Below are 57,671 nucleotides of genomic sequence, written 5' to 3' on the forward strand. Positions count from 1 at the left end.
TTTCTCGCTGTTTAACAAACACTAATATTCTACTAATAAAATTACCACCTTCTGGGTTCTCCACCCCCCCGGGGCGCGCCCGGCGCCCCCCCGCCGCCCCCCCCCCCCCCGCTGTGGTGGCTCAGGCGTCGATGCGCGAGCGGTCCAGCGTGGCCGCGGAGCTGGTGATGAACTCCTTGCGGGGCGCCACGTCGTTACCCATGAGCAGGTCGAAGACCTGCTCGGCCGCCTCCAGGTCGCCGATGTTGATCCGGCGCAGGGTGCGGTGGCGCGGGTCCATCGTGGTCTCCGCCAGCTGGTCCGCGTCCATCTCGCCGAGACCCTTGTAGCGCTGGATGGCGTCCTTGAACCGGATGCCCTTGCGCTGGAACTCCAGCAGCGTCTGCCGCAGCTCGCTGTCCGAGTACGTGTACACGTACTTGTCCTGGCCCTTCTTGGGCTGGGTCAGCTCGATGCGGTGCAACGGCGGGACGGCGGCGAAGACCCGGCCGGCCTCGACCATCGGACGCATGTAGCGCTGGAACAGGGTCAGCAGCAGGCAGCGGATGTGCGCGCCGTCGACGTCGGCGTCGACGAGGAGCACGATCTTGCCGTAGCGGGCGGCGTCGATGTCGAAGGTACGACCCGAGCCCGCTCCTATGACCTGGATGATCGCGCCGCACTCGGCGTTCTTCAGCATGTCCGAGACGGACGACTTCTGAACGTTGAGGATCTTGCCGCGGATCGGCAGCAGCGCCTGGAACTCGCTGTTCCGGGCGAGCTTGGCGGTGCCGAGCGCGGAGTCTCCCTCGACGATGAAGAGCTCGCTGCGCTCCACGTCGTCGCTGCGGCAGTCGGCCAGCTTGGCGGGCAGCGAGGAGGACTCCAGCGCCGTCTTCCGGCGCTGCGCCTCCTTGTGCTGCCGCGCCGCGATCCGGGTGCGGGCGGCCGCGACGGCCTTCTCCAGGACGGCCCGGGCCTGGGCCTTGGCGTCGCGCTTGGTGGAGGTCAGGAAGGCCTTCAGCTCCTTGGCGACCACGGTGGCGACGATGCGCCGGGCCGCGGAGGTGCCGAGCACCTCCTTGGTCTGGCCCTCGAACTGCGGCTCCGCGAGCCGCACGGTGACGACGGCCGTGAGGCCCTCCAGGGCGTCGTCCTTGACGATGTCGTCCTCGGCGACGCGCAGCATCTTGGCGGAGCGCAGCACCTCGTTGACCGTCTTGGTGATGGCCTGGTCGAAGCCGGAGACGTGGGTGCCGCCCTTGGGGGTGGCGATGATGTTCACGAAGGACCGGACCGTGCTGTCGTACCCGGTGCCCCAGCGGAGCGCGACGTCCACGCCGAGCTCGCGGGTGACCTCGGTGGGCGTCATGTGCCCGCGGTCGTCGAGGACCGGGACGGTCTCCTTGAAGGTGCCCTGGCCGGTGAGCCGGAGCACGTCGCAGACGGCCTTGTCCTGGGCGAGGTACTCGCAGAACTCGCTGATGCCGCCGTCGAAGCGGAACGTCTCCTCACTCTTGCCGATGCCGTCCAGGTCGCGCTCGTCGCGGACGACGATGGTGAGGCCGGGGACGAGGAAGGCGGTCTGGCGGGCGCGCTGGTGCAGCGTCTCCAGGGAGAGCTTGGCGTCCTTGAGGAAGATCTGCCGGTCGGCCCAGTAGCGGACGCGGGTGCCGGTGCGGGTCTTGGGGACGCGCTTGCCCTTCAGCAGCCCGTTCGCCGGGTCGAAGGGGCTGTCGGGGCCCTGCTCGGTGAAGATGCCGGGGACGCCGCGGCGGAAGCTGATCGCGTGGGTCGCGCCGTTCCGGTCGACCTCGACGTCGAGCCGGGCGGAGAGCGCGTTCACCACGGAGGCGCCCACGCCGTGCAGACCGCCGGAGGCCGCGTACGAGCCGCCGCCGAACTTTCCGCCGGCGTGCAGCTTGGTCATGACGACCTCGACGCCGGAGAGCCCGGTCTTGGGCTCGACGTCGACGGGGATGCCGCGGCCGTTGTCCCGCACCTCGACGGAGCCGTCGTCGTGCAGCACGACGTCGATGTGGTCGCAGTAGCCGCCCAGGGCCTCGTCGACGGAGTTGTCGATGATCTCCCAGAGGCAGTGCATCAGGCCGCGGCTGTCGGTGGACCCGATGTACATGCCGGGCCGCTTTCGAACCGCTTCGAGCCCTTCGAGTACGAGCAGGTGCCGCGCAGTGTAGTTGGAACCGTCACGGTCTGCGGTCAGCAGCGCACTCGACGGCACGGACGTTTCGGCGGTCACGCGGTTCGCTCCTCGCTGAATTTGAATCTGGCCCTCGGGGGGTAAAGGCCCGGCGTCGGTCGCCGGTCAGAGGGTACCGAGGCCTGGTAGAGCCGTTGTCACGCCACCCTCGTGATTTCCTATGCTAGTCCAGAGTCGCATGGGTGTTCGATCACCCGTAGGAGTGACGTGGACATCACGTTCCCTTCCAGGCATGAACCATTTAGGCTCCGGGCACGTCCTCATGAACAACCGGCAACCCAGCCGGGGAGGACCGACCGACCAACAGCAATGCGAAACCCGTAGAGCGAAGCAATACGGCCCATTCGCCGCCAACCGGCAGCAGACAGCCACCTCGACCGAGAATTTTCGAGGAAAAGCCACGAGCGGGAACGTTTTCGGCCTGGTTGGATGTTGACCCTGGTACGACAGCTCGTCGAGCTAGAGAAGAGGCGACGTGACTACTGTTCTGACCCCCGCGAGCCCCCTGACGGCCGCTGACCGTTGCGACCGTTGCGGCGCCCAGGCATATCTGCGCGTCGTCCTGACGAGCGGCGGTGACTTGCTCTTCTGCGCTCACCACGGGCGCAAGTTCGAGCCGGAACTCAAGAAGATCGCCGCAGAGATACAGGATGAGACGGACCGGCTCACCGACGTGCCGGCCGCCGCGGTCGACGAGGACCGCTGACACCTCGCATCCACGACTCGCATCCACGACGAGCCACAGCCGGTCCCGTACCGGACGACGGGCGGCCGTCCCCCGCAGCGCTGGGGGCGGCCGCCCGTCCTCGTACCCCCCGAGGCCTCAGCCCCGGGACGCCGCCTTCGGCAGCGGATCCGGCAGCACCGCCGAGACCCGCGTGTAGACCCCCGGGTTCGCCGCCTCGCCGCAGCCGCTGCCCCAGGACACCAGGCCGATCAGCCGGCCCATCGCGACCAGCGGTCCGCCGCTGTCCCCCTGGCAGGCGTCCCTGCCGCCCTGCGGATCTCCCGCGCACAGCATCGTCGCGGCCTGGTAGTCGCCTTTCGCGTTCCCCGGATAGGCCCGCTCACAGGCGGCGTCCTCCAGCACCTGCACCCGCGCCGCACGGAGCGAGGTCGCGTACGTACCGCTCCCGGTCGTGTCGCCCCAGCCGTACACCGACGCGGCCGTGCCCGGCGTGTACGCGATGTCCCCCGGCCCGGCCGTGGCGATCACGTGCGAGCTCGGCAGCGCGCTCTCCAGGGTCAGGACGGCGAGGTCCCCGGCGTTCGTGGCCGCCTCGTACGCCGGATTGATCCAGGTCCCGGTGACCGCGATCTCCTGCCCGCCCTGGTCCGTGAGCTCGCTGCGGCCGGCGATGACCGCCAGGTCGGACACGTCCTCGGGCGCGCCGCCGAGCACGTCGGGGCTCAGGCAGTGCGCCGCGGTGAGCACCTTGGTGGGGGCGACGACGACCCCTCCGCAGAACTGTCCGGCCCGCATACCTCCGAACCGGTCACGACTGGAGAGCGCCACGACCCAGGGCGTGTGGGCGACCTCGACGGGCTCGCCCCCGACGACCACGCGGTCGGCGGTCGCGGGGGCGGGTGCGATCAGAGCTGCGGCCGCCGCAGACACCAGGCCCAGGGCGCCGGTCACTGCTCGGGCGATGGGACGACGCATCGACTCTCCTGACTCTCCGGTGTTCTCGGTTCACCCAGAGTCGTGCAGCTACCCCGTGCGCGCACCCGCGCACAGCCGAAGGGCCCGGTTCCCCCTTTCCGGGGAACCGGGCCCTGAGGTCCGGCGCGCCGCAGCGCGTCGTGCTTCTAGTCGAGGTAGTCCCGCAGGACCTGGGAGCGGGACGGGTGACGCAGCTTCGACATCGTCTTCGACTCGATCTGGCGGATCCGCTCACGCGTGACGCCGTAGACCTTGCCGATCTCGTCCAGCGTCTTCGGCTGGCCGTCGGTCAGACCGAAGCGCATGGAGACCACGCCGGCCTCACGCTCGGAGAGGGTGTCGAGCACCGAGTGCAGCTGCTCCTGGAGGAGGGTGAAGCTCACCGCGTCGGCCGGGACGACCGCCTCGGAGTCCTCGATCAGGTCGCCGAACTCGCTGTCGCCGTCCTCGCCCAGCGGGGTGTGCAGCGAGATCGGCTCGCGGCCGTACTTCTGGACCTCGATGACCTTCTCCGGGGTCATGTCGAGCTCCTTGGCCAGCTCCTCCGGGGTGGGCTCGCGGCCCAGGTCCTGGAGCATCTGGCGCTGGACGCGCGCGAGCTTGTTGATGACCTCGACCATGTGCACCGGGATACGGATGGTGCGGGCCTGGTCGGCCATGGCGCGGGTGATCGCCTGACGGATCCACCAGGTGGCATACGTGGAGAACTTGTAGCCCTTGGTGTAGTCGAACTTCTCGACGGCGCGGATCAGACCCAGGTTGCCCTCCTGGATCAGGTCCAGGAAGAGCATGCCGCGGCCGGTGTAGCGCTTGGCCAGCGAGACCACCAGACGGAGGTTGGCCTCCAGGAGGTGGTTCTTGGCGCGGCGGCCGTCCTCGGCGATGATCTCCAGCTCGCGCTTGAGCTTCGGAGCGAGCTTGTCGGAGTTCGCCAGCTTGTCCTCGGCGAACAGACCGGCCTCGATGCGCTTGGCGAGCTCGACCTCCTGCTCGGCGTTGAGCAGCGGGACCTTGCCGATCTGCTTGAGGTAGTCCTTGACCGGGTCGGCGGTGGCACCGGCGACGGCGACCTGCTGGGCAGGCGCGTCGTCCTCGTCCTCGTCGGACAGGACGAAGCCCTTGTTCTCGCCCTCGGTGTCCTCTTCCTCACCCTTGCCGGGCGCGACGTCCTCGAGCAGCTCCTCGCCCTCGAGGATCTCGTCCTCGTCCTTCTTGGCGGTGGTCTTCTTCGCCGCGGTCTTCTTGGCGACGGTCTTCTTCGCCGCCGTCTTCTTGGCCGCGGTCTTCTTGGCGGCCGCCTTCTTGGCCGGAGCTGCGGCCTCCTCGGCGGATTCCGCGCTCTCGGCCGCCGGGGCCGCCGGGGCGGCCGCGACGGTCCTGGTCACGGTCGTCTTGGCGGTGACGGTCTTGGTGGCGGTGCGCTTGGCCGGGCTCTTCGCTGCGACGCTCTTGCGGGCGCGCTTCGGCGACTCCGCTGCACTGACCATCAGCGTCACACCCTCTTCCTCGAGGATCTGATTGAGGCTGCGCAGAACATTCTTCCACTGGGTTGGCGGAATCTGGTCAGCCTCGAAGGCCCGACGCACGTCATCGCCGGCGATCTGCCCATCAGCCTTTCCCCGCTCGATGAGCGCCATCACAGACTCGGACTCGGCGATCTCCGGCGGGAGCGTACGGGATGTGCTGGCCGACACGAACAACCTCTCGGAACGATGGAAAACGGCTTCCGGCCCCGCCCATGATCGGGCCGGAGCCGACGACCGACGGCTGGGGATGTGCCGACGGCGCGGGCTGGACCGGGGAACTGGACAGCGCCTCACGGGGCTGCTGTATTCCTTCCTCGGCTGTCACCTCTTAAGTCATCGCACTGCCTCGAAGAGCGTTACGCCCATTCCGCGTGGCCCGAGTCACACCCCAAATGCGACGAACCGGCCAGAAGGGCGATTCACCCCATGATCGCACCGCCGGAGCCCTTGGCCGTAGTCAGTGCTCGCGCGGGGGCGGCACCACGCCGCCCGGCTCCGGGTGGACCGTGAGCAGCTGCCGCATGGCCGTCTCGGCCCCCTGGGCGTCGCCGGAGGCGAGGCAGTCGACGATCCGGGCGTGGTGCGCGAGGCAGGACTCGCCGGGGCGCTCACAGCCCGTGGCGGTGGCGCCGGAGACCTGGAGGGCGGCCGCGACGATCCCGGAGAGGTGCTCCAGCATGCGGTTGCCCGCGAGCTGGATGAGCAGGGAGTGGAACTCGGCGTCGGCGCGGGCGAAGGTGAGGCCGTCCGCCTGGGCGAAGGCGTGGCCCATGATCTCGACCATGTCGGCGAGGCGCTGCTGGACGTCCTCGCGGCCGTGGCCGGCGGCGAGCCGGGCGGCCAGGGGCTCGATGATCCAGCGCAGCTCGTTGAGCTCGCGGCGCTGGTCGTCGCGCTGCGGGCCGAAGGCGCGCCACTCGATGATGTCCGGGTCCAGCAGGTTCCAGTCGCTGACCGGGCGGACCCGGGTGCCGACGTTGGGGCGGGCGCTGACCAGACCCTTGGCCTCCAGCACGCGCAGCGACTCGCGCACCACGGTGCGCGACACCTCGAAGCGCTGGCCGATCTCCTCGGGGACGAGCGGCCGGTCGGCACCGAGATCGCCGGAGACGATCATCTGACCGAGCTGCTGGACGAGTTGGCCGTGCAGTCCGCGGCCCCGGCTGCCGGCGGACCGCCGGCCGACCCGGCCGAGGTCGGTGTCCGCGCCCTCCCAGGCGGACGGCCCGACGCGGTCGACGCCGGGCGCCTCCCCGAACGGGTAGCGGTCGAGATCGCCCGTGGCGGCCAGGCCGGAGTCGGCGGGGCGGGCGGCGGTCATCATGGTGTGCGCAAGGGTACTCACGCATCCTTTGTCGGCGCGGCTTCCGCACCCCTTGAGGTCTTTGGTGAAAAGCACACGAAAGGGTGATCGGCACCCCTTGAACAATTGACGCTTAATCGGTGCGAAGCAGGCATTTTCAAGGGAGTTACGGCAGAAGATCACCAGAAGCGGAAGAGATCATTCCAGAGTTGATCACCAACGCGCGCTGCGGCGAAGGCCGGTGAGCAGGTACGCACCGAGGAGCGTCGCCAGCGACACCACCAGGGCCATCGCGACGGGCTGCCCCACCACCCGGAGCACGCCGTCGAGCCAGCGGTCGCCGGCGGAGGGCCACTGCGTCGGCAGCAGTTCGCGCAGCCGGGCCGGGAGCCCGGCGACGGGCCGGGTCGGCACACGGGTGAGCACGGCGCGCAGCGCGGGGACGACGGCCACCGGGACCGCGAGCACCGCGGCCACGCCGGCCGCGGTCGCCCGGAACACCCCGGCCCCCAGCACGCCCGCCCAGGCGCAGCCGACCGCCAGCCCCAGCCAACTCGCGGACAGCGGGGCCCAGTTCTCCGGTACGGGAATCAAGTCGCCGCCGTAGACAAGGCGAAGGACCGCGATGTCGAGGACGACGGTGAGCACCCCGAGCAGCAGGGCGATCGCGCCGCTGACGGCGAGCTTGGCGACCAGCAGGCCGAGGCGGCGCGGGACGACACCGCGGCCCGAGGTGAGGGCGGGGTGACGGTACTCGTCGCCGAAGGCGAGCGCGCCGAGGAGACCGGCGCCGAGCGCGGCCGGCGGCAGCGGGGAGAGCTCCGGCCAGCCGGCCACGGCGACCGGGACCGGGGTGTCGCCGCCGCGGGCGAGCAGCACGGCGAGCACGACGGAGACGCCGAGCGTGGCCGCGGCGACCAGCCAGGTGGACGGCAGGCCGAGAAGGCGCCGGATCTCGTACCGGACGGGGCGGCGGGGCGCGCGGGCGGGACGGCGGGCGGGGTCGGCGTGCTCGGGGGCAGCGGGGGTGGGGGCGGCCTGAGCGGAGGCGGGGGCCGGGGCCGGGGGGTCATCGGCGAGGGGTGCGCCGGTGTCGCCGAGCTCGTCGGTGAGGCGGTGTACGAGGACGCCGTGGCGGAAGGCGGTGTCGCCGACGGCGGCGCAGTCGCTGCCGTAGACCGACAGCCGGCTGCCGCCCTCGGCGACGACCTCGACGGAGCGGCGGGCGGCCCGGGCCTCCTGGTTCAGGACGGCGGCGAGCCGGGCGGCGTGCGGGGTGCGGACGGCGACGCGGGGGCGGAGGCGGGTGCGGGCGAACTCGGCGGCCTCCTGGTCGGCGGCGAGCCGGCCGGCGTCGAGCGTGATGACGCGGTCGGCGTTGCGGGCGGCCTCCTTGGGGTCGGCGGTGGTGAAGAGAACCGTTCCGCCACCTCCCGCATGGACCTTGAGGAGTTCGTAGAGCCAGAGGTTCTCCCGGGCGGCGAGCCCGGCCCCCGGCTCGTCGAGGAGCAGGGTGTGCGGAGCCCCCAACAGGGCGCAGGCCAGGCCGAGTCGGCGGTCCATGCCGAGGGGCAGACCGCCGAGGCGCAGATCGTGGACGCCGGTGAGGCCGACCGCTTCGATCATCTCGTCCGCGCGCGCGACAGGGGCGCCGAAGGCGGCGCAGAGCATCCGCAGCTGCCCGCGGACGGTGCGCGCGGGGTGGCCGGGGACGTCGCCGAGGAGCACACCGACCTCACGGCCCGGGTGGGCGACCTGGTGCAGCAGCCGGCCGCGGTAGTAGGTGAGGCCGCGGCCGGGCTCGAGTTCGAGCATCAGCCGCAGCGCGGTGGTCTTCCCCGATCCGGTGGCCCCGAGCAACGCGGTGACCTGGCCGGGCAGAGCCTCGAAACTGAGGTCCCGCACGGCGGGAGGGCCGTTGCGGCGGGGAGTGCTGGTGAGTCCGATGGCCTGGAGCATCGCTTCTCTCGCGGTAGGGAAGACCGCTGCGCGGCAGGACGGCTACCGCAGCAAGATAACGCGACATTTCAGACTTTTGGTGCAGGGTTGGAGCCTGCGGGGCCGGGGTGTCCGGCGGAGGCAGGCCCGGCGCTCAGACCTCGGGGCGCAGCATCGGCGGGTTGAGCAGCGTCGCCCCGCCGGGCCGGAACAGCTGTGCGGGACGGCCGCCCTGCCGGGTGGTGGTGCCGCCGGACGGGACCAGGAAGCCCGGCGTGCCGGTCACCTTCCGGTGGAAGTTCCGCGGGTCGAGCGAAACACCCCACACCGCCTCGTAGACCCTGCGGAGCTCGCCCACGGTGAACTCCGGCGGACAGAAGGCGGTGGCCAGCGAGGAGTACTCGATCTTGGACCGGGCCCGCTCGACGCCGTCGGCCAGGATCCGGGCGTGGTCGAAGGCCAGCGCCGCGGCCTCCTCGCCGTCCCGGTCCCCCTCGCTCTCCAGCAGCAACTCGTCGATGGACGCCCAGCGCGCGCTGTTCGCGTCGCCGCCGGCGCGCGGCGCGGGCAGGTCCGGGGCGAGCGCGAGGTGCGCGACGCTGACGACCCTCATCCGCGGGTCGCGCTGTGGGTCGCCGTAGGTGGCGAGCTGCTCCAGGTGCGCGCCCTTGACCGGGTCGGACGTCGGAGCACCGGGGTCGTCCACGCACAGCCCGGTCTCCTCGACGAGCTCGCGGGCGGCCGCGGTGGTGAGGTCCTCGTCCTCCCGGACGAAGCCGCCGGGCAGCGCCCAGCGCCCCTGGAACGGCTGCTCGCCCCGCCGCACCACCAGTGCGCACAGCGCGTGGCGGCGCACGGTGAGCACGACCAGGTCGACGGTGACAGCGAAGGGGGGAAAGGCCGACGGGTCGTAGGGAGACATGCCGCGATCATAGTCGTCTGCCTGACGATAAACACGCCCCTCTCCTGCAACAAGACCTTCTTCCTGCACTCGTGCCCCTGCCGGCCCGCGCACCGCTCAGACCCCCAGCTGGAGACCGTCGGCGGCCTCCTCGACGATGGCCGTGCCGAGCCTGCCGATCCGCACCGCGAACGGCTCTCCCGCGACCCGCAGCCCCGCCAGCAGGACCGCCCCCACCGGTGCCGAGCGCACCGGGTGCAGGGCCACCGTCCGCCCCGGCGCGTCGGGGCGGATCCCGGCGAGCGCCACCAGCGCGTGGACCCCGGCGGCCGCGGCGACCGCCGCGGGCCGGCAGGCCGCCGGGTGCGGCACCGGCGCCGCACCCGCGGTGCGCTGCTCCCCCGCGTACATCTCGGGGAGCCGGAACCCGAACGCCTCGGCCGCGTCGAGCAGCCCCTTCAGCAGGGCCGCGGCCTCCCTCTCGTGCCCGGCGGCGGCCAGACCCGCGACGGCGACGGCCGTCTCGTGCACCCGCACCGCCCCGGACCGGTGCCCGAAGGGGTTGTGCCCGGGTTCCTTCGCCCCGAGTCCGCGCAGCCCCCAGCCGGTGTCGAGCGCGGGGCCGCCGAGCAGCCGGGCCAGCTGGTCGGTCTGCTGCTTGTCCAGCAGTCCGGGGGCCGGGCGGCCGCCGGAGGCGAGCCCGGTGTCCAACAGGTGCGCCGCCCAGGAGCCCAGCAGCGGCAGCGCTGTGCCGTCCGGGAGCCGCGCCGCCAACGGCCGGCCGCCGCCGAGGTCCTCCCGCCAGAAGTCCCGCCGGAACCGGTACCGCAGCGCCGCGGCCCGCTCCCGCCACTCCGCCGCGCCCGGCCGGCCGCAGAGCTCCAGGAGGTCGGCGCCGAGTACCGCCGCCCGGTGGGCGTGCGCCTGCGTCTCGGCGCGCCGCGGACCGGCGGGCCCCGGGTCGGGCACGAACCCGTCCGCGTCGGCGGCGGCCCGCAGCCAGTCGAGGCAGCGCTCCGCCGCGGGCAGCAGCTCGGCGAGCTCCTGCTCGGGCAGTCCCCAGCGCGCGGCCTCGGCGAGGACCGCGGGGAAGGCGAGGGTCGCCTCGATCCCGGTGCACCGGGGCGGCAGCCCGGGGCCGGCGTCCCGCAGCGCCCCGGGAATCCGTCCGCGGTCCGGGCCGTCGCCGTCCCGCTGGGTCCCGGCCAGGGCGCGCAGGGTGCCGGCGGCGAGCCGGGCGCCGAGCGGCAGCGCCATCCGCGCCGCCCACAGGGACTCTGCGGTGGCCGGTCCACAGCGCCACGGCACCCCCGCCGCCGCGTGCACCTCGGCGGGCCGGGCGCGGTCCCGGAGCAGCAGGGCCCGCAGATCGTCGACGGAGGTCCGCAGGAGCGCGGCAACCCTGGAGTCGTCGCCTTCCGCCCGGGCCTCGGCGAGGACCTGCCCGCCCGGCCCCGCCGCACTGCCCGCCCCCGGCTCGGAACGGCGGTCGGCGGAGTGGTCGCCCCTGATGCGCAGTTCGATGGTGCGGATGGCGCCGGGGGCGAGCTCGAGGTCCCAGCGGAGCAGACCCGCCACGGCCAGGGCGTCCGTGGGCGGCGGGTCGGCGGTGACGGTCGCGTCCCGGCCGTCGGACCCGGACCAGCGCAGTCCGGCGGCGTGGACTGCGGCGGAGAGTTCGGGCCCGGGCCGGCCGGCCGCCACCGCGCCCAGATCCGTGAGATCCGTACCCAAAGCGAGCTCCACCGGGAGCCGGAGCGGGCGGGTCGCCGAGCTGCGCAGGGTGATGCGCTCGGTGCCGTCGGCGCGTCGGACGCGCTCGACCGTGAGCCCGGGATCCGGGCCGGGGTCCCCCGGGGTGCGCAGCACGCCGACGAACCGGACCTGGTCGGCGGCAGCCAACCGGCCCTGGACGACGACCGGTTCGCGCCCGTAGATCCGCAGCACGCAGCGCCGCAGCAGCCTCCTGCCGGCGTGGTAGATCCCGTCGAGGCCGTCGCCGGTGAGCTGGCCGTGTTCGGCACAGACCACGAGCCACGGCAGTGCGACGCCGACGAGCTTGCCGTGCAACGCGGGCGGTTCGCCCGGCCGTACGCCGCGCTGCGCGGCGAGTCCGGCGGCTGAGTGGGGGGCGGCCGGTCGTCCGGCGGCCGGGACGGTGGCCAGGGCGGGGACGCTGGGGTCCATGAGTGGTGTGCTGCGCCTTCTGTGCGGTCCGGGCTGTCCGCACGCCCCGAGCCGACGGCTCGGCGGTGAAGGTCGTACGGCTCCGACACCGTGGTGAACGGCGCTGCGGCGAAGCGGGTCACGGCCGTCACCCCTTCCCCGGTCCGCGCCGGCCCCGCCGGGGCGGGTTGCCCACTGCGCGGACCGCCCGGATGTCGCCCCGGCGGCCCCGTCCCGGCCGTGTCGTCCGCCCTGCCGCCGGCGGTCGACGTACGGCTCCTGCTCGTGCCTGCCGCACCCTCCTGCGGGCCGGGGCCGTCGACGGGGCAGAAGCTGTCGACACAGCCGGACCCGTGGGCTCGGCGGCCGCCTCCGCGTCCTGCACCGGGCCGGGCTCGACCGCGCCGCCCTGCGGCGGGACGAGGTTCCCGGCGGGCCGCTCGCCGCGCAGGCACGCGCGCAGCGACTCCGGGTCGAGCCCCTCGTTGCATGCCTGGTGGAGGAGCTGCGCGAACCGGTAGTCGGGGTCGGCGTTCAGCGCGAGACCGAGGGCCACGCGGGCGGCGGGCTCGTCGCCCGTCGACCAGGCGGTCCAGCCGGCGAGGGTGAGCGGCGCGGCGGCGTGCTCGGTGTAGGGCGGAATGCAGCGCCTGGCGAGTACTCGCCAGAGCCGCAGGGCCGTCGTGCCCTCGACGCCCTCCATCCATTCCGCCGCCTGGTCCCGGGCGTCCCGGTCCTGCAGACCCATGATCACTTCGGCCGCTTCCCGGTCCGTGACCAGCGCGTCGTCGGCGGCGTCCCCGCCTCGGGCGTCGGCCCGTTCGAGCCGCCGCATCAGCTCACGGGCCAGCCTCAGCGTCTCCTCACGCATGCGCGCGAGCGCCGGGGCGTCGATGATGCACGGAAGCAGCGCGGCAGAGGCCGCGTCGAGCGCCTGACGCAGCGCGGATTCGTCGGTGCGTGCGGGCGGCTGGAGAGCGGTCTCCATGTCGCGCAGCGTGCCGCGCACCCGGATTCCCGCGTAGGCGGCGGCCGCCGCCATCACCGACGTGCCGGGCAGGGCGAGCGGGATCCCCTCGGGCGGACAGCAGCGCGTGTCCGGGCAGCAGTAGGAGAAGTGACGGCCGTCGGAGATGCACAGCGCCTCGTACACGGGCACGTCGAGCGCGCCGCACGCGGTGCGCAGGCGCTGCGCCAAGGGGCGCAGGCGCTCCATCACCCGCCGTCCACTCTCGCCGGGCGCAGGGTCCTGGCAGAGGAAGACGAGGATGCCGTCGGGGCGTTCGCCGCGCCGCTCGCAGCCTTCGACGAGGCATTCCGCGAGGTGGTCGGCGGTGGCGGGCCACTCCCCCGGCGAGCTCGGGATACCGAGCCTGAGCCGGCCGCCGAAGCGTCCACGCTCGCCGTGCAGGGCGACGAGGACGACGGAGTCCGTGGGGTGGAAGCCCAGGACGAACGGCAGGGCGTCGGCGAGTTCGGCGGGTCCCCGCAGGGTGATCTGCTGCTGGTCGGACGGTCCGGTGGTTGCGTGGTGCTGATTCATGCCGACGACGTTCCCGCGACTCCGCCGATCGCGCGACCCCTGTGGATAACTCCCGAAATCGGTCAGGCCGAGTTGTCCACAGATCGGCGGCCGCGTTCGCGCGTTGTCGGTGGCATCCGGTTGCATGGACGCATGACCCACGCAGCCCGCCCCGAAGACCGCGACTCGCTCCGCGCCGCCGCCGACTCCGTCCTCGCCCGCCTCGTCGGTGACGCCACCGGCACCGCGCGGCTGCGCGAGGACCAGTGGCGGGCGATCGAGGCGCTGGTCGCCGACAGACGCCGTGCGCTCGTCGTGCAGCGCACGGGCTGGGGCAAGTCGGCGGTGTACTTCGTGGCGACGTCGCTGCTGCGCGAGCGGGGCAGCGGCCCGACCGTGATCGTCTCGCCGCTGCTGGCGCTGATGCGCAACCAGGTCGAGGCCGCCGCGCGCGCCGGTATCCACGCGCGCACGATCAACTCCTCGAACACCGAGGAGTGGGAGACGATCCAGGCGGAGGTGGCCGCCGGGTCGGTGGACGTGCTCCTCGTCAGTCCCGAGCGGCTCAACAACCCCGATTTCCGCGACCAGGTGCTGCCCGCGCTGGCGGCCGCCACCGGAATGCTCGTGGTCGACGAGGCGCACTGCATCTCGGACTGGGGGCACGACTTCCGGCCCGACTACCGGCGGCTGCGGACGATGCTGGCCGACCTGCCCACGGGCGTGCCGGTGCTCGCCACGACGGCGACCGCCAACGCCCGTGTGACCGCGGACGTCGCCGAGCAGCTCGGCACCGGCGCGGGCACCGACGCGCTGGTGCTGCGCGGACCGCTGGACCGGGAGAGCCTCAGCCTCGCGGTGCTGCGGCTGCCGGACGCGGCGCACCGACTGGCCTGGCTCGCGGACCACCTGAACGAACTCCCGGGCTCCGGGATCATCTACACGCTCACGGTCGCGGCGGCGGAGGAGGTCACCGCCTATCTGCGCCAGTGCGGCCACGTCGTGTCCTCCTACACGGGCCGAACGGAGAACGCCGACCGGCAGCAGGCCGAGGAGGACCTGCTGGCCAACCGGGTCAAGGCCCTGGTCGCCACCTCGGCGCTGGGCATGGGCTTCGACAAGCCCGACCTCGGGTTCGTCGTGCACCTCGGCTCGCCGTCCTCGCCGATCGCCTACTACCAGCAGGTGGGCCGGGCCGGCCGCGGTGTGGAGCACGCGGAGGTGCTGCTGCTGCCCGGGCCGGAGGACGAGGCGATCTGGAAGTACTTCGCCTCGGTGGCGTTCCCGCCGGAGGAGCAGGTCCGCCGCACTCTCGACGTGCTGGCCGCGGCCGACCGGCCGCTGTCGCTGCCGGCGCTCGAGCCGATGGTCGAGCTGCGCCGGACGCGACTGGAGACGATGCTCAAGGTGCTGGACGTGGACGGCGCGGTGCACCGGGTGAAGGGCGGCTGGACGAGCACCGGAAGGCCGTGGGCGTACGACCGCGAGCGGTACGCGTGGGTGGCCCGGCAGCGGGAGGCCGAGCAGGAGGCCATGCGGGCGTACGCGGCCACGTCGACGTGTCGGATGGAGTTCCTGCGGCGGCAGTTGGACGACGAGGAGGCCGCGCCGTGCGGCCGCTGCGACAACTGCGCGGGTACCCGCTTCGAGGCGAAGGTGTCGGGGGCGTCGCTCGACGCGGCGAAGGGCGAGCTGGGCCGCCCCGGTGTGGAGGTGGAGCCGCGCCGGATGTGGCCGACCGGACTCCCGGCCGTGGGCGTGGATCTGAAGGGGCGTATTCCGGCCGACGAGCTGGCGTTCTCCGGGCGGGCCCTCGGCCGCCTTTCGGACATCGGCTGGGGGAACCGGTTGCGGCCGATGCTCGCGGAGCGGGCGCCGGACGGTCCGGTGCCGGACGACGTGGTGCAGGCGGTGGTGCGGGTGCTGGCCGACTGGGCGAAGGGGCCGGGCGGTTGGGCCTCGGGCGCGGCGGACGCGGCGGCGCGTCCGGCGGGCGTGGTGACGGTCGCCTCGCGCAGCCGTCCGCAGCTGGTGGACTCGCTGGGCAGGCGGATCGCCGAGATCGGGCGGATGCCGCTGCTGGGCCAGGTCGCGTACGCCCCCGAGGCGGCGGACGTCCGGCTGTCCCGCACCAACAGCGCCCAGCGGCTGGTCGGTCTGCACCGGGCGCTGACGGTCCCTCCGGCGCTCGCCGAGCAGTTGAAGGCCGCGGGCGGGCCGGTGCTCCTGGTCGACGACCTGTCGGACAGCGGCTGGACGCTCGCGGTCGCCGCGCGGCTGCTGCGCCGCTCCGGAGCGGAGGGGGTGTTTCCGCTGGTGCTCGCCGTCCAGGGGTGATCCGGAGTGAACGGGGGATGAATCCTGAGACAACTGGGCAGGGATATCCACGCCATTCCGGCCCATACCAGTCAGCGGACTCAATTGCTCGTTGCCCGCCCCGGCGCGTGGCGGCAAGAATTGGAATCCGCCCCCGCTCGGCCCGTTCGGGGTTCGGAAGGGCCGTGCCGTGCATGCCCTCACTCGACTCTGCCCGCCTCCGGGCCGTATCCGAAGGGAGGACCGTGACCTTCGGATTCCACTCGCCTGCGGCCGGCTCGATCGGCCCCTCGGCCGAGTCCGCGAGCCGGTTGAGGACGCTGGAGCCGGCCGAGTGGGCGGCAGCGGGGATACCCCTGCTGCGCAACCCCCGCGAAGTCGTCTCAGGACTGCACTCGCGCCACCGGCCGACGACCGCGACCGCGGTGGTGGCGGTGCTCGACCACGAGGAACGACTCGCCGCCAGCGCCTCGTTCACCCGGCGCTCCGCACCGGCGGACGGCTGGGAGTTCCGCAACGCGCTCCTCGCGCACCTGCGCCGGGTGATCCCGCACGATCTGCGGCGGCGTGCCCCGGCCCGTACGGCGGTGCTGCTCTACTGCCGTGAGGGCGACGAGCGCTGGACCGAGGAGGACGGCGCCTGGATGTGGGGGCTGCGGGACGCCTGCACGCTCCACGGGCTGCGCTGCGGCGCGTACATCACGCTGACGCGCAGCGGCTGGCAGGTGTTCGGCGAGGGCCGCGGCGGACGCCATCCGGGCCTCGGCTCGCGCCCGGCGGCGCTGGGGGAGGCGTCGACGGAGTACGGCTCGCTCTCGCCGCGTACGGCGGGCGGGGCCGCGGAACCACTGCGCCGCACGGCGGCGCGCTGACCTGACGCACGGCGGCCCGGCCGCCCGCGAGGGGCAGCCGGGTCAGGACCGTTCGGGCCGGACCGGCCGCGTACGACGCCGGGGCGCCGACGCGAACGGTCAGACGCCCGCGCCGAGCACCGCGTTGATCCGCTGCGGGTCGCCGCAGACGATCAGCAGCCCGGTCGCCCGCTGCAGGGCCACCGGCAGGGTGCGCGCGGTCACGTCGTCCGCGCCGCCGTTGACCGCCATGACCACGACCGGCCGAGCAGCGGCCCGTTCGACGGAAGAGGCGTCGGCGAAGAACACGTCGTCGCCGGCCTCCTGCTGCGCCCAGTAGGCGGCCTCACCGAAGGACAGCTCGTGCGCCGCCCAGGGGTGCTGCTCACCGGTGGTGAGGACGAGGACGTCGCCGGGGGCGCGTCCGGAGTCGAGCAGCAGGTCCACGGCCTCCTCGGCGGCGTCGAGCGCACCGTCCGCGGGGGCGGGGATCAGCTGGATCTGCGGGCCGTCCTGCTGTCCGGAACGATTCTCCGAACGGGACGGCGAGGACTGCCCGGCACCGGGGTGCGGGCGCTGCGCCGGCGGCGCGGGCCGGGCCGGACCGGGGCCGGGACGCCCCGGACGCGGCGTGGCCGCGGAACGCGGACCGGGTACGGGACGAGGGGTCGGCGAGGGCCGGCCGGCCGAAGCGGCGCGGGGACCCTGAGCACTCTCGTGAATCTGAGGCTCCTCGGGGGTGAGAGGCATGGGTGGATGTCTATCAAATGCCCCGTGGCGGGGCATAGGCGGGTGGGCACATACGTGCGGCCCGGCCGGTGGACCGGGCGGTGATCCGACCGCTCCGGCGGCCGGATCGGGGCCGTCAGAAGTCGAAGCCGAGCTGGCCCCCGCTCTCCAGTTCGGCCGCCTCGGCGGAGAGCCGCACCTTCTTCAGGTGCCGCCACCTGGGCAGAGCATCAAGGTACGCCCAGGAGAGCCGGTGGTACGGGGTGGGGCCCCGCTCCTCCAGCGCCGCCTTGTGCACCGGCGAGGGATAGCCGGCGTTCGCGCCGAACCCGAAGGCGGAGCAGTCCTCCCCCGCCCCGAGCTCGGCCATCATCGCGTCGCGCTGCACCTTGGCGAGGACCGAGGCGGCGGCCACGGCGATGCAGCTCTGGTCGCCCTTGATCACCGTGCGGACCGTCCACGGGCTGCCCAGGTAGTCGTGCTTGCCGTCCAGGATCACCGCGTCGGGGCGGACCGGCAGCCCCTCCAGGGCGCGGACCGCGGCCAGCCGGAGCGCCGCGGTCATGCCGAGTTCGTCGATCTCCTCGGGGGAGGCCTCGCCCAGCGCGTACGCGGTCACCCATTTCTCCAGCTCCACGGCGAGTTCGCCGCGGCGCTTGGGGGTGAGCAGCTTGGAGTCGGTGAGCCCGGCGGGCGGGCGGCGCAGTCCGGTGACGGCCGCGCACACCGTGACGGGACCGGCCCACGCCCCGCGTCCGACCTCGTCGACCCCTGCGACGATCTTGGCGCCGGTGGTGGCTCGGAGCGAACGCTCGACGCTGTGAGTGGGTGGTTCGTAGGGCATGGCGCCTGACAGGTTACGCCGATGCGCGCCGCGGGCGGAACCCGGTTTCCGGTCCGCCCGCTTCGGACGCGCTCCGGCGGTCGTACAGGCCGTGCGTCAGGGCGTCCCGTACGGGTCGGTCGGGGCGTACGGGTCGCCGTCGCTGTCCGGGTCGTAGTCGTCGTCGACGACGTCCCGGAACTTCGGTCCGCAGGCCCCGGGCGTCCAGTGGACCTTCCGGTCCTCGAGGATGTCCCGGGCCCGTTCGCGGCTCCAACTGGTCGCGTACCAGGACTCGTCGGCGATCAGCCGGTTGTTGATGTCCACGAGGGCGCAGGAGCGCTTCGGCTCGGGCAGCCGGTCCAGGGCGGGCACGGCGTCGGCGGACAGGCCGCCGACATAGTCGACGTCGATCTTCCCGAGGCGCTCGTAGCGGTCGACGTTGTTCTGCGCGATGATCGCGTCCGGTGAGATCAGGCCGAAGCCGAGCACGCCGACCGCGGCGCTCGCGGCGACGGCGCGGGGCAGCAGCCGGGCGCCGAACACCCCTGCGGCCATGATGAGAAGAAGCACGACGCCGAGCCAGATCTCCATCGCCGCGACCGAGATCCGCAGCCGGGTCAGCCCGTACGCGTCGACGTAGAGGTCCATCCTGCGCAGCGCGGACGCCACCACGACGAGGGTCAGCACGCACAGCGCGCCGAGCACGGCACGGACCAGGGTCCGGTCGCGGGCGTCGGAGCGCGGGGCCCAGCGCAGGGCCAGGCCGATGACCACGAGCGTCAGCAGGGTGGCGATGAGCAGCTGCCAGAAGCCCTGGCGGGCGTACGCGCTGTAGGTGAGCCCGGTCTCCTTGAGGACCTTGTCGTAGCCGCCGAACAGCACGGCCAGCTGGACCGCGTTGAAGGCGGCGAACAGCAGGCAGAGGACGACGAGCGGGAGCGCCCACTCCATCCGGGCGCGAGCGCGGCCCGGCGAGAACTCCATACGGTCCCAGCGCAGCGGGGCCGCGCCGGTGCGGGCCACGGCCATCGCGCCGAACAGGCCGAGCAGGAACAGCGAGAAGCGCCACGGGGCCTGCACCAGCGAGATGTCCGGCAAGAGCGAGCCGAGCAGATCCGCGAAGGCGGCGTCGGCGCCGGCGAACAGCGCGCCGAAGACGATCAGGAGGACGAGGGCGACGAGGACCGGGCGCAGCACCGGCCCCACGCGGCTGCGCGAGTCCTCGGCGCGGGCGCGCATGCTCCGCCAGGTCCAGACGGTTCCGGCGCCGAGGGAGTGCGCCAGGCCGAAGGGGCTGAACAGGATGCTCGGCCAGCCGCGGCCGCCGTGCAGGGCGAACGCGGTGAGGGCCACGGCCGTGACGACGGCGAGGAAGGTCGGCCAGCCGGCGTCGATCAGCGCGGGCACGGCGAGCAGCGCGAGGCCGCCGAGCGCCCAGACCAGCGTCCACGGGCGCAGGCGGCGGCCGGCGGCGCGGGCGGCGAAGCCCGCGGCAAGGACGGCCGGGACGGCGATGAGCAGCAGGTTGACGCCCAGGCCGCCGTCCATCAGGAGAGCGGTGAGCAGTGCGGTCGCGAGGATCGCCCACAGGGTCGGCGAGGTCGCGCGGGCGGGGGCCGGCGGCCGCAGCTTGTCGAGCGGGTCGTGCACCGGTCCCTGGCCCGGCGGCACCCAGGGCTGGTACGCGGGATGGGCGTACGGGCCCTGCTGTTGCGGCCGCCGCGGGCCGGAGGGCTGCTGTGAGGCCGGTGCCGGTACGGCCGGCTTCGGCTGTGCGGCTGCCGGTACGGCCGGCGTCGGCTCCGTCGGCTTCGGCTCGGCGGACTTCGGCGCTGCCGGCTCCGGCTCCGCCGGCTTCGGTACGGCCGGAGTCGAAGCGGCCGCAGAAGCATCGGCGGGACTCGGCTCCGCCGCCCTCGGTTCCTCGGGCGACGGCGGTATGGACTCGGTGTCGGACATGGGACCCCTCCCCTCCCCGGCACGACCGGCCGAGGTGGGGGCGTCGCGGCGACGGTGGTCCGGGGTCTCTTCGGCGCACGCGTTTCATGATCGGCAGCGTGCGGTGCCCGACAGGCTAGCGCCGGGGCGTGGTTCTGGCTCCGGACCGGACATGCAGGGGCGCATGCTGTGGCAGGACCGTGACAGAGCCGCGCCCCGAGCGGCAGCCGCATGCGCCGCCGGCGCGAGGGCAGCTCAGGGGCGGACGCCGTCCGGCAGCCAGGCGGGCAGGGCCTCGGTCTGGTCCAGCCAGGCGGCCGGGGGCAGCCCGAGGGCGGTGGAGGCGACGACGCCGCCGGCGATGGCGCAGGTGGTGTCGACGTCGCCGCCGACCTGGGCGGTGGTCCAGAAGACCTGTTCGTAGTCGCCGAGCGCGCGGGCCGCGGACCAGAGCGCGAAGGGCACCGTGTCGTGCGCGCTGGTGCGCCGGCCGCTGCCGAGGACCGCGGCGACCGTCGCCGCGTCGGCGTAGTCGAGCATGTCCCGGGCCCGCCGCAGCCCCGCGCCGACCGCACTGCGCGGGACGAGGGCGACGACGCCGTCGAGCAGCGCCTCGGGCGTCGGCGGACCGGCGGGGTCGGCGGCGAGCGCGGCGGCTGCCGCCACCGCCATGGCCCCGACCACGGCCTCGCGGTGCTGGTGGGTGGTGTACGCGGAGATCTCGGCCTGGTGCGTGGCCTGCTCGGGGTCGTCGGCGTACCAGGCGCCGAGCGGGGCGACCCGCATGGCGGCGCCGTTGCCCCAGGATCCCTGGCCGTTGAACAGCGCGGAGGCGAGCTCGCGCCAGTCTCCGCCCTCGCGGATCAGGCGCAGCATCCGGTTGACGGCGGGGCCGTAGCCCCGGTCGAAGTCGTGGTGGTGGGCGAAGGAGTGGGCGAGGGCGTCCTGGTCGATCCGCTCGTGGGCGGCGAGGACGGCGACGACGGAGCAGGCCATCTCGGTGTCGTCGGTCCACTGCCAGGGGCCGGCGGGCGCCTCGCGCCGCTTCAGCAGGGGGTAGTTCACGGGGACGAAGTACTGGGAGCCCAGGGCGTCCCCCACGGCCAGGCCGCGCAGGCTGGCGAGGGCGCGTGCGAAGCGCCGTTCGGGAGAGGAGTCAGCGGTCATCTCCCCCTCACTCTATCCGGTGCCGCCGTACGGTTCCGGGGTCCGCCAGCGCTCGAACGGCCGGTCCAGGGTGTACCGCCCGTTCTCGCCGAGCAGCAGCGTCCTGGTCTCCCCGTTGCCCGGGTTGGACAGCGATTCGAACTCGGCGACCGTCCAGTGGAACCAGCGCATGCAGAACAGCCGCATGGTGAGCCCGTGGGTGACCAGAAGGACGTTCGGCGGATGGTCGGGCGCCTCGAAGCTGCGATGGAGGCTCTCCAGGAACGCCCCGACCCGGTCGTACACATCGGCCCCGGACTCCCCTTGGGCGAACCGGTAGAAGAAGTGCCCGTACGCGTCGCGGTACGCCTTCTGCAGCCGTACGTCCTCCCGCTCCTGCCAGTTCCCCCAGTCCTGCTCGCGCAGCCGCGGCTCCTCCCGTACCCGTATGCGCTCGGGGTCGAGCCGGAACGCCCGGAGGGTTTGGTGGGTGCGGCGGTACGGCGAGACGTAGACGCTGATCTGTTCGTCGCCGAAGAGCGCTCGCAGCCGCTCCCCCGTCTGCTCGGCCTGGCGCAGCCCGGTCTCGGTGAGCGCGAGCGCGTGGTCGGGCTCGCGTTCGTACACCGTGTCGTCCACGTTCCCCACGGACTCTCCGTGCCGGACGAGGACGATGCGCCGTGGTCGTGCCATGCCCAAACCCTAGTTCGACCACCGCGGCCGGGCTCATTCGGCCAGGCGGCCGGAGTCCATCCGCCGTATCCGGCCGCCGAACCGCTCGCGCAGCCGGCGGTCGTGCGAGACGACGACCAGGGCGCCGGTCCAGCTCTCCAGGGCCTGTTCGAGCTCCTCGACGAGCCCGAGGGCCAGGTGGTTGGCCGGCTCGTCGAGCAGCAGCAGGTCGGCGGGCCCGGCCAGCAGCCGCGCCAGCGCGAGCCGGCGCCGCTGCCCGGCGGAGAGCGAGCCGACGGGGACGTGCAGGTCGGCCGGGCGGAGCAGCCCGTACGACAACAGCAGCTCCTCGCCCTCCTCCTCGGTGAGCGCCAGTCCGCGGCGGAAGACCGCGAGGGCCCGCTCCGCCGGGCGGTCGACGGGTATCTCCTGGGCGAGGTGGCCGATCCGGCCCCGCCGCCGTACCTCTCCCTCGTCCGGGGTGCGCAGCCCGGCGAGGACCGAGAGCAGGGTGGACTTCCCCGCCCCGTTGCCGCCGTGGATGAGCAGCTTCTCGCCCGCTCTGATCGTCAGCTCGTCGACGGCGAGCCGCCCCGCGACCCGCACTCCTGCCATGGACACCAGCTCGCCCTCTGCGCTCCCGGTGGCGGGCCGGGCCGCGAAGGTCAGCGGCCGGGGCGGCTGCGCCACGGGCTCCTCCCTGAGCCGGCGCAGCCGCTCCTGCGCGTTGCGGACCCGGCCCGAGACGGAGGCCTGGACCCGGCCGGCGGCGCGGTCGTACGCCATCTTGTTGTTGTCCTTCGGCCCGCGGCCCACGGCCACGCCGTGGGCGGTGGTCGTGGCGTACTCCTCCAGGCGCGCGGTCTCGGCGCACCACTCCGCGTACGCCTGCTCCCATCTGCGGCGCGCGGCGGTCCGCTCGGCGCGGTAGCCGGCGTACCCGTCGCCGTACCGGACGACCGTGCGGCGGTCGGCGTCGACCTCGACGATCGCGGTGGCGACCCGCTCCAGGAAGACCCGGTCGTGGGAGACCGCCACGACCGTGCCCCGGTGGGCGCGCAGGGTGTCCTCCAGCCAGTCCAGGGCGGTCGAGTCGAGGTGGTTGGTGGGTTCGTCGAGGAGCAGCACCTCGGGGGCGGCGGCGAGGGTGCAGGCCAGGCCGAGCCGTGCCTGCTCGCCGCCCGACAGACTGCCGAGCGTCCGCTCCCGGCCGATGCGGGCGAGGCCGAGGCCGTGCAGGGCCTTGTCGACCCTGGCGTCCGCCTCGTACCCGCCGCGCAGCTCGTAGGCGGTGAGCAGGGCGCCGTACTCGTCCAGCGCGCCGTCGGCGTCCACCGAGCCGAGCCGCGCTTCGAGGTCGCGCATGCGCCGTTCCATGGAGCGGAGTTCGTGCAGGGCCGCGTCGATCGCGTCGGAGACCGTGCGGTCCGCGGGCAGCTGCGGAGTCTGCGCGAGCAGGCCCGAGCCGCCGTCCGTCAGCGTGACCACGTCCCCCTCGTCGGGCGCGTCGAGGCCGGCGAGGATCCGGAGCAGGGTGGACTTGCCCGCTCCGTTCTCCCCCACGATCCCAATCCGTTCACCCGGGCGCACGGTGAGCGAGATCCGGTCGAGCAGGAGCCGGTCCCCGCGGGACACGGTCACGTCGTGGAGCGAGATCTGCGTCGGCAAAAGCGCCTCCAGGGATTCGAATGGTCGGACTAATGCAACTCTCGTCGCGTTACGAGGAGTGTGGCACACTCGACCTCCTAACGCAACGGGAGTAGCAATTGAACGACTCGAGTGAGCAGCCAGTGCCCGCCGCGGCCTCCGAGACCCCCACGACCTCCGCGCCCCCCGCGCCGGGCAGCCGCCGCCCCGGCGGCCGTACCGCCCGCACCCGGGCCGCCGTCCGTGACGCCGTCCTGACCGGCCTGGCCGAGCACGGCTATCCGGGCCTCTCCGTCGAGTACGTGGCGGAGCACTCCGGCGTGCACAAGACGACCCTCTACCGGCGCTGGGGCAGCCTCGAAGGCATGGTGGCGGACGCCCTCGACCTGGCCGGCGAGGACGACTGGACGCCTCCGGACACCGGCAGCCTGGCCGGCGATCTGGGCGCGCTCGCGCGCGAGGTGAGCGACGCCTTCGCCGATCCGGCGGCCGCCGCTGGGCCCACCGCGTTCGTCGGAGCCGCGTTCCAGTCGCCGCGCGCCGCCGAGGCGTTGCACGCCTTCTACGCGGAACGCTTCCGCCGCTGCGAACCGGTCGTCGAGCGGGCCGTCGCGCGCGGCGAGGCCCCGCCCGGCACCGACGCGGGCGCCGTCGTCCGCGCCGTCTCCGCGCCGCTGTTCCTGCGCCTGTTCGTCACCCGAGAGCCGGTCGGCGCCGCCGAAGCCGACCAGGCAGCCGCGGCGGCCCTGGCGGCGGTCGAGGCGGGGGCGTTCCTCACCCAGGAAGCCCGCTGATCACACCGTCCAGGCGGACTCGAGCTGCACCACGTCGCCCGCCATGGCCGCGACGTCGGCCTCCGTCTGGGCCCGCAGGCCGAGGCGTTCGACGCGCTCCGTGCGGTACTTGCCGTGCTCCGCGGCCGAGTGCCACAGCGACAGGACCAGGAACTCGTGCCCCGGCGCCTCGCCGAACAGCCCGCGCAGCATTCCCGGCGAGCCGGCCATGGCCGGGTTCCACACCTTCTCCTGCATCAGGGCGAAGTGCTCGACCCGCTCCTCGTGCACCCGGCAGTGCGCCACCCGCGCCACGTCCGCGTCGGCGAAGCGCGGCTCGAAGCCCGTCTTCACGTCGAAGCGGTGGTCGAACAGCTTGACCTGCGCGTCCTTGAAGGAGCCGGCCTGCGAGGCGGCGAGCCGATCGTGGGCCCGCGCCATGAAGGAGTCGTAGAACGCCCTGCTCTCCCAGAACGAGAACACATGGGCGACCTCGGGCCGTCGCCGGCTCCAGCCTCCGCCCTGCCCCCGGAACCCCGGCTCCCCGAGCAGCCCCGCCCACTTCCGCTGCCCCCGCTCGAACCCCCGACGGTCCACCACGGTGCAGCGAATCCACTTGACCAGCACCGCGCCATGGTACGGCTCCGGACGACGCCCCGTCAGAGGTCTGCGCAGCGATCACCCGCTGCACAGCGCCTCGTTCGCCCCCACCGCCCCCGCCGCCCCACCGACCGCCGCGAGCTCGCACAATGATCGGCATGACGGCTCTGCACACCAATCCCCTGTTCTCCCGCCTCGATTCGGCCCGACGCGTCCTCGTCACGGGCGCGGGCGGCGGCTACGACATCTACGCGGGGCTGCCGATCGCCTTGTCCCTGCTCCACCAGGGCAAGGAGGTGCAGCTCGCCAACCTGACGTTCAGTTCGCTCGGCGGGCTGCCGCTCGACGCGTGGCTCGCGCCCGACGTCGCCCTGGTCACGCCCGAAACCTCGCCCCACCAGGCGTACTTCCCCGAGCGCAGCCTCGCCCAGTGGCTCAAACTGCACGGCTACCCGAGCACGGTCCACGCCTTGGACCGGGTCGGGGTGCAGCCGCTGCGCGCCGCGTACCGGGCGCTGATCGAGCACTACGAGACGGACGCCGTCGTCCTCGTCGACGGCGGCACGGACATCCTGATGCGCGGCGACGAGTCGGGGCTCGGGACACCCGAGGAGGACCTGACCAGTGTGGCGGCGCTCGCCGGACTCGGGGACATCCCCGGCCTGACCGAGCGGCTGCTGGTCTCGATCGGCTTTGGTGTGGACGCCTACCACGGCGTCAGCCACGGCCTGGTCCTGGAGAACATCGCGGCCCTGGAGCGCGATGGGGCGTACCTGGGCGCGTTCTCGGTCTCGCGCGCCACCCGCGAGGGCGCGCTCTACCTGGACGCGGTCGCGCACGCCCGGCACAAGGAGCCGGAGCGCCCCAGCATCGTGAACGGCTCGATCGCCGCGGCGGTCGAAGGCTCCTTCGGGGACGTGCGGTTCACCGAGCGCACCAGCGCCGGCGACCTGTTCGTGAACCCGCTGATGTCCCTGTACTTCGCCTTCGAGCTGAGCGGGGTCGCCGCCCGCTGCCTCTACCTGGACCGCATCGAGCAGACCCACCTGATGCGCCAGGTGGCCAGCGCGGTCGCGGAGTTCCGTGACGAAGTCGTACGGCAGCGGCCGCCCCTTCGTTACCCGCACTGATCCAAACCTGTTCGGATCGGCATGACAGGATGAACAACCTGCCTGTGACCACGGGCAGTTGCCCGGTGGGCAGGTCCGAGGCGGGATTGCGAGAGAGGGGATTGACGGTGGGCGGTCTCAACAAGGGGGTCGGCAAGGTCGAGGTGACGCTCAAGTGGGACCCCAGTCCGATCGGCGCGCCGGAGCACGACCTCGACATCATCGCCGGCGTGTACACGACCGAGGACCCGTACGGAGCGCCGGTCTACCTGGTCCACTTCGGCAGCCGGTCCCCCGACGGCACGATCACCCTGAACCGGGACAGCCGTACGGGTCAGGGCTTCGGCTACGACGAGGCGATGACCGTGGAGTTGGAGCGGATCGCCCCCGCGTACGGACGCGTCGTCGTGGGCGTGGCGATACAGCAGGGCGGCGGCCGCCGGACCTTCGGGGAGGTCGCCGGCCGTGGGGTCCTGGTCCGTGAGGGCCATGTGGAGCTGCTGGCGGACGACTTCTCCGCCCTGGCGGACTCGACGGCGGCGACGGTCGTGGAGTTCACCCGGGACGGCGCGGACGGCTGGGAGTACCACCCGATCCCCCGCGGCTTCGACGCGGACCCGCAGGAGTTCGCGGCGCGCATGGGCGCCCGGCAGGTTTAGCCCGGCGACGTCGGCAAAGGGAGCGGGCCCGGTACGGCACTCTGCGCCGGGCCCGCTCCTTCACAGACTGCGGAAGGCCCGCAGACCGAGTGCCGGTGCCACCTCGCCCGCGATCCACGTCAGCCGCTCATCGCCGGCGGCAAGCCCCTCCCGCGCCGTCGCGCACCAGTCCGTACGGTCGACCAGGGCGAGGTACGAGGCCCGCGCCTCGTCCCAACGGGCCTTGAGGGCGGGGTCATCGGACCACGCGGGCGACTCCTTGCCCAGATACGCGGCGACCAGCGTGGCCGCCACGTATCGATCGGCCGTCGGACCGAGGCGTCCGACCTGGCGGACGTACGCCTCCAGCACCGTGAGCGCGTGCGGGTAGTGGCGCAGGGAGGTGCCCATGCCCTCGCTGTAGGTCATGACGCGGAGGATCCGCCCCGTGGTGTCCATCACCTCGGCGTCGTCCCCGTGCGCGACGACGGCGTGGTGGAGCACCGTCACCCGCGCGATGTGGTCGACGACATAGCTGTCGAGGAAGTTCCCCTCGGCCGTCCCCCTCCGCAGCAGCCACGGCACGACGGCCGGATCGTCCGCGCGCCGGCACAGTGCCGACACCGCATGGACCCGACCCCACTCGGTGACCCGCTCGGCCAGCCAGATCAGCGCCTCGACACCTCCCGGCAGGCGTTCCAGTGCCCCCACGGCAAGGGAGCCGAAGGGGTTGCCGAGCAGGCCGACGGTCTGGATCCGCGGAATGTCGTCCGCCGTACCGGCCTCGGCGAGCAGGGCCAGTCCGATGCACACGGAACCGGCATCGGTGCCATGTCTGATCAGCCACCGGCCCGTCTCCCGGACTCTGGCCGCCGGCGCCTCCCGGGCGGCCCGGCTGATGTGCTCGTTGTGGCGGTACTCCGCCGGAAGGCCGGCAAGCCTGCGGGCCAACGCGCGCGGCGGAATTCGCGGGTGGTCGAAGTACATGTCGAGCACCGCAGCGGCGTCGACACCGGCGCGGGTGTGGTCGCGCGGCAGACCGGCCCGGAGCCGTCCCAGGCCGCGGGGCAGCACCCCGCCGCGTGGAAGGGGCTCGTTCGGCGTCAGACGATGCAGCCGCAGGGCGTACTCGAAGACAGTGGTCGGGGCACCGGGCAGGCCGGTGTCACGGGCCGCGTTCACCGGCTGAGGGAACACTCGATTCTGTTGATCATGTCCCGCAGCGTGACACCACCGCGTCCCCCTCGGCAAGCCCTTCACAAACGCCGAGGGCGGTGGCCCGGAAACCCGGCACCACCGCCCTGACGGGGTGTGTCACCCCAGACCTACACGCCCGCGATCAGCTGCAGCCGCTGGTCGAGCCGCAGCCCTCGCAGATGTAGCAGGAGCCGGCGCGCTGCATCTTGGTGCCGCAGGAGAAGCAGAGCGGGGCGTCCGCGCTGATGCCGAGCTGCATCTCGACCAGCTCCGCGGAGGTGTGCGCCTGCTTCGGGGCCGGGACCTCGGCCTTCGCGACCGGGGCGGCGACGGCCTTCAGCTCCTGGGCGCGCGGGCCGGACTGGGCCAGGCCCTCGACGTCGACCTCGTCGTCGGCGGGCTCGTAGGAGCCCGTCTCCAGGTGACGCTGGCGCTCCTCGGCGGAGTGGATGCCGAGCGCCGAACGGGTCTCGAAGGGCAGGAAGTCCAGCGCCAGGCGGCGGAAGATGTAGTCGACGATCGACTGCGCCATCCGCACGTCCGGGTCGTCCGTCATGCCGGCCGGCTCGAAGCGCATGTTGGTGAACTTCGAGACGTACGTTTCGAGCGGAACGCCGTACTGAAGGCCGACGGAGACGGCGATGGAGAAGGCGTCCATCATGCCCGCGAGGGTGGAGCCCTGCTTCGACATCTTCAGGAAGACCTCACCGAGACCGTCGTCCGGGTAGGAGTTGGCGGTCATGTAGCCCTCGGCGCCGCCGACGGTGAAGGAGGTGGTGATCCCCGGGCGGCCCTTCGGGAGGCGCTTGCGGACCGGACGGTACTCGACGACCTTCTCGACGGCCGCGCGGATCGTCGCCTCGGACTTCGCGGTGACCTCGGTCTTCTCGTCGTCCTTCTTCTTGGCCGAGAGCGGCTGGCCGACCTTGCAGTTGTCGCGGTAGATCGCGAGCGCCTTGACGCCGAGCTTCCAGGCCTCGTAGTAGATCTCCTCGACCTCTTCGACGGTCGCCGTCTCCGGCATGTTGACCGTCTTGGAGATCGCGCCGGAGATCCAGGGCTGGATCGCGGCCATCATGCGGACGTGGCCCATCGGGGAGATGGCGCGCTCGCCCATGGCGCAGTCGAAGACCTCGTAGTGCTCGGCCTTCAGGCCGGGAGCGTCGATCACATTCCCGTTCTCGGAGATGTGGGCGACGATCGCCTCGATCTGCTCCTCCTGGTAGCCCAGGCGGCGCAGGGCCTGCGGGACGGTGCCGTTGACGATCTGCATCGAGCCGCCGCCGACCAGCTTCTTGAACTTGACCAGGGCGAGGTCGGGCTCGACGCCGGTGGTGTCGCAGGACATCGCGAGACCGATGGTGCCGGTCGGGGCGAGCACGGACGCCTGGGAGTTGCGGAAGCCGTTCTTCTCGCCGAGGCGGACCACGTCCTGCCAGGCCTCCGTGGCGGCGGCCCAGACCGGGGTGTCCAGGTCGTCCATGCGGACGGCCGTGCCGTTGGCGTCGGCGTGCTGCTTCATGACGCGGTTGTGGGCCGTGGCGTTGCGGGCGTAGCCGTCGTAGGTGCCGACGACCGCGGCCAGCTCGGCGGAGCGGCGGTAGGCCGTGCCGGTCATGAGGGAGGTGATGGCGCCGGCGAGGGCACGGCCGCCGTCGGAGTCGTACGCGTGGCCGGTGGCCATCAGCAGGGCGCCGAGGTTGGCGTAGCCGATGCCGAGCTGGCGGAAGGCGCGGGTGTTCTCGCCGATCTTCTGGGTCGGGAAGTCCGCGAAGCAGATGGAGATGTCCATCGCGGTGATGACCAGCTCGACGACCTTCTGGAAGCGCTCGGCCTCGAAGGACTGCTCGCCCTTGCCGTCGTCCTTGAGGAACTTCATCAGGTTCAGCGAGGCCAGGTTGCAGGACGTGTTGTCCAGGTGCATGTACTCGCTGCACGGGTTCGACGCGGTGATCCGGCCGGACTCGGGGCAGGTGTGCCAGTTGTTGATGACGTCGTCGTACTGGATGCCCGGGTCGGCGCAGGCCCAGGCGGCCTCGGCGATCTTGCGGAAGAGCGCCTTGGCGTCGACCTCCTCGATGACCTCGCCGGTCATGCGGGCGCGCAGGCCGAACTTGCCGGCGGTCTCGACGGCCTTCATGAACTCGTCGTTCACACGGACCGAGTTGTTGGCGTTCTGGTACTGGACGGACGTGATGTCCTCGCCGCCCAGGTCCATGTCGAAGCCCGCGTCACGCAGGACGCGGATCTTCTCCTCCTCGCTGACCTTCGTCTGGATGAAGTCCTCGATGTCGGGGTGATCCACGTCGAGGACGACCATCTTGGCGGCGCGGCGGGTGGCGCCACCGGACTTGATCGTGCCGGCGGAGGCGTCGGCGCCGCGCATGAAGGAGACCGGGCCGGAGGCGTTGCCGCCGGAGGAGAGCAGCTCCTTGGAGGAGCGGATGCGGGAGAGGTTCAGGCCGGCGCCGGAGCCGCCCTTGAAGATCATGCCCTCTTCCTTGTACCAGTCGAGGATCGACTCCATGGAGTCGTCGACGGACAGGATGAAGCAGGCGGAGACCTGCTGGGGCTGCGGGGTGCCGACGTTGAACCAGACGGGGCTGTTGAAGCTGAAGATCTGGTGCAGGAGGGCGTGGGCCAGCTCGTGCTCGAAGATCTCGGCGTCGGCGGGCGAGGCGAAGTAGGCGTGCTCCTCGCCGGCCTTCCGGTACGTCTTCACGATGCGGTCGATCAGCTGCTTGAGGCTGACCTCGCGCTGCGGGGTGCCGACGGCCCCCCGGAAGTACTTGCTGGTGACGATGTTGACCGCGTTCACCGACCAGAAGTCGGGGAACTCGACGCCACGCTGCTCGAAGTTCACCGAGCCGTCGCGCCAGTTGGTCATGACGACGTCACGACGCTCCCAGACCACCTCGTCGTACGGATGCACGCCGGGGGTGGTGTGGATGCGCTCGATGCGCAGGCCCTTGCTCGCCTTGGCACCCTTGGCTCGGGAACCTCGTGCCGGACCGCTCGCCGTCTCTGTCATGCCGTCCTCCCATATACGGGCAAAACACCCTGCAGCGCCCAGATAATCCCAGGGCACCATCTTCTGTAATGCGTTCTGTACTGCTGCCACGGGTTCCGCGCTCGCGACGCCCGGGGCTGGTCTGCGTGTCCGGCCGCGCTGCGGCCGGTTCGCCGGACTCACGTGGGTCCGGCGCCGCCGGATCAGTCGGCGGCGACGGCGGGAACGGGGACCTCGGGGGCCCTGCCGGTCTCGCAGTCCTCAGCGTGGGGCCGCTCGCGGAGTTCCGCGATGGCGGCCTCGAAGTCCTCCAGGCTGTCGAAGGCCTTGTACACCGAAGCGAAGCGCAGGTACGCGACGAGGTCGAGTTCCTGCAGGGGGCCGAGGATGGCCAGGCCCACGTCGTGGGTGGTCAGCTCGGCGCTGCCGGTGGCGCGCACCGCCTCCTCGACCCGCTGGCCGAGCTGGGCGAGGGCGTCCTCGGTGACGGGCCGCCCCTGGCACGCCTTGCGCACGCCGGAGATGACCTTGGTACGGCTGAAGGGTTCGGTGACGCCCGCCCGCTTGATCACCATCAGTGACGCGGTCTCCACCGTGGTGAAACGGCGGGAGCAGTCGGGGCACTGGCGCCGGCGCCGGATCGACGTCCCGTCGTCCGTGGTGCGACTGTCGACGACACGACTGTCGGGGTGCCTGCAGAAGGGGCAATGCATGACTTCCGACCCTCCCTCACGGCACGACTGAATAGCCTCGACAGGCCCGGTCAAGGCCCTTCGAAGCAGCCACCAGCATAGGCGATGCGCTTGCCCCCGGAAGACCGGGGACCACAACTTGTGGGTGGCTGTCGCCATACAACCACTAGATCTGGTGTCGGGCCGCTTTTTCCGCGCATGCGCGTGTCGCGCGCCGCCGCGGGCGCGGGGTACACCGGGGATCGCCGAAGAGCGTACGGGAAGGGTCTGGCGGACCGGAAAGCGGGCTCCACGGACGGCCCAGCCGCGACGCGGACCCGCGGCCCCGGGGTCCATGGATCCGGGCGCCCCTGGTGCCACACTGGGGACGGACCCCCGCCCGGGCCGGGCAGGCCTGGGCCGGTAGCGTCATGGACCGAAACGCCGCCGGGAACGGGCCTCGTATACACCTAGTCACACACACGCGTAAGACAATCTGCGATTTTTCACTCGAACGTGTGTTTGGCGCAACCTTTCGAAAGCCACTACCGTTGTCCAGCTAGGGAGACCATTCGAGAGGGGCCGACGACGTGACCACCACCGCAGACAGTGCCACCATCACTGCCCAGGACCGCCAGAGCCGACTCGAGCCGGTGCATGCCATGAACGACGCAGCCACGAACCCGGAAGGGCTCGAGCCCTCGCGCCCCGCGCGCTCGCTGCCAGGACGACCTCCCGGCATCCGGGCGGACAGCTCGGGACTCACGGACCGGCAGCGCAGGGTCATCGAGGTCATCCGGGACTCGGTCCAGCGGCGGGGTTATCCGCCGTCGATGCGTGAGATCGGCCAGGCGGTGGGACTGTCCAGCACGTCGTCCGTGGCCCACCAGCTCATGGCTCTGGAGCGCAAGGGCTTCCTCCGCCGCGACCCGCACCGGCCGCGCGCCTACGAGGTCCGCGGCTCCGACCAGCCGAGCACCCAGCCCACGGACACCAGCGGCAAGCCCGCCGCCTCGTACGTCCCCCTCGTCGGCCGGATCGCGGCCGGTGGCCCCATCCTCGCCGAGGAGTCGGTCGAGGACGTCTTCCCGCTCCCCCGCCAGCTCGTCGGCGACGGTGAGCTGTTCGTGCTCAAGGTCGTCGGCGACTCCATGATCGAGGCCGCGATCTGCGACGGCGACTGGGTCACCGTCCGCCGCCAGCCCGTCGCGGAAAACGGAGACATCGTCGCCGCGATGCTGGACGGCGAGGCTACAGTGAAGCGTTTCAAGCGGGAGGACGGCCATGTCTGGCTGCTTCCGCACAACGCTGCGTACCAGCCGATCCCCGGCGACGAGGCCACCATCCTCGGCAAGGTGGTGGCGGTGCTGCGGCGGGTGTGACCCCACCCCGCCGGCTCTGACCGGGCCCCGGGACCCACTGCGCCGGTCCCGGGGCCCTGCTGTGTCCCGGCGTCCCGGAGAGCCCGTCCAGGCTCCCCGGGACCGGGAACACGGCGCTCCGCGCCCGGGAAGCGCCACAGGCCCCAGGAAGCCCCACAGGGCCCTCGGCGAGACGCCCCCTACGCCTCCGCCGCCTTCGAGGCGGCGTCGATGGCCGCCAGCGACCTGCGGACCTGGTTGGGGTCCGTCGTGTACCAGAAGTCCGGCATCGACGCCTTCAGATAGCTGCCGTACCGAGCCGTGGCCAGCCGCGGATCCAGTACGGCGACCACGCCGCGGTCCCCCGTCGCCCGGACCAGCCGGCCCGCGCCCTGCGCCATCAGCAGCGCCGCATGCGTCGCCGCCACGGCCATGAAGCCGTTGCCGCCCGCCTCCTCCACGGCCTTCTGCCGGGCGCTCATCAGCGGGTCGTCCGGCCGCGGGAACGGGATCTTGTCCATCACGACCAGCTGACAGCTCGGCCCCGGCACGTCCACGCCCTGCCAGAGCGACAGCGTGCCGAACAGACACGTCTGCGGATCGGCCGCGAAGTTCTTGATCAGCTCGCCGAGCGTGTCCTCGCCCTGCAGCAGCACCGGGAACTCCGGGATCCGGGACCGCAGCTCCTCCGCCGCCAGCTGCGCCGCGCGCATCGACGAGAACAGCCCGAGCGTCCGCCCGCCCGCCGCCTGGATCAGCTCCGTCAGCTCGTCCAGCATGTCCTTGCGGTCGCCGTCCCGGACCGGCTTGGCCAGGTGCTTGGCGACATACATGATCCCCTGCTTCGGGTAGTCGAACGGCGAGCCGACGTCGATGCCCTTCCACACCGGCAGCTCGTCGCCCTGCGTCCCCTCCGGCGCCAGCCCGAGCGAGGCGCCCACCCCGTTGAAGTCCCCGCCCAGCTTGAGCGTGGCCGAGGTCAGCACCACCGAACGGTCCGCGAAGAGCTTCTCCCGCAGCAGCCCCGAGACCGAGAGCGGGGCGACCCGCAGCGAGGCCCCGAAGCGGTCGTGCCGCTCGTACCAGACCACGTCGTACTCGGAGCCCTGGGTGATCCGCTCGGCCACCCCGTGGACGGTCTCCACCGAGGCCAGGGCCTGCTTGCGGACCGCGTCCTCGTCCTGCACGGACTTGTCACGGGTCGAGCCCAGCGCGCTGATCACGTTGCGGGACGCGTCGCGCAGCGCCATCAGCGCGTAGCCCAGGTCCTCCGGGATCTCCTCCAGGCGGCCCGGCAGGGCCAGCTCCATCAGCCGCTCGAAGCCCTCCGCGGCGGTCTGCAGCTGGTCCGCGATCTTCTCGTCCACCAGCTTCGCGGCCCGCTTGACGGCCCGGTTCACCTGGCCCGGCGTGAGCTCGCCGGTGGCGACGCCGGTGACCCGGGACACCAGCTCGTGCGCCTCGTCCACGATCAGCACCTCGTGCTGCGGCAGGACCGGGGCGCCCTCGATGGCGTCGATGGCCAGCAGCGCGTGATTGGTCACCACGACCTCGGAGAGCTTGGCGCGCTCCCGGGCCGCCTCGGCGAAGCACTCCGCGCCGTACGCGCACTTGCTCGCGCCCAGGCACTCGCGCGAGGCCACCGACACCTGCGCCCAGGCCCGGTCGGAGACGCCCGGCGTCAGGTCGTCCCGGTCGCCGGTCTCCGTCTCGTCCGCCCAGTCGCGCAGCCGCAGCAGGTCCTGGCCCAGCTTGCTGGTGGGCGCGGCGGCCTCGAACGGGTCGAAGAGGCCCTCCTCCTCGTCCTGCGGGACGCCCTCGTGGAGGCGGTGCAGACAGAGGTAGTTCGACCGCCCCTTGAGCATCGCGAACTCCGGGCGCCGGCGCAGCTGCGGATGCAGCGCGTCGACCGTCCGCGGCAGGTCGCGCTCGACCAGCTGGCGCTGGAGCGCCAGCGTGGCCGTGGCCACCACCACCCTCTCCCCCTGGGCGAGCGCGGGCACCAGATAGCCGAGGGACTTACCGGTGCCGGTGCCGGCCTGGACGAGGAGGTGGGAGTTGTCGTCGATGGCTTCGGCGACCGCCTCGGCCATGGTGACCTGGCCGGGCCGCTCCACGCCGCCGACGGCGGAGACGGCGGCATGGAGGAGATCGGGGAGGGATGGCTTCGTCATAGCCCGACCAGCCTACGGGGCGGCACTGACACTCCGATCGCACGCGCCGCTCGTGCGAACGGACGGGCGAACCGTTCAGGCCAGCGGATTGGCGACCGTGCCGTGCACCGCGGCGTGCGGGCGCTCGGGCCGGTCCCGGTAGCCGTCCAGATGCAGCCGGTTGCGGTTCAGGCAGAGCCGCTCGATCCGCGGGGCGAGCAGGTCGAAGAGCTCGAACCGTTCCTTCAGCTCGGGGAAGCGGGCCTGGTGGCGCAGGATCTCGGCGCGTACCAGCTGCCAGAATTCACCCTCGGGGACGTCGAGTTGGTCCTCGCAGAGCGGGGCGAGATAACGGAAGACGCCGACGAAGAGCCCGGAGTGGATGAACTGGGTGAGGAACGAGGGCGCCTCGGTGAGCAGCACGGCGCGGACGTCGTCCGGCATGGCGTCGTGCTCCGGAAGCGGCCGGGCGCTGATGTTCACGTCGTCCACGAAGTCCTTGATCGCCAGGCGTACGGGGACGTCCCGGTCGTCGTAGACCACGATCGCGTTCTCGCCGTGCGGGGAGAAGACCGTGCCGTACCGGTAGAGGAAGTGCAGCAGCGGCGGGAGCAGCGCGGCGAAGAGGTGCTGGAGCCAGGCGCGGGGGTCGAGCCCGGAGCGGGCGACCAGCTCGGCGACGAAGGCCCGGCCGTCCGGATCGGTGTGCAGCAGGGCGGCGAGAGTGCGGGCCCGCTCGCCCGGCGGGAGCCGGAGCGGCTCGCGCCAGATCGCGCCGAGCAGCTCCTTGTACTGGTACGGGACCTCGGGCAGCCGGTCGTACAGCGGGTGCTCGACCGTCACCGAGGCGACCTCGCCGAGCAGGATCACCCCGCATTCGTCGCGCAGGAACGGGTCGGCGTCGCGCAGCCCGTGGACCCAGGCGGTGACGGCGGGGGCGGCGAGCGTGCGCTCGGTCGGCAGCCCGCGCCAGACCAGCGTGTTGAGCACGGAGAGCGGGAGTTTCACGGTGTGCCGGTCGGGCCGGCTGGTGTTCAGGAAGGTGCGGACGGACTGCTGCGGGACGCGCAGGTCGTCGTCAGTGAGCAGCGGCACGATCGAGCCGTCCGCGACCGCGGGGGCGAAGAGCGGTAGCAGCGTCTCGTCCCACTGCCAGGGGTGGACGGGCAGCAGGAGGTACGCGGCCGGGTCGAGGCCGCGGCCGCGCAGCACGGCGTCGAAGCGCTCCCGGACGGCCGGGTCCAGCTCGTGCTCGTAGAGCCGGGCGGGCGTGGCGAGGGCGGCGGTGCCGCGGTACCGGGCCAGCGAGCGGGAGACCGCGATCCACGGCAGCGGGCTCGCCTGCCGGGCCTCGGGGGTCCAGCGGGCGGCGTCGGCGGCGGAGAAACCGACGCGGCCCTTGTTGACGACGATCCAGGGGTGCCCGGCCTGGTGGCCTTCGAGCGCGGCGTAGTCGAGGTCGGCGAGCTCGGCGGCGGCGAGGGCGGTGTGGCCGAGGCGGGCGTCGGCGGCGAGGGTGGTGGTGAGCTCGCGGATCAGGTGCCCGAGGGTGGCCCCGTCCAGTCCGAGGGCCTGGCGGGCCCGGACGAGGAAGTCGAGGGGGTCGGTCAGCGGCCGGCCGTCCCGGGTGATCGACTCCGGGTCGACGCGCCAGTGGCCGTACGCGCCGCGGCGGGCGGCGAAGGCGAGGACGGAATCGTCGTCGAGGCGGAGGGTGTAGCCGCCGGGGCCGGACGGGCGCGGTTCGAGGATCTCCTCGTAGGCGAACTCGCCGATCATCTTGGCCAGGAGCCGGACCGCGGCATGCGTCCAGGCCGCGGGGTTCAGCTCGGCGGGCGCGAGGAGCGGCGCGGGCTCAGTTCCGGTCAGAGGCGTGGGCAGTGGTGCGGAGTCATGGGTGGCAGGGGTCGACGGCACGGGGACTCCTCAAGGTATGAACCGCTGTGGGCAGGGCGGTGTAAGCACGTCGGAGAGTGGTTCACAGCACGTGCCGCAGGTCCCGGTCGCGGACCATGAGCGCGGCGCGCTTGTCGGGGAGCTCCAGTTCCGCGGCGTAACGGAATCCGGAGCTCAGGAAGGCGGAGACGGAGGGCGTGTTGCGGATGTCGGGTTCGGCCACGACCCGGCCGCAGCGCGGACGGTGGTCGAGGACGAGGTCGGCGACGGCCCGCAGCAGGACCGTGCCGAGGCCGCGCCCCCGGTCCCTTCCGCCGCCGATGAGCAGGTGGACGCCGGTGTCGTGCGGCCGGGCCGGGTAGTGGCGGGCCAGCGGGTCGAGGTCGGCGCGGTAGAGCTCGAAGTAGCTCATGGGCGTGCCGTCGAGGACGCCGAGGCAGGGCACGCTGCGGCCGTCGCCGCCGAGTTGGGCCCTGAGGTGGTCGGCGGTGACGGATTCGGGGCCGGCGAGTGCCCAGAAGGCGTCGACGGCGGGGTCGTTCATCCAGCCGGCGACGGTCCCCAGGTCGCGGTCGAGCCGTACGGGCACGAGCCGGAAGGAACCGGCGGGCGTCCGCGCCGGGCCCCAGGCGGCGACCGAGTCGAGCAGGTCGCCGGCCTCGGGCGGGCCGTTCCCGGCGTCGGTGCACAGGGCGAGGAGGTCCGCGGGGAGGCGGAGCTCCAGGGTGGTGTCGTCCGCGCCCGCGGGGGACGGCGGGCGGGTCGGGGCTCCGGTGTCGGTGCGCGCATCGGTGGGAGGCACGGGCGCTCTCCTCTCGGCGGTGGACAGAGCGGTGGGCAGAAGGGGGTCAGGAGCGGAGCGGGTTGGCGACGGTGACGTAGACGGACTGGGTGTCGACGGGGCCGACGAGCTCGTCAAGGCCGTGCAGCCGGGTGAGCAGGTTGGCCTTGCAGCGCAGGGTGGCGGCCTCCAGGAGGCGGTGCGGCAGCGGCGAGCCGAGTCCGGTGACGGAGCCGAGGAACTGGCGGAAGGCGGCGAGCAGGACGCGCTCGTCGGCGAGCCGCTGGGCGCCGAACGCGCCGATCAGGCCGAGGACGTTGTTGATGCCGAGGTAGTACGCGAAGCGTTCGTCGGTGACCTGGTCGGAGACGAAGGTGTCGCTGACGGCGCCGATGCCGGGCAGTCGCTTCTCCAGCTCGTCGCGGTGCGATTCGCGGAAGTAGTAGCCCTGGTTGTCGCGGTAGCGGCCGCCGATGGGCCAGCCGTCGGGGCCGAGCAGGACGAGGGTGTTCTGCTGGTGCGCCTCCAGGGCCACGCCGGCGGCGCCGTCGAGCCAGAGCACGGGGCGGACGACGTGGTCGAGGTAGCGCAGGAACCACTCGGCGGCGACGGCTCCGGTGGGCCGGCCGGTGCGGGCGGCGAGGCGGCCGACCAGGTCGGCGAGGCGGGAGCGCATCCGGGTGCTGCCGGGCCAGGGGCGCGGGGTGGTGAGGGCGGCGATGCAGACGGCGTCGTCGTCGGGGCCGAAGGGGTTGTGACGGATCATCACGTCGAAGCCGGGGATGGGGTCGCCGTCGGAGCCGTCGACGGCGAGCCAGGCGGGGTCGCGGACGATGTCGAAGCCGGGGTTGGCGGCCTGCCACTGCTCGGCGAGCCCGGTGCGGAGCAGCCGGTGGACCTCGACGCCGCGGTGGAGTTCCTTGCGGAGGTTCTCCCGGCGGGAGTTGGTGATCCGCACGCCGAGGGAGAGCTTGAGCATGGCGCGGGCGTCGGGGCGGTGGACGGTGCGCACCGAGGAGGTGGGGTGCCAGGGCCGGCCGTGCGGGCCGAGGTCGTGCAGCAGTCCGGCGTCGAGGAGTTCGGCGACGGCGGGGCGGTGGCGGAGTTCGCGGGCCTGCCACGGGTGCAGCGGCAGGGGAACGGTTCCGTCGGGGAGGTCGAGCCCTTCGGCGAAGCCGGTGGTGAGCCGGGCGGCGGAGACCAGGCGGCCCTGTTCGGTCCAGGCGGAGTCGGTGGCGAGGACGGTGCGGTCGACGGCCATCCAGTGCAGCGGGAACGCGCCGTGCAGCTCGGGCGAGTAGAGCCGGCCCTCGGCTTCGGAAAGTCCTTCGCGGCTCTTCGGGGTGGGGTGCAGCGGGTGGCCGAGGAGCAGGGACTGTTCGGCGGCGAGGAAGGGGTCGGCGGCCGGGGGCGGCGCCGGGTCGCGCCGCCGCTCGGCGATGAAGTCGGCGGTGCGGCGTACGGAGTCGGCGACGCGGCCGACGAGGTCGGTGCCCTCGGGGCGGCCGCTCTCCCGGCCGATGAGCGCGGCGACGGTGACGGCGTCGACGGGCGGGGCGCTGCGCGGGGCGTGGTCGAGGACGGGGGGCCCGAAGCGGTGCCAGCCGGTGGGCGACCAGTAGCGGACGGGGACGAGCAGGGCGGCGCCGCTGGCGTCGAGCGGGATGCGCAGGGTGTCGCCGTCCGGGGCGCGCAGGTTCTTCTCGCGGGCCCAGCAGCGGAGCAGGTTCTCGACGGCCGCCGCGTCCGCGGCCCGTTCGGGGTCGGGGTGGTCGAGGAGGTCCTCGCCGGTCACGCCGGTGGGCTCCGCCGCGGCGGGAGCCGGGGGCGCGACGGGCGGCGCGGCCGGGGGCTCGACCGGGGCGGGGGTGTCCGCCGGAGCCGCGGGCCGGGGGTCGTACGGGCCCGACTGTTGGCGCGGGACGGTGGCCACGTCGACGGCGAGCGGGCCGCGGGCGGCCGTCGGGGGGAGGGCGTCGGACGCTTCGGGTGCGGGACTGGCGTTCACGGGGCTTCCTTGGGCTGGGGCCGGGTTCGGTCCGGACCGGTCCGGGTTCAGTGGCAGGTTCCGGTGTCGGTCCGCTGCCGCGGGCCGCGCTCGGCGGCGGCCAGGGCGTCGGCGAACCGGTCGAGGACGGCCTCGGCCTGTTCGTCGGTGAGGGTGAGTGGGGGGAGCAGCCGGACGACGGCGCTGTGCCGGCCGCCGAGTTCGACGATCAGGCCCCGGTCGAGGCAGGCCCGCTGGACGGCGACGGCGAGCGCGGGCGCGGGCGGCGGGACGGGGGCTTCGGGGTCCTCGGCCTCGGGGTCGACCAGTTCGACGCCGATCATCAGGCCCCGGCCGCGTACGTCGCCGATGCAGGGATGCGTGGCGGCGAGGCCCTGGAGGCCGGCGAGCATCCGTGCGCCGAGGGTGGCCGCGCGCTCGGCGAGACGGTTCTCCCTGACGTACGCCAGGGTGGCCGCGCCGGCCGCCATGGCGAGCTGGTTGCCCCGGAAGGTGCCGGCGTGCGCGCCGGGCTCCCAGGCGTCGAGCGCCGACTTGTAGACCACGACGGCGAGCGGCAGGGAGCCGCCGATGGCCTTGGAGAGCACCATGACGTCGGGGACGACGCCGCTGTGCTCGACCGCCCAGAACGCGCCGGTGCGGCCGACGCCGGTCTGCACCTCGTCGGCGATGAGCGGGATGCCGCGCTCGCGGGTGATCTGCCGCATCCGGCGCATCCAGGCGTCGGGCGCGGGGATCACGCCGCCCTCGCCCTGGACGGGTTCGAGGATCATCGCGGCCGGGGTGCCCGCGCCGCTCTTGGGGTCGTCGAGGAGGTTCTCGGTCCAGCGCGCGCCGAGTTCGGCCCCGCGGTCCCCGCCGGTGCCGAACGGGCAGCGGTAGTCCTGCGGGTACGGCAGCCGGGTGACGCGTACGTCGGGGGCGCCGCCGGAGGCGTCGAGGGCGCCGGCCGTCATGCCGTGGTAGGCGCCGGTGAAGGCGAGCAGGCCGCTGCGGCCGGTGGCGGTGCGGACCAGTTTGAGCGCGGCCTCGACGGCGTCGGTGCCGGCCGGGCCGCAGAACTGGATGCGGGCGTCGTCGGCGAGCGGGCCGGGCAGGGTGGCGAACAGCTCGGTGGTGAAGGCGTCCTTGACGGGGGTGGCGAGGTCGAGGACGTGGAGCGGGGCCCCGGAGTCGATGACCTTCTTGATGGCCTCGAGGACCACCGGGTGGTTGTGCCCGAGGGCGAGGGTGCCCGCGCCGGACAGGCAGTCGAGGTACCGCCGCCCGTCGGCGCCCTCGATGGTGAGACCCCGGGCGCGGACCGGGACGATGGGCAGGGAGCGCGCGTAGGTCCGGGCGGCGGACTCCCGCAGTGACTGGCGCCGCAGGATCCCCTCGTACCCCTCGCGCGACTCGCCTCGCGCCGTCTCGTTCCCCCCACGTGAGTGCGGACGTACCGCCGGAGCTGGTTCGGTCACGGCCACGGTGTCGTGTTCCTCCCGCTGTAACAGTTGTGTTGCACATCGAGGTGTCCCCCGTACGTACCAACGACGCCGGAAGCTCTGGGCCACGGGCCCGACGCAAGTTCCTGGACTCGCCGGAACCGCAGGGCCGTTGGGAACCGTCCCCACCGGCGCGGGCATAGTGGGGCCCGGCAATGTCGACGTAGTCCCAGGGGGATCACTTTCATGCGACCGATTCGTCCGCTGCTGGCCGCAGCGTCCGCCGTTGCGGCGCTGGCACTGACGGCCACCGCCTGCGGACCGACCGAGGAGAACGCGCAGAACAAGCCGAGCGCGTCCGCGTCCGAGGCCGGCCCGGACAAGATCCAGATCCCGCAGGAACTGCAGGACCGGCTCAAGGAGCACGGGATCGATCTGGACAAGTGGCGCGGTGGCGAGTGGAAGAACTGGGACCGCGAGAAGTGGCTCCGTGAGGCCAAGGACTACGTCAACCCGATCATCGAGGACCTCTGGGACCCGGACCGGATGCGGGACGCCGAGCGGCCCGACAAGCCGGTCAAGGAGGAGGACATCTCCGGCGACGAGGGCGTCACCGACCCGACGCCGGCGCCGGTGCGGGCGCGGAACGTGAAGGCCCCGTACCACGACAACGCGCCGGAGGCCGGGAAGGTCTTCTTCGACGGTCCCGAGGGCTCGATGGTCTGCTCGGCCACGGTCGTGAAGGACCCGGCGCACCCGGGCAAGTCCAACATGGTCTGGACGGCGGGGCATTGCGTCCACGCGGGCAAGAAGGGCGGCTGGTACCGCAACATCATCTTCGTGCCCTCGTACAACGACGGCGGCCGGCCGACCTCCGAGCTGAAGAAGGCCACCCGTGAGCAGGTCGCTCCGTACGGCGTGTGGTGGGGCGACTGGGCGAAGACCTCCGAGCAGTGGATCGCTCAGGGCGCGTCGACCGGCGGTCAGGGCGCTCCGTACGACTTCGCGGTCATCCATGTGACGCCGGAGAAGGGCAGCGGCGGCAAGTCCCTGGAGGAGACGGTCGGTTCGGCGCTGCCGGTGGAGTTCAACGCCCCGGCGGTACCCAAGATCGCGAAGATGACGGCGACCGGTTTCCCGGCGGCTCCGCCGTACGACGGCCAGAAGCTGCTGCAGTGCATGGACGCGCCGGGCCGGCTCACGCTCAAGGCCGACCAGCCGACGATGTACCGGATCGGCTGCACGATGACGGGCGGTTCCTCCGGCGGCGGTTGGGTGGCCACCGGCAAGGACGGCAAGCCGGCGCTGGTGTCCAACACCTCCATCGGCCCGGTGACGGCGGGCTGGCTGGCCGGTCCGCGGCTGGGCAAGGAGGCGCAGGCCGTGTACGACTCCGTCAGCGCCAAGTACGCGCGGGGGTAGTTGACTCGCGGCCGCCGCACCGGAGCGAGCGTGCCGTGAAAGATCAGTGAAGGAGGCGGGCCGCGACCGGGCCCGATGGCTCAAGGCCCGTCTCCGCCCGGCATACTGGGCAGCCAATCATGACGCGTCCATGGCATTTCGGACGTGTTGCACGTCTCTCAGGGGGATTTCTACTCATGCGTTCCGCACGACCGCTGCCGACGATAATCGTCGGCGGCCTGGCCCTGACGCTGGCTCTCACCGCCACCGCCTGTGGCCCCACCGAGCCGCCGGCCGACGACAAGCCCGCCGCCGGGGCGTCCAGCCCGGCCGCCGGCGGTGAGGGCGACGGCGCCACGCTTCCGAAGGACCTGGCCGACAAGCTCAAGAAGCACGGCGTCGACCCGGACAAGTGGAAGGACGGCGCCTGGAAGAACTGGGACAAGGAGACCTGGCTGCGCGAGGCCCAGGACTTCGTCAACCCCGTCATCGAGGGGCTCTGGGACACCGAGCGCATGAAGGCGGCGAAGAGCCCCGACCAGACGATGGCTGCCACCTCCGGCACCGCGTCCGGCGGCGTCACCGACCCGACCCCGCGTCCGGTCAAGGCGCAGCGGGAGAAGACGCCGTACCACAAGAACGCGGCGCCGGTCGGCAAGATCTTCTTCGACTCCCCGCAGGGCTCCATGGTCTGCTCCGGCACGATCGTGAAGGACCCGCGTCGGCCCGGCAAGTCCAACCTGGTCTGGACGGCGGGCCACTGCGTGCACGCCGGCCAGAAGGGCGGCTGGTACCGCAACATCACCTTCGTCCCGGCCTTCAACGACCTGGGCAAGTCGGAGGCGGCGCTCAACAACGCCAAGCCGCACGAGATCGCGCCGTACGGCCAGTACTGGGCCGACTGGGCCGTGACGTCCGGCGACTGGATCAAGCGCGGCGGCACCAACGCCGCCTGGCCGTACGACTACGCCGTGCTGCACGTGAAGCCCGAGCGCGGCAGCAAGTCCCTGGAGGAGACCGTCGGCGCCTCGCTGCCGATCGACTTCTCCGCGCCGACGACGGCCCAGGCGGGCTACATGGGCGCCTGGGGCTACCCGGCGGCCCCGCCGTACAACGGCCTGATCATGCACAAGTGCATCGACCGGCCGTCCCGGCTGAGCACCGCTCCGGCCACGCCGACGATGTACCGCATCGGCTGCACCATGACCGGCGGTTCCTCCGGCGGCGGCTGGATCCGCACGATGCCGAACGGCAAGCCGGCGCTGGTGTCGAACACCTCGATCGGCCCGGCCGGCGGCAACGGCTGGCTCGCCGGTCCGCAGCTCGGCCGCGGTGCCAAGGACGCGCACGAGATGGTCAGCAAGAAGTTCGCCCGCTGATCGCCCGCTGACGCGGACGACGGCAAGGGGAAGGCCCCGCTTCCTCCTCACGAGGAGGAAGCGGGGCCTTCCGCCGTTTCTGCGGGGGAGGGCGCGTCAGTGCGCGGCCGGGACGAACGGCGCGAGCAGCGCCGCCAGTTCCTCGTGCACCCGCGCCTTGAGCAGCGTGCCCTCCGGCGTGTGCTCCTCGGAGAGCACCTCGCCCTCGGCGTGCACCCGGGAGACGAGTCCGCCCTCGGTGTACGGCACGAGCACCTCGGTCTCGACCTGCGGCCGCGGCAGTTCGGACTCGACCAGCGCGAGCAGCCGGTCCATGCCCTCGCCCGTACGGGCGGAGACGGCGATGGCGTGCTTCTCCACGCGCAGCAGGCGCTGCAGCACCAGCGGATCGGCCGCGTCCGCCTTGTTGACGACGACGATCTCGCGCACGTTCACCGCGCCGACGTCGCGGAACACCTCGCGTACGGCGGCCAGCTGCTCCTCCGGAGCCGGGTGCGAACCGTCCACCACGTGGAGGATCAGGTCGGAGTCGCCGACCTCCTCCATGGTGGAGCGGAACGCCTCGACCAGGTGGTGCGGCAGGTGCCGGACGAAGCCGACGGTGTCGGCCAGGGTGTAGACCCGGCCGCCCGGCGTCTCGGCCCGGCGCACGGTCGGGTCGAGGGTGGCGAACAGCGCGTTCTCCACCAGCACGCCCGCGCCGGTCAGCCGGTTGAGCAGGGACGACTTGCCGGCGTTGGTGTAGCCGGCGATCGCCACCGACGGCACCTTGTTCCGCCGGCGCTCCTGGCGCTTGACGTCACGGCCGGTCTTCATCTCCGCGATCTCCCGGCGCATCTTCGCCATCTTCTCGCGGATCCGACGCCGGTCGGTCTCGATCTTGGTCTCACCGGGACCACGGGTGGCCATGCCGCCACCGCCGCCGCCACCCATCTGCCGGGAGAGCGACTGACCCCAGCCGCGCAGCCGCGGCAGCATGTACTGCATCTGCGCGAGTGCGACCTGCGCCTTGCCCTCTCGGGACTTGGCGTGCTGGGCGAAGATGTCGAGGATCAGGGCGGTCCGGTCGACCACCTTGACCTTGACGACGTCTTCGAGGGCGATCAGCTGGCCGGGGCTGAGCTCACCGTCGCAGACGACGGTGTCGGCACCGGTCTCGAGCACGATGTCGCGCAGCTCGCGGGCCTTGCCGGAGCCGATGAACGTCGCCGGGTCCGGCTTGTCACGGCGCTGGATCACGCCGTCGAGCACCAGGGCTCCCGCCGTCTCGGCGAGGGCCGCGAGCTCCGCGAGGGAGTTCTCCGCGTCCTGCACCGTTCCCGAGGTCCACACGCCGACCAGCACCACGCGCTCCAGGCGCAGCTGCCGGTACTCGACCTCGGTGACGTCCTCGAGCTCGGTGGAGAGGCCCGCCACGCGCCGCAGCGCGGCCCGCTCGGAGCGGTCGAACTGCTCGCCGTCCCGCTCTCCGTCGATCTCGTGGCTCCAGGCGACGTCCTCTTCCATCAGGGCATCGGCCCGAAGGCTCTCGGTGCGGGTGGTCTCCGCGAAGCTCTGCGCGTCCTGGGAAGGGGATGAAGAGGAGGTCATTGGATCCTTACGTCGATGGAAGTCGGTTACGTCGATCACAACGGGTGACGGGCGGGAAAGATTCCCGGCCGCCCGGCCGCGTCGCCGACCCGAAGATGGTGACACGGCCGGACGGGACACGTCATCCCGGTTTCACGGCGGTGACGGGCGTGCTGCGCCAGTCCGGGTGACCGGGCATGGCCGGGGTCTTCTTCCCGTACAGCCATGCCCGGAAGAAGCCGGTGAGGTCGCGGCCGGCGAGTTCGCCGGCGAGCCTGACGAAGTCGTCCGTGCCGGCCGTGGCGTTCTCGTGGTCGGCGACCCAGCGCCGCTCCAGCTCCTCGAAGGCGTCCTTGCCGATCTCCTGGCGCAGGGCGTACAGCACCAGCGCGCTGCCGTCGTACACCACCGGCCGGAAGAGGCTGATCTTCTCGCCGGGCGCGGGCGGCTCGGGCGCGGCCGGCGGGCCGCCGGTGGAGCGCCAGCGGTCGGAGGAGGCGTACGCGGCCTTCATGCGGCGCTCCAGGGACTGGCCGGCCTTCTCGTCGGCGTACAGCGCCTCGTACCAGCTGGCGTGCCCCTCGTTCAGCCACAGGTCGGACCAGCGGCGCGGGGTGACGCTGTCGCCGAACCACTGGTGGGCCAGCTCGTGGACCATGATCGCCTCGACCAGCCAGGCGGGGAAGCGCTCGTCGGTGAAGAGCCGGCGCTCGAAGAGGGAGAGCGTCTGGGTCTCCAGCTCGAAGCCGGTCTCGGCGTCGGCCACGAGCACCCCGTAGTTCTCGAAGGGGTACCGGCCGACCTTGGCCTCCATCCACTCCAGCTGCTCCGGGGTCTTGCGCAGCCAGGGCTCCAGGAGCTTCTCGTCGGCGGCGGGCACCACGTCCCGGACCGGCAGGCCGTGCGGTCCGGTGCGGTGCAGCACCTTGGAGCGGCCGATGGACACCTGGGCGAGTTCGGTGGCCATGGGGTGGGTGGTGCGGTAGGTCCAGGTGGTGGCGCCGCCCTGCTCGGTGCGGTCGACGGGCAGACCGTTGGCCACGGCGGTGAGGCCGTCGGGGGCGGTGACGCGGAAGGTGAAGTACGCCTTGTCGGCGGGGTGGTCGTTGGACGGGAAGACCCGGTGGGCGGCGTCGGCCTGGTTGGCCATGGCCAGGCCGTCCGAGGTGCGCACCCAGCCGCCGGCCTCGGCGGGCCCGGTCGGGTCGCTGGTGTGGGTGACCGAGATCCGTACGGTGTCCCCGGCGTCGATCCGCTCCTTCGGCGTGATCACCAAATCCTCGCCCGTGGTCGTGTACGCGGCGGGGGCGCCGTCGACCCGGACCGCGCTGACGGTGCCGTGGGTGAAGTCGAGGTTGAGGCGGTCCAGGTCCTCGGTGGCGATCGCCTCGATGCCGGTGACCGCCTTCAGGGGCTCGGTGTTCCGCCCCGGGTAGGTGAGGTCGAGGTCGTAGGCGAGGACGTCGTAGCCCGGGTTGCCGAGGTGCGGGAAGAGCGGGTCGCCGATGCCGAGCGGTCCCGGCGCGGGCAGCGCGGCGGCGACCAGGCCCGCGGAGGCGGCGGCGAGCACCGCGGCCCGGAGCAGCCGGCGACGGCGGACGGAGGGTCGGGGGGTGAGCAGCATGGGCTACCGCTACCAGGGCGCCGCCCGCCGCCCGGGGCGGCGCGCGCAGCCGCCACCCGAAGGAGGTCAGCGCACGGTGGACGGGGCAGGCGGGCGGACCCGGCTGACGTCGTAGACGCCGGCGACGTCGCGCATGGCCCGCATCAGGGCGGGCAGCCCGGCGGCGTCGGGCAGCTGGAGGGTGTACGTGTGGCGGACGCGCTGCTCGGTGGGCGGCTCGACGGTGGCGGAGACGACGGCCGCGCCGGCGGTGGCGATGGCCTCGGTGAGGTCGGCGAGCAGCCGGGGCCGGCCGAAGGACTCGGCGACCAGGGTGACCCGGCAGGAGAGGGTGTCGCCCCAGCTGACCGGGAGCGGGGTGCGGCCGAGCGTCGTCATGCGCTCGGCGCCGGGACATTCCGCGCGATGGACGGTGACCGCGCCGCCGCGGACGTGGAAGCCGGTGATCGCGTCGGGCGGCACGGGGGTGCAGCAGCCGGCCAGCCGTACCTGTGCGCCCGGCAGGTCGACGACGGCGCCGACGGCCGCGCGGCGGTCGGCGGTGACGGCGGAGGGCGGGCGGGGGGTGACGGCGGGGGCCTTGGCGGTCTCCGGGTGGGCCTGGAGCCAGGCGGTGATGGCGAGCCGGGCGGCGGGCGTGCGGGCGTGCTCCAGCCAGTCCGGGGAGGGACCGGAGGTGGAGTCCTGGGCGAGCAGCAGCTGGACGGTGTCGCCGTCGCCGAGGACGGTGCTCAAGGTGGCGAGCCGGCCGTTGACGCGGGCGCCGAGGCAGGTGTGGGCCGCTTCACCGTGCTGGGCATAGGCGGCGTCGACGCAGGTGGCGCCGGCGGGCAGGCCGAGGGTGCCGCCGTCGGGACGGAACACGGTGATCTCGCGGTCCTCGGCGAGATGGTCGCGCAGCGAGGTCCAGAAGGTGTCGGGGTCGGGCGTGGACCGCTGCCATTCGAGGAGCCGGGTGAGCCAGCCGGGGCGGGTGGGGTCGGCGCGCTCCCCGTCCTCGGCGCGCTCGCCGTCCTCGGCCGGCTCGGCGTCCGCGGTCGCGGAGGGGCTGCCGAGGGCGACGACGCCGGCCTCGGCGACCTTGTGCATCAGGTGGGTGCGGATGAGGACCTCGGCGACCGCTCCGTCGGGGCCGGCGACGGCGGTGTGCAGCGACTGGTACAGGTTGAACTTGGGGGCCGCGATGAAGTCCTTGAACTCGGAGATCAACGGCGTGAAACAGGTGTGGAGTTCGCCGAGCACGGCGTAGCAGTCGGCGTCCTCGCCGACGAGGACGAGAAGCCGGCCGAAGTCGGTGCCGCGCAGCTCGCCGCGCTTGAGCCGGACCCGGTGGACGGAGACGAAGTGCCGTGGCCGGACGAGGACTTCGGCGGTGATGCCGGCCTCCCGCAGCACGCCGGAGACCTGCTCGGCGATGGTGGCGAGGGCGTCGCAGGCGCTGCTGTTGTCGGCGATGAGGGCGCGGGTGGCCTCGTACTCCTCGGGGTGGAGGATGGCGAAGACCAGGTCCTCCAGCTCGGTCTTGAGCGCCTGGACGCCGAGCCGCTCGGCGAGCGGGATCAGGACGTCGCGGGTGACCTTGGCGATGCGGGCCTGTTTCTCGGGGCGCATCACGCCGAGGGTGCGCATGTTGTGCAGCCGGTCGGCGAGTTTGATCGACATCACGCGGACGTCGTTGCCGGTGGCGACGAGCATCTTGCGGAAGGTCTCGGGCTCGGCGGCGGCACCGTAGTCGACCTTCTCCAGCTTGGTGACGCCGTCGACGAGATAGCAGACCTCCTCGCCGAACTCCTCGCGCACCTGATCCAGCGTCACCTCGGTGTCCTCGACGGTGTCGTGGAGCAGCGCAGCAGTCAACGTGGTGGTCTCCGCGCCGAGTTCGGCGAGGATCAGGGTGACGGCGAGCGGGTGCGTGATGTACGGCTCGCCGCTCTTGCGGAACTGGCCGCGGTGCGAGATCTCGGCGAGTACGTACGCCCGGTGGAGCACGGCCAGGTCGGCGTCGGGATGGTGCGCGCGGTGGGCCTCGGCGACGTGCCCGATGGCGTCCGGCAGCCGGTCCCGGGCGGCGGGTCCGAGCAGTGCGGCACGGCCCAGCCTGCGGAGGTCGAGCCGCGGGCGGGCGCGGCGGCGGCTGGGGGCGTCAGGGTTGGTGGCCTCTGCGCTCATGGGGCACCTCCGGCGGCGTCGACCGGCGGTGGGCGGGCACGGTGTGCACGTGGGGCCGGTGCTTGATGCTACCGACCCCACCACGTGGCGCAGTCCCGCTCTCGCTCAGCGTGAAACGGATCACCCATTCGAGCGAAGGGCGGCGAGGGCGCCGTTTGCTTCGTGTGCGATTCGGGAGAACCGGGCGCCGTGCCCTCAGGCCCCGGCGCCGAGCCAGGACGGGTCGACGACGCCCTCGGCGACGATCACCGCGGGGCCGGTCATGTCGACCCGGCCGTCGGGGTGCTCGGTGATGGTCAGCGTCCCGCCGAGCACGTCCACGGTGTACGTGACCGGCGTGCCGGTCTGCGCGGGGTCGACGCCGTCCCGGCGGGCGGCGGCGACGGCCACGGCGCAGGCGCCGGTGCCGCAGGAGCGGGTCTCCGAGGCGCCGCGCTCGTGGACCCGCATGGCGACGTGCCGGGGGCCGCGGTCGACGACGAACTCGATGTTCACGCCGTCCGGGTACACAGAAGCAGGCGCGTACGGCGGCTCCTCGCGCAGCTCTCCGGCGTCGTCGAGGGAGTCGACGAACGCGACGGCGTGCGGGTTGCCCATGTTCACGTTGCGGGCGGGCCAGCTCTTGCCGTCGACGGTGACCGTCACGCTCTCCTCGGGGAGGACGGCGCGGCCCATGGCGACGGTGACGGAGCCGTCCTTGTCGAGGTGGACGCGCTTGACGCCGGAACGGGTGGCGACGGCGACCTCGCCGGCGGCGACGTGGCCGGCGTGCTCCAGGTAGCGGGCGAAGACGCGGATCCCGTTGCCGCACATCTCGGCGACGGAGCCGTCCGCGTTGCGGTAGTCCATGAACCACTCGGCCTCGCCTGCCTGGTCCTTCGCCTCGGGGTGGGCGGCACTGCGCACCACGTGCAGCAGTCCGTCGCCGCCGAGGCCGGCTCGCCGGTCGCAGAGCCGGGCGACGTCCGCGGCGTCGAGCGCCACGGCGTTGTCCGGGTCGGGGACGATCACGAAGTCGTTCTCGGTGCCGTGTCCCTTGAGGAAGGCGAGCGGCGCGTTCTGGGTGCTGGTCACGTGATCCATCGTACGGGTGGGGTACGACGCAGGGTCTTGTGCGGGGCGACGACGGCCGCTCAGCGCAGCCGGGCCACCCGCCACACCGCCAGCGCCACCAGGACGGCGCTGATGCCCAGGTACAGGGCGAGGACCCGCCAGTCGGGGCGCTCGCCGGAGCCGCGGGCGGGCAGGCCGGGCCAGGTGTGGCCGACCTTGCGGGCGGCCATCATGCCCCAGCCGGCGGCGCAGCAGCTGATGAGCAGGCCGAGCATGGCGACGACCGGGCCGCCCTCGCCGGAGCCGAAGGCCAGCGGGAAGGCGAACATCAGGGAGCCGAGGGCGGCGAGCCCGACGATGGGAGCGAGCTGCCAGATCCGCAGCCGGCGCTGGGGACGGATCTCGACCTCGACCTCGTCGGGGGCGACCTCGACCGAGGAGCCCTCCGCGTCGTCCGGGCCGTCCGGGGTCAGGCCCGCCGCGTCGGCGTCACGGGCGCCGCCGCGGATCGCGCCCAGGGCGCCGTCCCGGGCGTCCTGTGCCTCGTGCTGTTCTCTGTCGCGAGGGCCGGCCTCCATCGCCACGCGCCCTCCCAACTCGGACTCCACTTGGTCGATCGATGCTCGATGATGGCACGCCCCCGACCCCCGAATTGACGGGCAGTGCGTCCCGATGCCATCACGTGATCAGGCTGTAACCGCTCGTTCGACCAACGTCAGCGCGAGGTGCGGGAGTTCCCCGCGGTCCTCGGCCGCGCCGCTGAGCCAGTGCACGCGCGTGTCGCGGCGGAACCAGGAGTCCTGACGGCGCGCGAAGCGCTTGGTGGCGCGTACGGTCTCGGCGCGCGCCTCCTCCTCGGTGCACTCCCCCGCGAGCGCCGCGAGCACCTGCTGGTAGCCCAGGGCGCGGGAGGCGGTGCGCCCGTCACGCAGCCCGGCGGCCTCCAGGGCGCGCACCTCGTCGACGAGTCCCGCCTCCCACATCCGGTCGACCCGTACGGTGATCCGCTCGTCGAGCTCGGGGCGGCCGACGTCGACGCCGATCTGCACGGTGTCGTAGACGGAGTCGGGGCCCGGCAGATTGGCCGTGAAGGGCTTGCCGGTGATCTCGATGACTTCGAGGGCGCGGACGATCCGGCGGCCGTTGCCGGACAGGATCGCGCGGGCGGCCTCCGGGTCGGCGGCGGCCAGGCGGGCGTGCAGCGCGCCGGAGCCGTGCTCCTCCAGTTCGGCCTCCAGGCGGGCGCGGACGGCCGGGTCGGTGCCGGGGAACTCCAGGGCGTCGATGGCGCCGCGCACGTACAGGCCGGAGCCGCCGACCAGGACCGGGGTGCGGCCGGCGGCGAGCAGCCGGTCGATCTCGGCGCGGGCGAGGCGCTGGTACTCGGCGACGCTGGCGGCCTCGGTGACGTCCCAGATGTCGAGGAGGTGGTGCGGGATGCCGCCGCGCTCCTCCTCGGTCAGTTTGGCGGTGCCGATGTCCATCCCGCGGTAGAGCTGCATGGAGTCTGCGTTGACGACCTCGCCGCCGAGCTGCCGGGCGAGGTGGACGCCCAGATCGGACTTGCCGGCCGCGGTGGGGCCGACGACGGCGATGACCCGCGGTGCGGGAGCTGCACTTCTCACCGCCCCAGTCTCCCAAACCTCCGGCATCGCATTGTCCGTCCGCACGAGTACGCTATGCATTCAGGATGATTTGGGCGTTTTCGATACCCGAGGACATACCGAGGACGGTGACCCGATGGGCTTCATGGACTCGCTGAAGGCCAAGCTCGCCCCGGCCCAGGACAAGGTGTCCGACCTGGCCAAGAAGCACGAGAAGAAGATCGACGAGAACCTGGACAAGGCCGCACGGCTCGTCGACGAGAAGACCAAGGGCAAGTACAGCACCAAGATCCACAGCGGGACGGGCAAGGCCAAGGGCACCGTCGGACGGATCGCGCACAAGGAGCGCGAGGACGGCGACAACCCGCCACCGGCCTCCTAGCCCCCGCCCCGGGCCGTTTCAGCTCCGGACCGCTTCAGCCCCGGGCCGTTTCAGCTCCAGACCGCCACGAAGTAGCCCACCCCGTACGGGGCGTCCTCGTGGAGCAGCCGGCCCTCCAGGCCGGTGCCCTCGGCGGCTCCGGCGAGCACCTGCCAGGGTGCGCGGCCGGCCGCCTTCAGTTCGCGCGCCAGCTCCTCGTCCAGGCCGAGCAGGGCCCCGGTGTCCGCGGCGGCGAGCGCCCGGGCCACGGCCGCGTCGAAGGGCGCGGCCCGGTCGTCCAGGTAGCCGGGGGCCTTGAGCGTGCGGCAGGCGCTGCCGTCGCCCGTCACCAGGAGCGCCACCCGCTCCGCGGAGCCGGCCAGCTCCCTGCCGTCGGCGGCGCAGGACGCGGCGTCGCGCAGGTCGCCCACACCCAGGCCGGTCAGCGGCGCCGCGGCCCACTGCTCCCGTTCCAGGAGCCAGCCCGCGACGGCCAGGGACGCGGGCAGCGGCCGCTCCCCCTGTGGACCCTCGCCGAGCCGTACGGACACGTCTACGCCGAAGCCGGCGAAGGAGCCCGCCGACCCCTGCGGGAACTCCGTCCGGTCCGCGCCGCCGGCCGGCCCGACCACGTACAGCCGGTCGGGGCGGGACGCGGCGAGTACGCCGACGGCGTCCGCGCAGGCGGTCCGGGCGGCGTCCAGCTCGGGTGCGGCCCCGGACGCGACCTCGGGGACGAGCAGGGGCGGGCAGGGGCACACGGCGGCGGCGACAAGCATGATCCGCAGCCTACTGCGCCCCTGAAGCCCCGGCCCGTCACGCGGTCAGTGGCTGCCGCGGGCCGGGCGTCGCCTCGTCAGTGGCTGCCGCAGGCCGGCGCGGAGGCGGCCGGGAGCGGCTCCGGGACGCCGATCTTCGGCAGGCCGAGCAGCACGCCGGCCGGCTTGGCCGCGGCGGCCTCGGTGCGCTTCTGCCAGGCGTCGCCGGCGCGGGTGCGGCGGACCGCGGCGACCGGGCCCTCGGCCAGCAGGTGGTGCGGGGCCGCGTAGGTGATCTCGACCGTCACCACGTCACCGGGGCGCACCTCCTCGTCCGGCTTGGTGAAGTGGACCAGCCGGTTGTCGGGGGCGCGGCCGGAGAGGCGGTGGGTGGCGCCGTCCTTGCGGCCCTCGCCCTCGGCGACCATGACCTCCAGCGTGCGGCCGACCTGCTTCTTGTTCTCGTCCCAGGAGATCTCCTCCTGGAGGGCGACCAGGCGCTCGTAGCGGGCCTGCACGACCTCCTTCGGGATCTGGTTCTCCATCTCGGCGGCCGGGGTGCCGGGGCGCTTGGAGTACTGGAAGGTGAAGGCGTTCGCGAAGCGGGCCTCGCGGACCACGTGCATGGTCTGCTCGAAGTCCTCCTCGCTCTCGCCGGGGAAGCCCACGATGATGTCGGTGGAGATGGCCGCGTGCGGGATGGCGGCGCGGACCTTCTCGATGATCCCCAGGAACCGCTCCTGCCGGTACGAGCGGCGCATCGCCTTGAGCACCGGGTCGGAGCCGGACTGCAGCGGCATGTGCAGCTGCGGCATCACGTTCGGGGTCTCGGCCATGGCCGCGATCACGTCGTCGGTGAAGTCGCGGGGGTGCGGGGAGGTGAAGCGGACCCGCTCCAGGCCCTCGATCCCGCCGCAGGCGCGCAGCAGCTTGCTGAAGGCCTCGCGGTCGCCGAGGTCGGAGCCGTAGGCGTTGACGTTCTGGCCGAGCAGGGTGATCTCGGAGACGCCCTCGCCGACCAGCGCCTCGATCTCGGCGAGGATGTCGCCGGGACGGCGGTCCTCCTCCTTGCCGCGCAGCGCCGGGACGATACAGAAGGTGCAGGTGTTGTTGCAGCCCACGGAGATCGAGACCCAGGCCGCGTAGGCGGACTCGCGGCGGGTCGGCAGCGTGGAGGGGAAGGCCTCGAGCGACTCGGCGATCTCGACCTGCGCCTCCTCCTGGACGCGGGCGCGCTCCAGGAGCACCGGCAGCTTGCCGATGTTGTGGGTGCCGAAGACCACGTCGACCCAGGGGGCCCGCTTGACGATGGTGTCGCGGTCCTTCTGGGCGAGGCAGCCGCCGACGGCGATCTGCATGCCGGGCCGGGCGGCCTTCTTCGGCGCGAGGTGGCCGAGGTTGCCGTACAGCTTGTTGTCGGCGTTCTCGCGGACCGCGCACGTGTTGAAGACCACTACGTCGGCCTCGTCGGCGCCCTCGGGGGCGCGCACGTAGCCGGCGTTCTCCAGCAGACCGGAGAGCCGCTCGGAGTCGTGGACGTTCATCTGGCACCCGTAGGTGCGTACTTCGTAGGTTCGCTGGACGTCCACTGCCTGGCTCCGGTCGCTGATGGTCATGTCACAAGGGTAGGCGGTCCCACGCCATGGCCTGGCCGTCACGGGGAGTGAGGTGGCAGGATCGCGGCATGTCCCGCGCCCTGTCCCGTTTCGCCCGCCGCCGCGCCGTCCAGGTGTCGGCCGTGCTCGCGGTGGTGTGCGGGCTGCTCGCCTGGTGGCTGTTCCCGCCGGGCGGCCCCGCGCCCAGCGGCAGGGTCACCTTCAGCACGGGCGTGCCCACGGGCGTGTACCAGCAGTACGGCGAGCTGCTCCGGGTGGCGCTGGCCCGGGATCTGCCGGACGTGTCGATAACGCTGCGCAACAGCGAGGGCTCCCAGCAGAACCTCGCGCGGCTCGCCTCCGGCGAGGCCGACTTCACCGTGGCGACTGCGGACGCCGTGGCCCAGTACCAGAGCGACGGCAAGCCCGGCGCGAACCGGCTGCGCGGGCTCGCCCGGCTCTACGACGACTATGTGCAGCTGATCGTCCCCAAGTCCTCCAAGGTGACCTCCGTCGCCGGGCTGAAGGGGCTGCGGGTCGGGGTGGGGCAGGAGGGCTCCGGCGTCCGGCTGATCGCCGACCGGGTGCTGACCGCCGCCGGGCTCGACGCGGAGACCGACATCAGACCGGTCTCGGCGGGCATCGACACCATGCCCGGGCTTCTGCAGCGCGGCGAGCTGGACGCCTTCTTCTGGTCCGGCGGTCTGCCCACGCGGGCCGTGCAGTCGCTCTCGCAGCGGCATCCGGTGCGGCTGGTGCCGCTGGAGGACGAGCTCATCGCCCAGCTGCACGACAACGGCGCCTCCACCCGGCACTACCGCTCCGCGGTGGTCCCCGCGGACGCGTACCCGCTGGCGCAGGACTGGCAGCCGGTGAAGACGCTGGCCGTGACGAACCTGCTGGTCACCACGGAGCGCACGGACGCGGCGATGGCCGAGGGCTTCACCCGCACGGTGATCCGCAGCCGGGACCGGATCGGAGGCCAGGTCCACCCGGCGCAGCTGGTGGACCTGCGGACGGCGATCTACACGGACCCGCTGCCGCTGCACGACGGGGCGAAGCGGTACTACCAGTCGGTGAAGCCCTGAGGAACCCTAAGGCCGGTCCGGCGGGGCCGTGCGCGGGACGGTGACGGTCACGCGCAGGCCGTGCGGCTCGTTGGGGGCGTAGGCGATGGCGGCGCCGCCCGCGGCCAGCAGGGCGCGAGTGATGGACAGGCCCAGCCCGGAGCCCTTGACGTTCTGGTGGCGTCCGCTGCGCCAGAAGCGGTCGCCGACGCGGGTGAGCTCCTCGTCGGTCAGCCCGGGACCGAGGTCGGTGACCACGATCGTCACCTTCTCGCCGTTCGCGGCCGTCCGGACGGTGACCTTCTCGCCCTCCGGGGTGAACTTCAGGGCGTTGTCGATCACGGCGTCCAGCGCGCTGGACAGGGCCACCGGGTCCGCCCAGGCGGTCACCGCGCCGCCCTCCAGGAGCAGCCGTACGCCCTTCTCGTCGGCCACCGGCCGCCAGGCCGCGACCCGCTCGGCGGCGAGCTCCCCGATGTCGGTGATCCGCAGATCCGCGGCGACGTGCTCGGCGAGGGCCAGGTCGAGGAGGTCGTCGAGGACCTGCGCGAGCCGCTTGCCCTCGGTGCGGACGGAGGCGATCTCCTCGTTGTCCTCCGGGAGTTCGAGGGCGAGCAGCTCGATCCGCAGCAGCAGCGCGGCGAGCGGGTTGCGCAACTGGTGGGAGGCGTCGGCGACGAAGGCCCGCTGCTGCTCGAGGACGTCCTCGACGTTGTCGGCCATCTCGTTGAACGACTTGGCCAGCCGCCGCAGTTCGGGCGGACCGCCGGCGGCGGCGACCCGGGAGTTCAGCCGGCCGGTGGCGATGTCGTGGGTGGCCGCGTCGAGCACCCGGACCGGGCGCAGCACCCAGCCGGTGAGCCGGAACGCCGCGCCGACGGCGACCAGCATGGCCGCCACCTCGCCGGCCGCGATCAGCAGCCAGCCGTGCAGGATCCGCGAACGCAGCTGATCGGTGGGCGAGTCGGTGACGACGACGGCGACGACGTCCCCGTCCCGGACGACCGGGGAGGCGATGGTGAGCCGGGCGCCGGCCTGCCAGGGCCAGACCTGCGGCGGGTCGTGGCTGCGGCGGCCGAGCAGCGCCTCCTGGAAGGCGCGGCGGCCCTCCCCCTTCTCGGGGACGGTCCAGTCCTCCGGGGCTCCGGCCATGGCGCGGTTGTCACGGTAGAAGACGCCGGTCCGGATGCCGTACACGTCGTGATAGCTGTCCAGCTCGCCGACGAGGGTGGCGCGCCGCTCGTCGAGGCCGGGGTCGTTCTCGGTGACGAACTGGGCCAGCGCGGCGAACCGGGCCGAGTCGTCGAGCCGGTCGACGACGAGCCGCTGCTGCTCGGCGGCGGCCAGGCTCGCGGCCAGCGGAAAGCCGAGGGCGAGGAGCACACCGGCCATGAGCACGATGAGCAGCGGAAGGAGACGTGTGCGCACGGAGGACTACGCGGCGGGCACGACGAGTCGGTAGCCGACGCCGCGCACGGTCTCGATCAGGGCGGGCATCCGCAGCTTGGACCGGAGGGAGGCGACGTGCACCTCCAGGGTGCGCCCGGTCCCCTCCCAACTGGTGCGCCAGACCTCGCTGATGATCTGCTCCCGGCGGAAGACCACGCCGGGCCGCTGGGCGAGCAGCGCGAGCAGGTCGAACTCCTTGCGGGTGAGCGGCACCGCGGCGCCGTCGACGCTGACCCGGCGGGTGGGCAGCTCGATGGTGACCGCGCCGAGGCGCAGCGCGGTCTCCTCGCCGGCCGGTCCGCCGTCGTCGCCGCCGGAGGAGCGCCGGCTGACCGCGTGGATCCGGGCCAGCAGCTCTCCGGTGTCGTAGGGCTTCACCACGTAGTCGTCGGCGCCCAGGTTGAGCCCGTGTATGCGGGAGCGGACGTCGGCGCGCGCGGTCACCATGATCACCGGGGTGGGAGTGAGCTTCCGGAGCTTGCCACAAACTTGATAACCGTCCTGGTCGGGCAGGCCCAGGTCGAGCAGGATCACCCCGAAGGAGGGGCGCTCGCCGTGCGTCGCGGGCAGTACCGCCTGCAGCGCCTCCTCGCCGTTGCGCGCATGGGTCACGGAGAAGCCGTGCCGGGCGAGCACCGCGGACAGAGCGGCGGCGACATGGTCGTCGTCCTCGACGA

At 72.9% G+C, this 57,671-nt stretch carries 44 protein-coding genes (1 of these 44 only partly in view); 11 read left to right on the forward strand and 33 right to left on the reverse strand.

The annotated features are described in order from the left end of the window. Window positions 1-121 precede the first annotated feature (121 nt). Window positions 122-2,239: a type IIA DNA topoisomerase subunit B gene (locus tag ACGFMM_RS28095; RefSeq protein ID WP_393649249.1), complete on the reverse strand. Its 2,118-nt coding sequence runs from the start codon at window positions 2,237-2,239 to the stop codon at window positions 122-124. A 436-nt stretch (window positions 2,240-2,675) separates the two neighbouring features. Between ACGFMM_RS28095 and ACGFMM_RS28100 the strand changes: the two genes are divergently transcribed. After that, window positions 2,676-2,906, forward strand: a complete 231-nt coding sequence (locus ACGFMM_RS28100) for a hypothetical protein (protein WP_393649250.1) — start codon at window positions 2,676-2,678, stop codon at window positions 2,904-2,906. Between the two features lie 117 nt (window positions 2,907-3,023). Here ACGFMM_RS28100 and ACGFMM_RS28105 read toward each other — a convergent pair whose 3' ends face one another. From ACGFMM_RS28105 to ACGFMM_RS28135, 7 genes are all read right to left on the reverse strand, one after another. Next, window positions 3,024-3,863, reverse strand: a complete 840-nt coding sequence (locus ACGFMM_RS28105; protein ID WP_393649251.1) for a serine protease — start codon at window positions 3,861-3,863, stop codon at window positions 3,024-3,026. A 146-nt stretch (window positions 3,864-4,009) separates the two neighbouring features. Next, a complete protein-coding gene (locus tag ACGFMM_RS28110; RefSeq protein ID WP_393649252.1) occupies window positions 4,010-5,557 on the reverse strand; it encodes an RNA polymerase sigma factor in 1,548 nt (515 codons plus the stop codon). Between the two features lie 289 nt (window positions 5,558-5,846). Further along, window positions 5,847-6,788 (reverse strand): FadR/GntR family transcriptional regulator, encoded by a 942-nt coding sequence (locus ACGFMM_RS28115; RefSeq protein WP_393649253.1) that lies wholly within the window; start codon window positions 6,786-6,788, stop codon window positions 5,847-5,849. Window positions 6,789-6,905: 117 nt separating this feature from the next. After that, the gene (locus ACGFMM_RS28120) at window positions 6,906-8,651 is read right to left on the reverse strand and encodes an ATP-binding cassette domain-containing protein (RefSeq protein WP_393649254.1); all 1,746 of its coding nucleotides are present in this window, start codon (window positions 8,649-8,651) and stop codon (window positions 6,906-6,908) included. A 133-nt stretch (window positions 8,652-8,784) separates the two neighbouring features. Continuing rightward, a complete protein-coding gene (locus ACGFMM_RS28125; protein ID WP_393649255.1) occupies window positions 8,785-9,552 on the reverse strand; it encodes an NUDIX domain-containing protein in 768 nt (255 codons plus the stop codon). 96 nt (window positions 9,553-9,648) lie between these two features. Continuing rightward, complete coding sequence (locus ACGFMM_RS28130) at window positions 9,649-11,718, reverse strand: glycogen debranching N-terminal domain-containing protein (protein ID WP_393649256.1); 2,070 nt, start codon at window positions 11,716-11,718, stop codon at window positions 9,649-9,651. A gap of 127 nt (window positions 11,719-11,845) precedes the next feature. Then, entirely contained in the window at window positions 11,846-13,240 is a 1,395-nt protein-coding gene (locus ACGFMM_RS28135; RefSeq protein ID WP_393649257.1) for a DUF4192 domain-containing protein, read from the reverse strand. 132 nt (window positions 13,241-13,372) lie between these two features. Between ACGFMM_RS28135 and ACGFMM_RS28140 the strand changes: the two genes are divergently transcribed. Next, complete coding sequence (locus tag ACGFMM_RS28140) at window positions 13,373-15,556, forward strand: RecQ family ATP-dependent DNA helicase (RefSeq protein WP_393649258.1); 2,184 nt, start codon at window positions 13,373-13,375, stop codon at window positions 15,554-15,556. A 224-nt stretch (window positions 15,557-15,780) separates the two neighbouring features. Next, on the forward strand, window positions 15,781-16,407 hold the full coding sequence (locus tag ACGFMM_RS28145) for a hypothetical protein (RefSeq protein ID WP_393649259.1): 627 nt from the start codon (window positions 15,781-15,783) through the stop codon (window positions 16,405-16,407). Between the two features lie 99 nt (window positions 16,408-16,506). Here ACGFMM_RS28145 and ACGFMM_RS28150 read toward each other — a convergent pair whose 3' ends face one another. From ACGFMM_RS28150 to abc-f, 6 genes are all read right to left on the reverse strand, one after another. Further along, on the reverse strand, window positions 16,507-17,136 hold the full coding sequence (locus ACGFMM_RS28150) for a hypothetical protein (RefSeq protein ID WP_393649260.1): 630 nt from the start codon (window positions 17,134-17,136) through the stop codon (window positions 16,507-16,509). A 115-nt stretch (window positions 17,137-17,251) separates the two neighbouring features. Further along, window positions 17,252-17,959 carry a ribonuclease HII gene (locus ACGFMM_RS28155; protein WP_393649261.1) on the reverse strand — a complete coding sequence of 236 codons (708 nt, stop codon included), beginning with the start codon at window positions 17,957-17,959 and terminating at the stop codon, window positions 17,252-17,254. 96 nt (window positions 17,960-18,055) lie between these two features. Further along, window positions 18,056-19,900 carry a DUF4153 domain-containing protein gene (locus tag ACGFMM_RS28160; RefSeq protein WP_393649262.1) on the reverse strand — a complete coding sequence of 615 codons (1,845 nt, stop codon included), beginning with the start codon at window positions 19,898-19,900 and terminating at the stop codon, window positions 18,056-18,058. A gap of 234 nt (window positions 19,901-20,134) precedes the next feature. Further along, a complete protein-coding gene (locus ACGFMM_RS28165) occupies window positions 20,135-21,046 on the reverse strand; it encodes an ADP-ribosylglycohydrolase family protein (RefSeq protein ID WP_393649263.1) in 912 nt (303 codons plus the stop codon). A 12-nt stretch (window positions 21,047-21,058) separates the two neighbouring features. Continuing rightward, window positions 21,059-21,718 carry a histidine phosphatase family protein gene (locus ACGFMM_RS28170; RefSeq protein WP_393649264.1) on the reverse strand — a complete coding sequence of 220 codons (660 nt, stop codon included), beginning with the start codon at window positions 21,716-21,718 and terminating at the stop codon, window positions 21,059-21,061. Window positions 21,719-21,751: 33 nt separating this feature from the next. Further along, entirely contained in the window at window positions 21,752-23,377 is a 1,626-nt protein-coding gene (gene abc-f / locus ACGFMM_RS28175) for a ribosomal protection-like ABC-F family protein (protein ID WP_393649329.1), read from the reverse strand. An 86-nt stretch (window positions 23,378-23,463) separates the two neighbouring features. Here abc-f and ACGFMM_RS28180 point away from each other — a divergent pair, with 86 nt between their 5' ends. Then, window positions 23,464-24,138 (forward strand): TetR/AcrR family transcriptional regulator, encoded by a 675-nt coding sequence (locus tag ACGFMM_RS28180; protein ID WP_393649265.1) that lies wholly within the window; start codon window positions 23,464-23,466, stop codon window positions 24,136-24,138. On the opposite strand, the gene ACGFMM_RS28185 is transcribed toward ACGFMM_RS28180, so the two are convergent. Then, the gene (locus ACGFMM_RS28185; RefSeq protein ID WP_393649266.1) at window positions 24,139-24,744 is read right to left on the reverse strand and encodes a YdbC family protein; all 606 of its coding nucleotides are present in this window, start codon (window positions 24,742-24,744) and stop codon (window positions 24,139-24,141) included. A gap of 131 nt (window positions 24,745-24,875) precedes the next feature. On the opposite strand from ACGFMM_RS28185, the gene ACGFMM_RS28190 reads away from it, so the two are divergent. Then, window positions 24,876-25,847 carry a DUF1152 domain-containing protein gene (locus ACGFMM_RS28190; protein ID WP_393649267.1) on the forward strand — a complete coding sequence of 324 codons (972 nt, stop codon included), beginning with the start codon at window positions 24,876-24,878 and terminating at the stop codon, window positions 25,845-25,847. Between the two features lie 107 nt (window positions 25,848-25,954). Beyond that, a complete protein-coding gene (locus ACGFMM_RS28195) occupies window positions 25,955-26,485 on the forward strand; it encodes a TerD family protein (RefSeq protein WP_393649268.1) in 531 nt (176 codons plus the stop codon). A gap of 60 nt (window positions 26,486-26,545) precedes the next feature. Here ACGFMM_RS28195 and ACGFMM_RS28200 read toward each other — a convergent pair whose 3' ends face one another. From ACGFMM_RS28200 to nrdR, 3 genes are all read right to left on the reverse strand, one after another. Next, entirely contained in the window at window positions 26,546-27,646 is a 1,101-nt protein-coding gene (locus ACGFMM_RS28200) for a hypothetical protein (RefSeq protein ID WP_393649269.1), read from the reverse strand. 157 nt (window positions 27,647-27,803) lie between these two features. Further along, entirely contained in the window at window positions 27,804-30,692 is a 2,889-nt protein-coding gene (locus ACGFMM_RS28205) for a vitamin B12-dependent ribonucleotide reductase (protein ID WP_393649270.1), read from the reverse strand. A 182-nt stretch (window positions 30,693-30,874) separates the two neighbouring features. Then, the gene (gene nrdR / locus ACGFMM_RS28210; RefSeq protein WP_393649271.1) at window positions 30,875-31,384 is read right to left on the reverse strand and encodes a transcriptional regulator NrdR; all 510 of its coding nucleotides are present in this window, start codon (window positions 31,382-31,384) and stop codon (window positions 30,875-30,877) included. A gap of 548 nt (window positions 31,385-31,932) precedes the next feature. Between nrdR and lexA the strand changes: the two genes are divergently transcribed. Next, window positions 31,933-32,724 carry a transcriptional repressor LexA gene (gene lexA / locus ACGFMM_RS28215; protein ID WP_393649272.1) on the forward strand — a complete coding sequence of 264 codons (792 nt, stop codon included), beginning with the start codon at window positions 31,933-31,935 and terminating at the stop codon, window positions 32,722-32,724. A 179-nt stretch (window positions 32,725-32,903) separates the two neighbouring features. Here the strand turns inward: lexA and ACGFMM_RS28220 are convergent, their stop codons facing one another. The 5 genes from ACGFMM_RS28220 to ACGFMM_RS28240 form a co-directional block, all read right to left on the reverse strand. Continuing rightward, entirely contained in the window at window positions 32,904-34,877 is a 1,974-nt protein-coding gene (locus tag ACGFMM_RS28220; RefSeq protein ID WP_393649273.1) for an ATP-dependent DNA helicase, read from the reverse strand. Window positions 34,878-34,952: 75 nt separating this feature from the next. Next, the gene (locus tag ACGFMM_RS28225; protein WP_393649274.1) at window positions 34,953-36,773 is read right to left on the reverse strand and encodes an IucA/IucC family protein; all 1,821 of its coding nucleotides are present in this window, start codon (window positions 36,771-36,773) and stop codon (window positions 34,953-34,955) included. Window positions 36,774-36,834: 61 nt separating this feature from the next. After that, entirely contained in the window at window positions 36,835-37,554 is a 720-nt protein-coding gene (locus ACGFMM_RS28230; RefSeq protein ID WP_393649275.1) for a GNAT family N-acetyltransferase, read from the reverse strand. Window positions 37,555-37,600: 46 nt separating this feature from the next. Further along, window positions 37,601-39,541: an IucA/IucC family protein gene (locus ACGFMM_RS28235; RefSeq protein WP_393649276.1), complete on the reverse strand. Its 1,941-nt coding sequence runs from the start codon at window positions 39,539-39,541 to the stop codon at window positions 37,601-37,603. Window positions 39,542-39,588: 47 nt separating this feature from the next. Beyond that, a complete protein-coding gene (locus tag ACGFMM_RS28240; RefSeq protein WP_393649277.1) occupies window positions 39,589-41,007 on the reverse strand; it encodes a diaminobutyrate--2-oxoglutarate transaminase family protein in 1,419 nt (472 codons plus the stop codon). A 204-nt stretch (window positions 41,008-41,211) separates the two neighbouring features. Between ACGFMM_RS28240 and ACGFMM_RS28245 the strand changes: the two genes are divergently transcribed. Both ACGFMM_RS28245 and ACGFMM_RS28250 read left to right on the forward strand, forming a co-directional pair. Continuing rightward, window positions 41,212-42,387, forward strand: coding sequence for a trypsin-like serine peptidase (locus ACGFMM_RS28245; protein ID WP_393649278.1), 1,176 nt, complete (start codon window positions 41,212-41,214; stop codon window positions 42,385-42,387). A 176-nt stretch (window positions 42,388-42,563) separates the two neighbouring features. Further along, window positions 42,564-43,745: a trypsin-like serine peptidase gene (locus ACGFMM_RS28250; RefSeq protein WP_393649279.1), complete on the forward strand. Its 1,182-nt coding sequence runs from the start codon at window positions 42,564-42,566 to the stop codon at window positions 43,743-43,745. A 96-nt stretch (window positions 43,746-43,841) separates the two neighbouring features. Here ACGFMM_RS28250 and hflX read toward each other — a convergent pair whose 3' ends face one another. The 6 genes from hflX to miaA form a co-directional block, all read right to left on the reverse strand. After that, a complete protein-coding gene (hflX, locus tag ACGFMM_RS28255) occupies window positions 43,842-45,335 on the reverse strand; it encodes a GTPase HflX (RefSeq protein ID WP_393649280.1) in 1,494 nt (497 codons plus the stop codon). Between the two features lie 121 nt (window positions 45,336-45,456). Next, the gene (locus tag ACGFMM_RS28260) at window positions 45,457-46,938 is read right to left on the reverse strand and encodes a M1 family metallopeptidase (RefSeq protein WP_393649281.1); all 1,482 of its coding nucleotides are present in this window, start codon (window positions 46,936-46,938) and stop codon (window positions 45,457-45,459) included. Between the two features lie 66 nt (window positions 46,939-47,004). Next, window positions 47,005-49,107: a RelA/SpoT family protein gene (locus tag ACGFMM_RS28265; RefSeq protein WP_393649282.1), complete on the reverse strand. Its 2,103-nt coding sequence runs from the start codon at window positions 49,105-49,107 to the stop codon at window positions 47,005-47,007. Between the two features lie 195 nt (window positions 49,108-49,302). Then, a complete protein-coding gene (gene dapF / locus ACGFMM_RS28270; RefSeq protein ID WP_393649283.1) occupies window positions 49,303-50,190 on the reverse strand; it encodes a diaminopimelate epimerase in 888 nt (295 codons plus the stop codon). A 50-nt stretch (window positions 50,191-50,240) separates the two neighbouring features. Then, window positions 50,241-50,738 (reverse strand): hypothetical protein, encoded by a 498-nt coding sequence (locus ACGFMM_RS28275; RefSeq protein ID WP_393649330.1) that lies wholly within the window; start codon window positions 50,736-50,738, stop codon window positions 50,241-50,243. A gap of 108 nt (window positions 50,739-50,846) precedes the next feature. Further along, on the reverse strand, window positions 50,847-51,785 hold the full coding sequence (gene miaA / locus ACGFMM_RS28280; RefSeq protein ID WP_393649284.1) for a tRNA (adenosine(37)-N6)-dimethylallyltransferase MiaA: 939 nt from the start codon (window positions 51,783-51,785) through the stop codon (window positions 50,847-50,849). A gap of 115 nt (window positions 51,786-51,900) precedes the next feature. Here miaA and ACGFMM_RS28285 point away from each other — a divergent pair, with 115 nt between their 5' ends. Then, window positions 51,901-52,146: an antitoxin gene (locus tag ACGFMM_RS28285; protein WP_393649285.1), complete on the forward strand. Its 246-nt coding sequence runs from the start codon at window positions 51,901-51,903 to the stop codon at window positions 52,144-52,146. Window positions 52,147-52,196: 50 nt separating this feature from the next. Here the strand turns inward: ACGFMM_RS28285 and ACGFMM_RS28290 are convergent, their stop codons facing one another. Together ACGFMM_RS28290 and miaB are read right to left on the reverse strand one after the other, a co-directional pair. Next, a complete protein-coding gene (locus ACGFMM_RS28290) occupies window positions 52,197-52,904 on the reverse strand; it encodes a class III extradiol dioxygenase subunit B-like domain-containing protein (RefSeq protein WP_393649286.1) in 708 nt (235 codons plus the stop codon). Window positions 52,905-52,981: 77 nt separating this feature from the next. Then, window positions 52,982-54,499, reverse strand: coding sequence for a tRNA (N6-isopentenyl adenosine(37)-C2)-methylthiotransferase MiaB (gene miaB, locus ACGFMM_RS28295; RefSeq protein WP_393649287.1), 1,518 nt, complete (start codon window positions 54,497-54,499; stop codon window positions 52,982-52,984). 68 nt (window positions 54,500-54,567) lie between these two features. Between miaB and ACGFMM_RS28300 the strand changes: the two genes are divergently transcribed. Then, complete coding sequence (locus ACGFMM_RS28300; RefSeq protein WP_393649288.1) at window positions 54,568-55,566, forward strand: TAXI family TRAP transporter solute-binding subunit; 999 nt, start codon at window positions 54,568-54,570, stop codon at window positions 55,564-55,566. Between the two features lie 6 nt (window positions 55,567-55,572). On the opposite strand, the gene ACGFMM_RS28305 is transcribed toward ACGFMM_RS28300, so the two are convergent. Further along, window positions 55,573-56,973, reverse strand: a complete 1,401-nt coding sequence (locus ACGFMM_RS28305; protein WP_393649289.1) for an ATP-binding protein — start codon at window positions 56,971-56,973, stop codon at window positions 55,573-55,575. 6 nt (window positions 56,974-56,979) lie between these two features. Further along, a protein-coding gene (locus tag ACGFMM_RS28310; RefSeq protein ID WP_393649290.1) for a response regulator transcription factor crosses the window boundary here: on the reverse strand, window positions 56,980-57,671 show its 3' portion. 13 nt of this gene lie beyond the right edge of the window; 692 of the gene's 705 nt are visible here — the last part of the coding sequence; the start codon falls outside the window, past its right edge — the gene reads right to left on this strand; its stop codon occupies window positions 56,980-56,982.

It is taken from the genome of Streptomyces sp. NPDC048604, assembly GCF_043199435.1.
Taxonomy (GTDB): domain Bacteria; phylum Actinomycetota; class Actinomycetes; order Streptomycetales; family Streptomycetaceae; genus Streptomyces.

Coding starts and splice junctions, on each gene's coding strand:
- ACGFMM_RS28105 (WP_393649251.1), bottom strand. CDS start 3,863: ATGCGTCGTCCCATCGCCCGAGCAGTGACCGGCGCCCTGGGCCTGGTG.
- ACGFMM_RS28120 (WP_393649254.1), bottom strand. CDS start 8,651: ATGCTCCAGGCCATCGGACTCACCAGCACTCCCCGCCGCAACGGCCCT.
- ACGFMM_RS28125 (WP_393649255.1), bottom strand. CDS start 9,552: ATGTCTCCCTACGACCCGTCGGCCTTTCCCCCCTTCGCTGTCACCGTC.
- ACGFMM_RS28130 (WP_393649256.1), bottom strand. CDS start 11,718: ATGGACCCCAGCGTCCCCGCCCTGGCCACCGTCCCGGCCGCCGGACGA.
- ACGFMM_RS28135 (WP_393649257.1), bottom strand. CDS start 13,240: ATGAATCAGCACCACGCAACCACCGGACCGTCCGACCAGCAGCAGATC.
- ACGFMM_RS28140 (WP_393649258.1), top strand. CDS start 13,373: ATGACCCACGCAGCCCGCCCCGAAGACCGCGACTCGCTCCGCGCCGCC.
- ACGFMM_RS28150 (WP_393649260.1), bottom strand. CDS start 17,136: ATGCCTCTCACCCCCGAGGAGCCTCAGATTCACGAGAGTGCTCAGGGT.
- ACGFMM_RS28155 (WP_393649261.1), bottom strand. CDS start 17,959: ATGCCCTACGAACCACCCACTCACAGCGTCGAGCGTTCGCTCCGAGCC.
- ACGFMM_RS28160 (WP_393649262.1), bottom strand. CDS start 19,900: ATGTCCGACACCGAGTCCATACCGCCGTCGCCCGAGGAACCGAGGGCG.
- ACGFMM_RS28165 (WP_393649263.1), bottom strand. CDS start 21,046: ATGACCGCTGACTCCTCTCCCGAACGGCGCTTCGCACGCGCCCTCGCC.
- ACGFMM_RS28170 (WP_393649264.1), bottom strand. CDS start 21,718: ATGGCACGACCACGGCGCATCGTCCTCGTCCGGCACGGAGAGTCCGTG.
- ACGFMM_RS28190 (WP_393649267.1), top strand. CDS start 24,876: ATGACGGCTCTGCACACCAATCCCCTGTTCTCCCGCCTCGATTCGGCC.
- ACGFMM_RS28205 (WP_393649270.1), bottom strand. CDS start 30,692: ATGACAGAGACGGCGAGCGGTCCGGCACGAGGTTCCCGAGCCAAGGGT.
- nrdR (WP_393649271.1), bottom strand. CDS start 31,384: ATGCATTGCCCCTTCTGCAGGCACCCCGACAGTCGTGTCGTCGACAGT.
- ACGFMM_RS28220 (WP_393649273.1), bottom strand. CDS start 34,877: ATGACGAAGCCATCCCTCCCCGATCTCCTCCATGCCGCCGTCTCCGCC.
- ACGFMM_RS28245 (WP_393649278.1), top strand. CDS start 41,212: ATGCGACCGATTCGTCCGCTGCTGGCCGCAGCGTCCGCCGTTGCGGCG.
- ACGFMM_RS28250 (WP_393649279.1), top strand. CDS start 42,564: ATGCGTTCCGCACGACCGCTGCCGACGATAATCGTCGGCGGCCTGGCC.
- hflX (WP_393649280.1), bottom strand. CDS start 45,335: ATGACCTCCTCTTCATCCCCTTCCCAGGACGCGCAGAGCTTCGCGGAG.
- ACGFMM_RS28260 (WP_393649281.1), bottom strand. CDS start 46,938: ATGCTGCTCACCCCCCGACCCTCCGTCCGCCGTCGCCGGCTGCTCCGG.
- ACGFMM_RS28265 (WP_393649282.1), bottom strand. CDS start 49,107: ATGAGCGCAGAGGCCACCAACCCTGACGCCCCCAGCCGCCGCCGCGCC.
- dapF (WP_393649283.1), bottom strand. CDS start 50,190: ATGGATCACGTGACCAGCACCCAGAACGCGCCGCTCGCCTTCCTCAAG.
- ACGFMM_RS28275 (WP_393649330.1), bottom strand. CDS start 50,738: ATGGAGGCCGGCCCTCGCGACAGAGAACAGCACGAGGCACAGGACGCC.
- ACGFMM_RS28285 (WP_393649285.1), top strand. CDS start 51,901: ATGGGCTTCATGGACTCGCTGAAGGCCAAGCTCGCCCCGGCCCAGGAC.
- ACGFMM_RS28290 (WP_393649286.1), bottom strand. CDS start 52,904: ATGCTTGTCGCCGCCGCCGTGTGCCCCTGCCCGCCCCTGCTCGTCCCC.
- miaB (WP_393649287.1), bottom strand. CDS start 54,499: ATGACCATCAGCGACCGGAGCCAGGCAGTGGACGTCCAGCGAACCTAC.
- ACGFMM_RS28300 (WP_393649288.1), top strand. CDS start 54,568: ATGTCCCGCGCCCTGTCCCGTTTCGCCCGCCGCCGCGCCGTCCAGGTG.